Origin of the sequence: Streptomyces sp. NPDC005706, from assembly GCF_040631045.1 — a bacterium.
Classification (GTDB): domain Bacteria; phylum Actinomycetota; class Actinomycetes; order Streptomycetales; family Streptomycetaceae; genus Streptomyces.
The window spans coordinates 1-56991 of sequence record NZ_JBEXYS010000011.1 but is presented as its reverse complement, the minus strand read 5'-3'; the positions used below and the strand labels follow the sequence as shown (position 1 = coordinate 56991).

50 protein-coding genes, 1 tRNA gene and 8 pseudogenes (1 of these 59 only partly in view) are annotated in these 56991 nt (G+C 68.9%); 36 read left to right on the top strand and 23 right to left on the bottom strand.

All coding sequences use genetic code 11. The features are described 5' to 3' along the window. From ABZ478_RS19525 to ABZ478_RS19500, 6 genes are all read left to right on the top strand, one after another. Positions 1-98, top strand: the end of a protein-coding gene (locus tag ABZ478_RS19525; RefSeq protein ID WP_359550997.1) for an ABC transporter permease. The gene continues 829 nt to the left of window position 1, outside the view; the window shows 98 of its 927 coding nt (coding positions 830-927); the start codon falls outside the window, past its left edge; it ends in the stop codon at positions 96-98. Next, positions 98-1099 carry an ABC transporter ATP-binding protein gene (locus ABZ478_RS19520; RefSeq protein ID WP_359550994.1) on the top strand — a complete coding sequence of 334 codons (1002 nt, stop codon included), beginning with the start codon at positions 98-100 and terminating at the stop codon, positions 1097-1099. Before ABZ478_RS19525 ends, ABZ478_RS19520 begins: the two co-directional genes overlap by 1 nt. After that, on the top strand, positions 1074-2090 hold the full coding sequence (locus tag ABZ478_RS19515; protein ID WP_359550991.1) for an oligopeptide/dipeptide ABC transporter ATP-binding protein: 1017 nt from the start codon (positions 1074-1076) through the stop codon (positions 2088-2090). The genes ABZ478_RS19520 and ABZ478_RS19515 overlap by 26 nt, the downstream gene beginning before the upstream one ends. Positions 2091-2164: 74 nt before the next feature. Continuing rightward, positions 2165-3757: an ABC transporter substrate-binding protein gene (locus ABZ478_RS19510; protein ID WP_359550989.1), complete on the top strand. Its 1593-nt coding sequence runs from the start codon at positions 2165-2167 to the stop codon at positions 3755-3757. Between the two features lie 51 nt (positions 3758-3808). Next, complete coding sequence (locus ABZ478_RS19505) at positions 3809-4945, top strand: Gfo/Idh/MocA family oxidoreductase (protein ID WP_359551245.1); 1137 nt, start codon at positions 3809-3811, stop codon at positions 4943-4945. Between the two features lie 192 nt (positions 4946-5137). Then, positions 5138-7804, top strand: coding sequence for a hypothetical protein (locus ABZ478_RS19500; RefSeq protein WP_359550988.1), 2667 nt, complete (start codon positions 5138-5140; stop codon positions 7802-7804). A 7-nt stretch (positions 7805-7811) separates the two neighbouring features. On the opposite strand, the pseudogene ABZ478_RS19495 reads toward ABZ478_RS19500, so the two are convergent. From ABZ478_RS19495 to ABZ478_RS19480, 4 genes and pseudogenes are all read right to left on the bottom strand, one after another. Continuing rightward, positions 7812-8064 (bottom strand): annotated as a pseudogene (locus ABZ478_RS19495) (HD domain-containing protein); the annotation flags it as partial. Between the two features lie 214 nt (positions 8065-8278). Continuing rightward, positions 8279-8913 (bottom strand): annotated as a pseudogene (folE, locus tag ABZ478_RS19490) (GTP cyclohydrolase I). A gap of 1 nt (position 8914) precedes the next feature. Next, positions 8915-9346 (bottom strand): hypothetical protein, encoded by a 432-nt coding sequence (locus tag ABZ478_RS19485; protein ID WP_359550986.1) that lies wholly within the window; start codon positions 9344-9346, stop codon positions 8915-8917. A gap of 68 nt (positions 9347-9414) precedes the next feature. Next, positions 9415-9945: a DUF2231 domain-containing protein gene (locus ABZ478_RS19480; RefSeq protein ID WP_359550984.1), complete on the bottom strand. Its 531-nt coding sequence runs from the start codon at positions 9943-9945 to the stop codon at positions 9415-9417. A gap of 119 nt (positions 9946-10064) precedes the next feature. Between ABZ478_RS19480 and ABZ478_RS19475 the strand changes: the two genes are divergently transcribed. The 3 genes from ABZ478_RS19475 (at position 10065) to ABZ478_RS19465 (ending at position 11839) form a co-directional block, all read left to right on the top strand. Next, complete coding sequence (locus ABZ478_RS19475) at positions 10065-10811, top strand: helix-turn-helix domain-containing protein (RefSeq protein WP_359550981.1); 747 nt, start codon at positions 10065-10067, stop codon at positions 10809-10811. A 352-nt stretch (positions 10812-11163) separates the two neighbouring features. Continuing rightward, the gene (locus ABZ478_RS19470) at positions 11164-11349 is read left to right on the top strand and encodes a hypothetical protein (RefSeq protein WP_359550979.1); all 186 of its coding nucleotides are present in this window, start codon (positions 11164-11166) and stop codon (positions 11347-11349) included. 37 nt (positions 11350-11386) lie between these two features. Then, positions 11387-11839 carry a hypothetical protein gene (locus ABZ478_RS19465; protein WP_359550977.1) on the top strand — a complete coding sequence of 151 codons (453 nt, stop codon included), beginning with the start codon at positions 11387-11389 and terminating at the stop codon, positions 11837-11839. 133 nt (positions 11840-11972) lie between these two features. On the opposite strand, the gene ABZ478_RS19460 is transcribed toward ABZ478_RS19465, so the two are convergent. Beyond that, positions 11973-12419, bottom strand: coding sequence for a peptidase inhibitor family I36 protein (locus ABZ478_RS19460; RefSeq protein ID WP_359550974.1), 447 nt, complete (start codon positions 12417-12419; stop codon positions 11973-11975). A gap of 551 nt (positions 12420-12970) precedes the next feature. Here ABZ478_RS19460 and ABZ478_RS19455 point away from each other — a divergent pair. Further along, on the top strand, positions 12971-14149 hold the full coding sequence (locus tag ABZ478_RS19455; protein WP_359550972.1) for a Cmx/CmrA family chloramphenicol efflux MFS transporter: 1179 nt from the start codon (positions 12971-12973) through the stop codon (positions 14147-14149). After that, positions 14146-15152, top strand: a pseudogene (locus tag ABZ478_RS19450) (IS481 family transposase). Before ABZ478_RS19455 ends, ABZ478_RS19450 begins: the two are co-directional and overlap by 4 nt. On the opposite strand, the gene ABZ478_RS19445 reads toward ABZ478_RS19450, so the two are convergent. After that, positions 15149-15472 carry a hypothetical protein gene (locus ABZ478_RS19445; protein WP_359550969.1) on the bottom strand — a complete coding sequence of 108 codons (324 nt, stop codon included), beginning with the start codon at positions 15470-15472 and terminating at the stop codon, positions 15149-15151. The pseudogene ABZ478_RS19450 and the gene ABZ478_RS19445 sit on opposite strands and share 4 nt — an antisense overlap. Positions 15473-15901: 429 nt before the next feature. Here ABZ478_RS19445 and ABZ478_RS19440 point away from each other — a divergent pair, with 429 nt between their 5' ends. Next, positions 15902-16639 (top strand): ATP-binding protein, encoded by a 738-nt coding sequence (locus tag ABZ478_RS19440; protein ID WP_359550967.1) that lies wholly within the window; start codon positions 15902-15904, stop codon positions 16637-16639. Positions 16640-16824: 185 nt separating this feature from the next. On the opposite strand, the gene ABZ478_RS19435 is transcribed toward ABZ478_RS19440, so the two are convergent. Beyond that, on the bottom strand, positions 16825-17061 hold the full coding sequence (locus ABZ478_RS19435) for a hypothetical protein (protein WP_359550965.1): 237 nt from the start codon (positions 17059-17061) through the stop codon (positions 16825-16827). A gap of 517 nt (positions 17062-17578) precedes the next feature. After that, positions 17579-17875, bottom strand: coding sequence for a hypothetical protein (locus ABZ478_RS19430; protein WP_359550963.1), 297 nt, complete (start codon positions 17873-17875; stop codon positions 17579-17581). Between the two features lie 256 nt (positions 17876-18131). Here ABZ478_RS19430 and ABZ478_RS19425 point away from each other — a divergent pair. Further along, positions 18132-18229 (top strand): annotated as a pseudogene (locus ABZ478_RS19425). 426 nt (positions 18230-18655) lie between these two features. Further along, positions 18656-19111 carry a lamin tail domain-containing protein gene (locus ABZ478_RS19420; protein ID WP_359550960.1) on the top strand — a complete coding sequence of 152 codons (456 nt, stop codon included), beginning with the start codon at positions 18656-18658 and terminating at the stop codon, positions 19109-19111. A gap of 140 nt (positions 19112-19251) precedes the next feature. Here ABZ478_RS19420 and ABZ478_RS19415 read toward each other — a convergent pair whose 3' ends face one another. Together ABZ478_RS19415 and ABZ478_RS19410 are read right to left on the bottom strand one after the other, a co-directional pair. Next, on the bottom strand, positions 19252-19596 hold the full coding sequence (locus ABZ478_RS19415; protein ID WP_359550957.1) for a hypothetical protein: 345 nt from the start codon (positions 19594-19596) through the stop codon (positions 19252-19254). A 43-nt stretch (positions 19597-19639) separates the two neighbouring features. After that, positions 19640-20815, bottom strand: a complete 1176-nt coding sequence (locus ABZ478_RS19410) for a hypothetical protein (RefSeq protein WP_359550956.1) — start codon at positions 20813-20815, stop codon at positions 19640-19642. A gap of 382 nt (positions 20816-21197) precedes the next feature. Between ABZ478_RS19410 and ABZ478_RS19405 the strand changes: the two are divergent. Next, positions 21198-21751, top strand: a pseudogene (locus ABZ478_RS19405) (XRE family transcriptional regulator). A gap of 92 nt (positions 21752-21843) precedes the next feature. Here the strand turns inward: ABZ478_RS19405 and ABZ478_RS19400 are convergent. Then, positions 21844-21931: transfer RNA gene (locus tag ABZ478_RS19400), tRNA-Leu, on the bottom strand. A gap of 143 nt (positions 21932-22074) precedes the next feature. On the opposite strand from ABZ478_RS19400, the pseudogene ABZ478_RS19395 reads away from it, so the two are divergent. Continuing rightward, positions 22075-22380, top strand: a pseudogene (locus ABZ478_RS19395) (XRE family transcriptional regulator); the annotation flags it as partial. Between the two features lie 17 nt (positions 22381-22397). Beyond that, entirely contained in the window at positions 22398-22679 is a 282-nt protein-coding gene (locus ABZ478_RS19390) for a helix-turn-helix domain-containing protein (protein ID WP_359550953.1), read from the top strand. 158 nt (positions 22680-22837) lie between these two features. Here ABZ478_RS19390 and ABZ478_RS19385 read toward each other — a convergent pair whose 3' ends face one another. Then, positions 22838-23140, bottom strand: a complete 303-nt coding sequence (locus ABZ478_RS19385) for a DUF6300 family protein (RefSeq protein ID WP_359550951.1) — start codon at positions 23138-23140, stop codon at positions 22838-22840. A 705-nt stretch (positions 23141-23845) separates the two neighbouring features. On the opposite strand from ABZ478_RS19385, the gene ABZ478_RS19380 reads away from it, so the two are divergent. From ABZ478_RS19380 to ABZ478_RS19365, 4 genes are all read left to right on the top strand, one after another. Further along, a complete protein-coding gene (locus ABZ478_RS19380) occupies positions 23846-24196 on the top strand; it encodes a hypothetical protein (RefSeq protein WP_359550949.1) in 351 nt (116 codons plus the stop codon). 64 nt (positions 24197-24260) lie between these two features. Then, positions 24261-24470 (top strand): hypothetical protein, encoded by a 210-nt coding sequence (locus ABZ478_RS19375; RefSeq protein WP_359550947.1) that lies wholly within the window; start codon positions 24261-24263, stop codon positions 24468-24470. Between the two features lie 514 nt (positions 24471-24984). Continuing rightward, complete coding sequence (locus ABZ478_RS19370) at positions 24985-26313, top strand: ABC transporter substrate-binding protein (RefSeq protein ID WP_359550945.1); 1329 nt, start codon at positions 24985-24987, stop codon at positions 26311-26313. 164 nt (positions 26314-26477) lie between these two features. Next, positions 26478-26954 carry a hypothetical protein gene (locus ABZ478_RS19365; RefSeq protein ID WP_359550942.1) on the top strand — a complete coding sequence of 159 codons (477 nt, stop codon included), beginning with the start codon at positions 26478-26480 and terminating at the stop codon, positions 26952-26954. 634 nt (positions 26955-27588) lie between these two features. On the opposite strand, the gene ABZ478_RS19360 is transcribed toward ABZ478_RS19365, so the two are convergent. Continuing rightward, entirely contained in the window at positions 27589-28020 is a 432-nt protein-coding gene (locus ABZ478_RS19360) for a hypothetical protein (RefSeq protein WP_359550940.1), read from the bottom strand. Next, positions 28002-28274 carry a hypothetical protein gene (locus ABZ478_RS19355; RefSeq protein WP_359550937.1) on the bottom strand — a complete coding sequence of 91 codons (273 nt, stop codon included), beginning with the start codon at positions 28272-28274 and terminating at the stop codon, positions 28002-28004. Before ABZ478_RS19355 ends, ABZ478_RS19360 begins: the two co-directional genes overlap by 19 nt. A gap of 65 nt (positions 28275-28339) precedes the next feature. On the opposite strand from ABZ478_RS19355, the pseudogene ABZ478_RS19350 reads away from it, so the two are divergent. Next, positions 28340-28699, top strand: a pseudogene (locus ABZ478_RS19350) (XRE family transcriptional regulator); the annotation flags it as partial. Between the two features lie 89 nt (positions 28700-28788). Here the strand turns inward: ABZ478_RS19350 and ABZ478_RS19345 are convergent. From ABZ478_RS19345 to ABZ478_RS19325, 5 genes are all read right to left on the bottom strand, one after another. Continuing rightward, entirely contained in the window at positions 28789-29232 is a 444-nt protein-coding gene (locus tag ABZ478_RS19345; RefSeq protein WP_359550934.1) for a hypothetical protein, read from the bottom strand. Between the two features lie 51 nt (positions 29233-29283). Beyond that, on the bottom strand, positions 29284-30321 hold the full coding sequence (locus tag ABZ478_RS19340; protein ID WP_359550932.1) for a hypothetical protein: 1038 nt from the start codon (positions 30319-30321) through the stop codon (positions 29284-29286). Beyond that, complete coding sequence (locus ABZ478_RS19335) at positions 30318-32093, bottom strand: hypothetical protein (protein ID WP_359550929.1); 1776 nt, start codon at positions 32091-32093, stop codon at positions 30318-30320. Before ABZ478_RS19335 ends, ABZ478_RS19340 begins: the two co-directional genes overlap by 4 nt. A 218-nt stretch (positions 32094-32311) precedes the next feature. Continuing rightward, positions 32312-33067 carry a toll/interleukin-1 receptor domain-containing protein gene (locus ABZ478_RS19330; protein ID WP_359550927.1) on the bottom strand — a complete coding sequence of 252 codons (756 nt, stop codon included), beginning with the start codon at positions 33065-33067 and terminating at the stop codon, positions 32312-32314. A 12-nt stretch (positions 33068-33079) separates the two neighbouring features. Continuing rightward, the gene (locus ABZ478_RS19325) at positions 33080-34393 is read right to left on the bottom strand and encodes a helix-turn-helix transcriptional regulator (RefSeq protein ID WP_359550925.1); all 1314 of its coding nucleotides are present in this window, start codon (positions 34391-34393) and stop codon (positions 33080-33082) included. 59 nt (positions 34394-34452) lie between these two features. Here ABZ478_RS19325 and ABZ478_RS19320 point away from each other — a divergent pair, with 59 nt between their 5' ends. Next, positions 34453-34992, top strand: coding sequence for an XRE family transcriptional regulator (locus tag ABZ478_RS19320; protein WP_359550923.1), 540 nt, complete (start codon positions 34453-34455; stop codon positions 34990-34992). Between the two features lie 119 nt (positions 34993-35111). Here ABZ478_RS19320 and ABZ478_RS19315 read toward each other — a convergent pair whose 3' ends face one another. Beyond that, positions 35112-35585: a hypothetical protein gene (locus ABZ478_RS19315; protein WP_359550920.1), complete on the bottom strand. Its 474-nt coding sequence runs from the start codon at positions 35583-35585 to the stop codon at positions 35112-35114. A 337-nt stretch (positions 35586-35922) separates the two neighbouring features. Here ABZ478_RS19315 and ABZ478_RS19310 point away from each other — a divergent pair, with 337 nt between their 5' ends. The 4 genes from ABZ478_RS19310 (at position 35923) to ABZ478_RS19295 (ending at position 40284) form a co-directional block, all read left to right on the top strand. Continuing rightward, entirely contained in the window at positions 35923-36981 is a 1059-nt protein-coding gene (locus ABZ478_RS19310) for a hypothetical protein (protein ID WP_359550918.1), read from the top strand. Positions 36982-37656: 675 nt separating this feature from the next. Further along, positions 37657-37908 (top strand): hypothetical protein, encoded by a 252-nt coding sequence (locus ABZ478_RS19305; protein ID WP_359550916.1) that lies wholly within the window; start codon positions 37657-37659, stop codon positions 37906-37908. A 131-nt stretch (positions 37909-38039) separates the two neighbouring features. After that, the gene (locus ABZ478_RS19300; protein WP_359550913.1) at positions 38040-38579 is read left to right on the top strand and encodes a hypothetical protein; all 540 of its coding nucleotides are present in this window, start codon (positions 38040-38042) and stop codon (positions 38577-38579) included. Between the two features lie 397 nt (positions 38580-38976). Next, positions 38977-40284, top strand: coding sequence for an ATP-binding protein (locus ABZ478_RS19295; protein ID WP_359550910.1), 1308 nt, complete (start codon positions 38977-38979; stop codon positions 40282-40284). 138 nt (positions 40285-40422) lie between these two features. Here the strand turns inward: ABZ478_RS19295 and ABZ478_RS19290 are convergent. Then, positions 40423-40700: pseudogene (locus ABZ478_RS19290) on the bottom strand (helicase associated domain-containing protein); the annotation flags it as partial. A gap of 144 nt (positions 40701-40844) precedes the next feature. Between ABZ478_RS19290 and ABZ478_RS19285 the strand changes: the two are divergent. Further along, the gene (locus ABZ478_RS19285; RefSeq protein ID WP_359550908.1) at positions 40845-42311 is read left to right on the top strand and encodes an RNA-directed DNA polymerase; all 1467 of its coding nucleotides are present in this window, start codon (positions 40845-40847) and stop codon (positions 42309-42311) included. Continuing rightward, entirely contained in the window at positions 42308-42799 is a 492-nt protein-coding gene (locus ABZ478_RS19280; RefSeq protein WP_359550906.1) for a hypothetical protein, read from the top strand. Before ABZ478_RS19285 ends, ABZ478_RS19280 begins: the two co-directional genes overlap by 4 nt. Positions 42800-43231: 432 nt before the next feature. On the opposite strand, the gene ABZ478_RS19275 is transcribed toward ABZ478_RS19280, so the two are convergent. Then, positions 43232-45583 carry a preprotein translocase subunit SecA gene (locus tag ABZ478_RS19275; RefSeq protein ID WP_359550903.1) on the bottom strand — a complete coding sequence of 784 codons (2352 nt, stop codon included), beginning with the start codon at positions 45581-45583 and terminating at the stop codon, positions 43232-43234. Here ABZ478_RS19275 and ABZ478_RS19270 point away from each other — a divergent pair. The 6 genes from ABZ478_RS19270 (at position 45582) to ABZ478_RS19245 (ending at position 52788) form a co-directional block, all read left to right on the top strand. Further along, positions 45582-47366 (top strand): ATP-binding protein, encoded by a 1785-nt coding sequence (locus ABZ478_RS19270; protein WP_359550901.1) that lies wholly within the window; start codon positions 45582-45584, stop codon positions 47364-47366. The two genes, ABZ478_RS19275 and ABZ478_RS19270, sit on opposite strands and share 2 nt — an antisense overlap. 88 nt (positions 47367-47454) lie before the next feature. Next, positions 47455-49278 carry a transposase family protein gene (locus tag ABZ478_RS19265; protein ID WP_359550898.1) on the top strand — a complete coding sequence of 608 codons (1824 nt, stop codon included), beginning with the start codon at positions 47455-47457 and terminating at the stop codon, positions 49276-49278. Then, the gene (locus ABZ478_RS19260) at positions 49278-49688 is read left to right on the top strand and encodes an ATP-binding protein (protein ID WP_359550896.1); all 411 of its coding nucleotides are present in this window, start codon (positions 49278-49280) and stop codon (positions 49686-49688) included. The genes ABZ478_RS19265 and ABZ478_RS19260 overlap by 1 nt, the downstream gene beginning before the upstream one ends. A gap of 92 nt (positions 49689-49780) precedes the next feature. After that, positions 49781-50854, top strand: a complete 1074-nt coding sequence (locus ABZ478_RS19255; RefSeq protein WP_359550893.1) for a tyrosine-type recombinase/integrase — start codon at positions 49781-49783, stop codon at positions 50852-50854. Between the two features lie 15 nt (positions 50855-50869). Then, a complete protein-coding gene (locus ABZ478_RS19250) occupies positions 50870-51238 on the top strand; it encodes a helix-turn-helix transcriptional regulator (protein WP_359550890.1) in 369 nt (122 codons plus the stop codon). A gap of 428 nt (positions 51239-51666) precedes the next feature. Then, positions 51667-52788 (top strand): hypothetical protein, encoded by a 1122-nt coding sequence (locus ABZ478_RS19245; RefSeq protein ID WP_359550888.1) that lies wholly within the window; start codon positions 51667-51669, stop codon positions 52786-52788. A 342-nt stretch (positions 52789-53130) separates the two neighbouring features. Here ABZ478_RS19245 and ABZ478_RS19240 read toward each other — a convergent pair whose 3' ends face one another. Then, a complete protein-coding gene (locus ABZ478_RS19240) occupies positions 53131-55743 on the bottom strand; it encodes a Helicase associated domain protein (RefSeq protein ID WP_359550886.1) in 2613 nt (870 codons plus the stop codon). Between the two features lie 297 nt (positions 55744-56040). Here ABZ478_RS19240 and ABZ478_RS19235 point away from each other — a divergent pair, with 297 nt between their 5' ends. Next, entirely contained in the window at positions 56041-56235 is a 195-nt protein-coding gene (locus ABZ478_RS19235) for a hypothetical protein (protein ID WP_359550883.1), read from the top strand. Positions 56236-56991: the final 756 nt, after the last annotated feature.

Genomic DNA, 56991 nt, shown 5'->3' with positions numbered 1-56991 from the left:
TGATGTTCTTCCCGGCCGGGATGCTCGGACTGACCACCCTCGCCTTCGTCGTCCTGGGTGAGAACCTGCGTGACGTGCTCGACCCCAGGGGGCGTTGATGGACAACCCGCTGCTCGAGGTCAAGAACCTCGCGATCGAATTCCGCACCGGTCAGCGTCGGCTGCCGGCCGTCCAAGACCTCAGCTTCACCATCGGCCGCGGGTCCACCCTGGCCGTGCTGGGCGAGTCCGGATGCGGCAAGAGCATCACCGCCAAGGCAATCATGGGGATCCTGCCGACACCCCCGGCGCGGATCACTGAGGGCCAGATCCTGCTCGAGGGCACCGACCTGTTGGCCCTGTCGCCCAAGGCGTTCCGCAAAGTGCAGGGGGCCGAGATCGCCATGGTCTTCCAGGATGCGCTGTCGGCACTGAACCCAGTGGTGCCCGTGGTTCGGCAGATCGCCGAGTTGTATCGGATCCATCGGGGAGCTGGCCGCAAGGATGCCGAGGCCGCAGCCATCGACATGATGAGGGCGGTCAAGATTCCGGACGCTGCAAACCGGGCCGGGGACTATCCGTTCCAGTTCTCTGGTGGCATGCGGCAACGGATCATGATCGCTATGGCGTTGGCCCTGGAGCCGAAGCTCCTCATCGCTGACGAGCCGACCACCGCGCTCGATGTCACCGTCCAGGCACAGATCCTCGACCTGCTCGCCGAGCTGCAACAGGAACGCAACATGAGCCTCATGCTGATCACGCACGACCTCGGTGTCGCTGCCCAGATCGCTGAAGAGGCGCTGGTGATGTACAGCGGCGGCCTGGTCGAGCGGGCGCCGATCGCACAGCTCCTAGACCGACCGGCCCATCCGTACACGATCGGCCTGCTCGGTTCGATCCCCGGACCGCAGCACAAGGGTGGGGACCTGCCCACCATCTCGGGTTTGCCGCCGCAGCTGGCAAACCGGCCGAGCGGCTGCAGCTTCCATCCCCGCTGCCGATTCGCCACCGAACTGTGCAGGAGTGAGGCGCCGCCCCTCCACCGCATGTCCGCCGATCGCACGACGGCCTGTCACCACTGGAAGGAGGTAAAGGATGAATACCCCGTTGCTCAGGCTTGAGGATGTCAAGCAGACGTACAAGCCGAAAAGTGCGAAGTTCGGTGTCCGGCGGACGGGCATGATCCGGGCTGTCGACGGCGTGACACTGGACGTGGCAACCGGTGAGACCGTCGGCTTGGTGGGCGAATCGGGCTGCGGAAAATCATCGCTTGCCAGGCTGATCGTCGGGCTGGAGCGGCCGGCCACAGGTCGCGTGCTCTGGCAGGGACGCGACCTTGCCGCGATGAGCCGGGGGGAGACAAGCGCCTTCCGCCGAGGCATCCAGCTGGTCTTCCAGGACCCGTTCGCCTCTCTCAACCCCCGCCGGACGATAGGAGACTCGATCGCCGAGGGGATCCACACCCACGGACTGATGCCACGGCAGCAGGTGCCCTACCGGGTTGACGAGCTCCTGGCCGATGTGGGTCTCGACCCGACGCATGCCGACAAATATCCCCACGAATGCTCCGGTGGCCAGCTGCAGCGGGTTGGCATCGCTCGGGCACTGGCACTGAGTCCCAAACTGCTGGTCTGCGACGAGCCCGTCTCCGCCTTGGACATCTCCGTGCGAGCTCAGGTGCTGAACCTGTTGAACGGACTCAAGCAGAAGCACGGACTGACGATCATCTTCATCGCCCACGACCTCGACGTGGTGCAGCACATGTCCGACCGGATCGTCACGATGTATCTCGGCAAGATCGTCGAGGAAGGTCCGTGCGACGCGGTCTACAACACGTCAGCTCACCCGTACACCCGCGCGCTGCTCTCGGCCATCCCGAAAAGACTGCCGCCCGGACACCGGATCGACCGGGTCGTGCTCGAGGGAGACCCGCCGTCGCCGATCGACCCGCCACCGGGCTGCCCGTTTCACACCCGCTGCTATACCGCGATCGCCGACTGCGCCCACACCCTGCCTGCGTTGACCGATCTCGGGGACGGACACCAGGCGGCCTGCCTCCGCGCTCACGAGGTGCGTGCCTCCCATGTCGGGTTGCCCTACCGGGCACCTTGACGATCTGGCCTGTCCGGTCCGACCCATGTGGAGTCTTCACCCCTGAGAGGAAAATAGTGAGAGTCGTCAACAACGTGATTGCGGTACTCGCAGCTACCACCGCCTGTGCAATCCTGGCCGGCTGTAGCGGGAGCCTGGACGGCAGCACTGACAGCACGAACAGCGGCAAGACCCGGTCCAGCACCATCACTGCCGTGCAGATGCAAGCGATCACCCGGATCACCGGCCCGCAGAACCCTGGAAGCCAGATCGGCATGGCCCTGTGCGAGGGGCTGACCAGGATCGACGAGGCCGGCAAGGTCCTCATGGCTGGTGCCCAGAGCGTCAGCAGCGACGACCAGGTCACCTGGACGATCAAGGTCGCACCCGGCCGTACCTTCTCCGACGGCACGCCGATCACCGCAAAGACGTGGGTCGACTCGTTCAACTTCAGCGCACTTGGCTCCAACGGGATGGCAGGCAACTACGCCTTCATCCACCTGTCGGGATACCCGGAGCTGAACCCGGCCAAGGGCAAGGCTACGAAGACCGAGCTTTCGGGCCTGAAGCTGGTCGACGACAGCACCTTTACCTTGACGATGGACAGCCCGAACAACGACGTACCGTACATGCTGGCAACTCTGCCGTTCTGCCCGATGCCGGAGTCGGCGTTCAAGGACCCGGTGAAGTATGACAAGCACCCGATCGGCAACGGCCCCTACGTCCTGACCAAGCTGGATCCGCAGGTGGAGGCGGTCCTGCAGCGGGACAAGAACTATAAGGGTTGGGTGCCCGACAGCGCGGCATCCAAGATCGTTTTCCGGGTCTACACCGACGACAACACCGCCTATCAGGACGTGGTCGCCGGTAACGCCGACATCCTGCGCAGCCTGCCACCGGGTCTCGTCGCCCAAGGCAAGAACGCACTCGGCGGGAAACGCCTGACTGCCATCACAAAGAACACTCTGGAGACCTACGTCACCTGGCCGACCTACCTGGACAGCAAGTATCCGAAGGAGGTCCGGGAGGCCTTCTCGATGATCACCGACCGGGACGCCATCTCCAAGCACCTGTTCCTCGGTTCCAGCCAAGCCGCCCGATCACTCGTGCCGGATTCGGTGTCTGCGTACCGCAAGGATGCGTGCGGCCCGACGTGCACCTTCAACCCTGCAGGCGCCAAAAAGCTGCTGGACCAGTCAGGCTTCAAGGGCACCATCCCGATGTTCTACGACTCGGCGAACACCACCGACGCCGCAACGGCATTGGCCATCTCCAACGAGGCGAAGAAGATCGGGCTGAAGGTCGAGCCGAAGCCCATGCCAGCAGCCGCACTCGGTGACGACATCAACAACTACACCTTGGACGGTCCGACCATCGCCCTGTGGGGATCATCCTTCCCGAGCGCCTCGGAATGGGTGGCCTCCATCATGGTGGACTCCAACTACCGCCTGAAGTACACCAACGCGACCGCGACAGCGGAGATTGCCAAGGCCTGGGCCTCGAAGAACCAGACCGAGGCGGACAAGCACTGGCAGGCGGCCGAGGACGCCATTTTCGCCGACCAGGTCATACAGCCGCTGTACTACCAGGTGATGTACATCGCGCACGACGAGTGCCTGAAGCCGCATGCCGCCGGTGGCGACATGCAGATCTACCGCACAGAAATCACCTGCAAGACCAGCAACTGACGCGCCGCCCCGGGTGCGGCGACCGTCCGGTCGCCGCACCCCCCGGTTCCCCTGCGCCGCAGCATCGCCGCCGCAGCCCACCGCCCGGGCCGCGGCTGGGTGATTGTCGCAATCGCCGACCTCGACTCGGACGTGCGCAAGCGCGAGGCCGAGCGCTTCAACACCGACATCGCCGTCGAGAACCACAGGCAGCTCCTGGAGCGCGGCGACCTCGACGCCGTCATCGTGGCGACCCCGGACGACTCCCATGGGGCCATCGCCTGCGACATGCTCCGCGCAGGAGTGCCCGCCTTCGTGGAGAAGCCGCTCGGCATCACCGTGGAGCAGTGCGACACCATCCTGAGCACCGCGTACGAGACCGGCACCCGGCTGTACGTCGGCCACAACATGCGCCAGACAGGCGTGGTGCGCTTGATGCGCGACATCATCGCGCGCGGCGACACCGGCGAACCCAAGGCGGTGTGGGTGCGTCACTTCGTCGGGTATGGCGGTGACTACTACTTCAAGGACTGGCACGCGGACCGTAGCCGCACCAACGGTCTGCTGCTGCAGAAGGCCCCGCAGGACATCAACGTGCAGCACTGGCTGGCCGGCGGCTATACCAGCCGCGTCAACGCCCTCGGCGACCTGCTGGTCTACGGGGATCTGCCACGCCGGGAGCCCGACACCCCTCGCCCGGAGGGCTGGCTGCGCGACTTCGACTGGCCGCCCACCGCCCAACGCGACCTGCATCACGTCGTCGATGTCGAGGACGTGTCGGTGATGAACATGCAGTTGGACAACGGCGTCACCGCCGCCTACCAGCAGTGCCACTTCACCCCGGACTACTGGCGCAACTACACCGTCATCGGCACCGAGGGCCGCCTGGAGAACTTCGGTGACGACCCCGGCGACACCGTGAAGGTCTGGAACTCCGGTCCCAGCGGCTACCGCGCCGATGCCGACATCAGCTACCGGGTACCTAACGCCGACGGATCCCATGGCGGCGGCGACTCCCGGATCACGGCAGAGTTCTGCCGCTTCATCCGGCAGGGAGGAGCCACCGACACCTCCCCAGTCGCCGCCCGGATGAGCGTCGCCGCCGGGGCCCTGGCCACCCGCTCGCTGCGCGAAGGCGGCAGGCCCTACGACGTACCGGCCCTGGACCCCGAACTGGTCGCCTACTTCGAGCGCGGCCAGGTGCCGTGAACGCTGCCTGTAGGCCGCGGTCGGCCCAGCCGGCGAGTGGATGCAGAGAAGTGGCCGGACGGCTTGTGTTTCTTCCGCGCATGACTGCCGGAAGGCCGCCACGCTCGGGTCACGTCCCGTGGAGTGGTGTAAACGGCATCGGGCGCAGTTACGCGAGCAAGGACGGGCGGACCGGATGGCACGTCCCGTCGCGTGAGCGACGACCACCGGGCCGCGTTCTCCTGGTACCGGGACAAGGGCCGGATCGTCGCTGGAAACCACGACGCGAGGTCCGATGCCGTCTTCACCGCCTGGGCCAGCGACCTCGAGGAAGGACTGTCCTCGCTGATGACGGCCGCCGACACGGCGACCGTGACCGCCCTCAACGCCCGCGCCCAGGCCTGGCACATCCAGGCCGGCACCGTCGACACCAGCCAGGCCGCCCGGCTGCGCGCCGGACAGCATGCGCACGTAGGGGACGTGATCGTCACCCGTCTCAACCGGCGCCGCATGCTCGTGCGCGGCGGACGGGACTTCGTAAAGAACGGCGACACCTGGACTGTCACCAAGATCCTGCCCGACGGCGACGCGATAGTCCGCCACACCCGCCACCGCGGCCGGATCCGGCTGCCCGCCGACTACCTCGCGAGCCAGTGCGAGCTCGGCTACGCCTCGACCATTCACCGCGCCCAGGGCATGACGGTCGACACCACCCACGCGCTGGCCTCCGCCCGCTCCACTCGCGAAGGCGTCTACGTGCAGCTGACCCGCGGGACGCGCACGAACCGGCTCTACGTGACCCTCGATGACGGCGACCGCCTCGACGATGTCCTCGCGTCGATTGCCGCCCGGCGCCGTGTGCAGCTGTCGGCGACCGAGTCGATCGCCGCGCTGCAGCGCGAGATCAGCGCGCCCGGGCAGCTGTCGGCGGAGTTCGCCGACGTCGCCGAGCGCGCGACCACCGCCCGGCTGACTGGGCTGCTCGAGGACGCCCTCGGCCCGGACCGGGCCGCGACGTTCCTGGCCGCCGACGCCTACCCCGCCCTCATCCGCGCCCTGAACACCGCCGAACGGGCCGGGTTCGACCTGCCCCGCCTGCTGGCCCGCACGGTGCCCGCGCGCGGGTTCACCGACGCCGACGATCCGGCCGCGGTGCTGACCTGGCGGCTGCGCCAGCACCTCAAGGACGCCGCCGAAGCCCAACGCGACGACCGGCCGCGCCCGCTCGCCGCGCTCACGCTGACCCAGCTGCACACCCTGACCCGGCTCTCCGCCTCCCACCGCGCCGTAGCCCGGGAAGCGCTCACAGCGGCCGACGCCGCCCTCACCCACCTGCCCGCCCCCGTCACCACCCGCACCGGCCACACCCAACCCGCCTGGGACCAGCGACGCCTGGGCGGCCTCTCCCGCCGCGAACTCGCCGCCCAACTCGCCACCGTCCGCACCCAACTCCGCCACGCCCAAGCCGACGGAACGCCAGTGTCGGCGACCGCTCGGCACCACATCACCGACCTCACCCGCGAGTCCCAACTACGCCGCGCCCTGACCTGGCGCGACCTGGCCCGCGAGGACTTCCAGCGCGAGATGGCCGCCTCCACCGCAGCCCCCGGCGCCACCTCGCTGGCCCAAGTCCGCCGCGCCCTCAAGACGCGGCAGGCCGCCGTCCACCAGCGTCGGCAGTGGGCGCGTGCCGCGCTGGCCCGCGCCGACGCTGTCTCCGACAAGATCCACGCCGAACTCCGCTTCCGCGAGCGCCTGCCCGACCACGCCCCCCACCGCCCCCACCACCGCGGCGAGATACCGGACTGGGCCGCCGACTCCCACGCCCTGACCCACCCCGACACCCCCGCCCACTGGCGCACGCACCTCGCCGAACGCCACCGCATCCTGGCCCGCTCGCTCGCCGACCGTGGCCACACCCTGGCCGCCGCCCCGCCCGCCTGGGCCCGCCCCCTCGGCCCGCCCCTCGGCCCGCCACCACCCACTAGCACGCCTCAGCGCCGCCACGTCTGGTCCACAACGGCCGCGCTGGTGGAGCTGTGGCGCACCCGCCACGCCATCATCGGTGTGCCGGGACTGGGCCCGCGCCCCGACGACCCGGACGACGCCGCCGCGTGGGACGACCTCGATGCCCGGGTCCGCGCCCTGACCGGACGCCGCCGCCCGCTGCACCTGCCGCCGCCCCCATGCCCCCGCCTCCGTCGTGATTGCCGCCGCCCTCGACCACCTCAACGCGCCCCCGCCCGGCGGACCCCTGCCCGACCACCCGGCGCTGCGCGACCCCCTCGGCATCGCCCCCGCTTCCTACGCAGCACTGGACGCGCGCCTCGCGCGGCGCGCCCTGGCCGCCGCCTTCGCCGGCGAGCCCCTGCCAGAGGCGTGGATGGAGGAGATCACCGCCCCCGGCGAGGACGACGAAGACGAGCAGCGCACCTACACCCGGCTGCTGACCGCCATCAGCGACTACCGGCGCCGCCACCACCGCGCCGGCCCCGACGTCCTCGGCCCGCGCCCGGCAGGCCTCGACGGCGAGGAGTGGGACCACCTCACCGACGCGATCGACCTGTACACCCACGCCCGCGTCCAGCACCGCCTGGAAAAGATCCGGGCCCGCACCACCGCCGAACGCGCCGCCCTCCTGCCGCCGACCTCACCGCTGCGCCTACAGCCCCCGGCCGACACGAACCGACCCGGCCACCGGCCACCGACCCGCTGAGCAAGGTGAGCGTGCACCCCACATCCGGACCCGGCCGCATCCAACTGGCGGGCCGCACCGTGCGACTTGCGCGTCCGGCGTCAGCGGGGACGTACGCGCCCCCGACCGTCCGGCAAAAACGGATGGTCTGGGGCGAGCGTGACCGCGGCAGGACGCCCGCATGACCTTGTTCTTGCCCAGGTGGTTCGCGTCGCCGGTGCGGGCTTCCTGGGAGTCGTGCGACACGGCGAGAAACGCGGCGCGGGCCGGGTCGGCGCCCTCCAGCTGGGCGATGATCGACGCGATGAGGGCGGTGCGCCAGGAGTGATCCGCGACCGATTCGGGATCCTTGACGCCGGCCATCCACCAGCCGCTGCGCTTGGTGTGTTTGAGCGTCCCCGCCTCGAACACGGGAACGCGCCACCGCGGTCATGCCGTCGGTCACCGTCAGGCTTCTCTCACGCTTCGGCGAGGCGGATCGCGTACCTGGTGCTTTCCGACTTCCGCCGCGCGCACGGCGACAGCCGTGAACGAGGTGGGTGAGGCGTCTGTCTTCGTGCCAGTGGCCGGGAAAGCCGTCGGCGAGGAAAGCGTCGGACGCCTGAAGGCAGGGCGACTTCGGGTTCTCAGCTTTCGATGAGTGGTGGGGGCTGCCGGCCTCAGCGGGGCAGACCGGTCAGGGTGAGGAACTCGCTGCGGGAACGTGCGTCGGTGCGCAGGAGGCCGCGGAGGGTCGAGGTCATGGTCGTGGTGCCCGTGGCCTGGACGCCGCGCAGGGTCATACAGGTGTGCTCCGCCTGGATGACGACACCGACGCCTTTGGGTTGCAGGTGGTTCTGCAGCCAGTCCGCGACCTGCTTCGTGAGGCGTTCTTGGACCTGGGGACGGCAGGCGAAGTGTTCCAGGATGCGGGCGAGTTTGGACAGTCCCAGGATGCGCTCACCGGGCAGGTATCCGATGTGGGCGGTGCCGACGAAGGGCAGCAGGTGCACATCGATCGCAGGGGGATGCTGCGGGCCAGGACCAGTTCGTCGTACCCCTCGTCGTTGGGGAAGGTCGTGAGGTCGAACGGGCGGGGACTGAACAGCTCGGCGTAGGCGCGGGCCATCCGGCCGGGAGTGCCGCGCAGGCTCTCGGAGTCGGTGCTGACACCGAGGGCGTTGAGGAACTGGGCGGCGGCCTGTTCGGCAGCCGTCAGGTCGATTTCTTGCCCGGCAGGGGGGATGACGCGCAAGGCGGCGGCCTGGGGTATCGGCTCGAACGGCTGCGGCAGAGCGGTGGTGGACTGGGTCATGTCAGCTGCCGCCCATACCCAGAGCGGTCAGCAGGACCAGGACCACCGTGATGACGGCGAACAGGCCGTGGGTGCCGACCACGGCCACGGGGAAGTGCCGCTCGGCGGGAGCGGCCTCGTCGCCTGCGCCCACTGCCGGCGTGGTGGCGCGTGAGCGGTAGACGGGAATCCAGCGGGTCAGCATCACGAAGCCGAGCAGGGCGACGGGCACCAGCAGGATGAAGGCGGTCCAGGCCAGTGCGTCCTTGCCGGTGACCACGTAGATGATCCAGATGACCAGGCCGATTGCGGCGAGCGCGAAGTGGCCGAAGATCACGGGGACCGGCAAGTGGCTGTTGCCGCCGCGGGCACCGCCGCGCGAAAGCCAGGTGGCCAGCATGTAGAAGCCGCCGAGAGCGGTGATCACCCAGGTGACCAGTGCGGCGATGTCCATGAGAACTCCAGGTGGGTGGGGGGGGAGACAGTGACAGAAAAGGATGGGGAGCGGCCGAAGGAACAGGGTCAGCCGGTAGGGCCGGGGCGGCCGGAGGTGAAGCCCTCGGCCTGGGTCGCCTCGTCCGCGACCCGGACGCCGTAGCGGTAGGAGAGTTTGCCGCCTAGCCATCCCGAGGCTCCGAGCACCGCGAAGGCGCAGGCGCTGAGCGTCAGCGGCCCGGCATCGACGCTGCCGGAGGGGCCGGCGCCGGCGTGGCGCCACAGGAAATTGCCGATGTAGGAGGCCGTCACCAGCAGGTTCAGCGTCATGTGGATCAAACCAACCCGGAACGCACGGGTGCCGGCCGGGATGGCGAACAAATCCAGGAAGCCCACCATCGCTGCGGCCAGAGCGCCGATCACCCCAAGGGCGATCAGCCACATCGCCCCGCGGGACAGGAATTGCGGGTCTGCCACCCCGTGGGAGGCGATGTCGAAGACCAGGCTGCCCGCCCAAGCCCCGATCGGCACGGTCACCATCATCGGGTGGAACGGGTGCCCGTACGGGCCGGCAAGCACGGCACTGACCGGCTGCTTGGCCTGGTGTGGCTGGGCCATCGTGACCACCTCCTCATTTCACCAACGAATCTTGGTCTTATTCGTGATGGCCGTCAAGTGCGCTGGACTACGGCGTACGGGGAACTTTCGGCGATGTCCGCTGGCGTTACCGTGAAGGAGTGACCTCAGACGTGACGCCGCCGGCGTCTTCCGCAGATGCAGCGATCGACTCCGTCAGCGCGCTCGGCGAGAGCACCAGGCGACAGATGTTCGCCTTCATCCGCCGGGCCCGCCGTCCCGTCACACGCGACGAGGCGGCCGCCAGCGCCGGAACATCGCGGAAACTCGCCGCCTTCCACCTCGACAAGCTCGTCGAGGCCGGCCTGCTACGCGCCCACTACGCGTCCCCCACCGGCATCCGCAAGGTCGGCCGGCAACCCAAGGTGTACGAGCCCACTGACACACCCATCCACGTCAGCATCCCCGACCGCCGCCATCAACTCCTGGCCGACCTGCTCGTTCAAGCCGTCATCAGCGAAGGCGAGGACGAGACCGCCGTCCAAGCGGCCATTCGCACCGCCAGACAGCGAGGCCAAGAGCTCGGAGAGGAGGAACGCGCACAACTGCGCCCCGGTCGGCTCGGCGCCGAACGCGGCCTCACCCTGTGCGAGCGCACACTCGAACGGCACGGCTTCGAACCCGCCCGCGAGGCCCCCGACCGGCTACGACTGCGCAACTGCCCCTTCCACCCCCTCTCCGCCCAAGCCCCCGACCTGGTATGCGGCATGAACCACGGCTTCCTCACCGGATACCTCGAAGGCATGAGAGCCCCCACCGTTCAAGCCGTCCTCGCGCCCCGCCCAGGCGAATGCTGCGTCGAACTGCAGCACGCGACGGCACACGACACGGACGACGACGCCGGCTGACCCCGCTCTCCACACGTAACCCCAGCGCGTGCCCGTCCAGTTCGCGACCACCACGGCAACGGGCGTGATCAGTTCCCGGCAGGTCAGGGCGAGGGATGCGGGCTCGGTGGGGATATGAGGGTTGGCGGCGGCGACACCGTCAAGATCGGCGCCTGGCTCGACAAAGCCCGACTAAACACCGCACCGGTCGGCTCCCCGACGACCATACTCGCCTGATTGCCGCGCTCTTCGACGGCGACTGGACGACCGAGGTCGCCGTCCTGGCCTGCACGCCCGCCCACGGCGGAGCGTGACCTGGGCCCGTATGCTGCGCCAGTCCGCGAACCGCCCGCTGAAGGGAAACCGTTCCGCCGTGTTCCAGCAGACCCCAGTCTATGACCGCCTCGTGGCCGAACGCGGCGACGTCCCCGTCCAGGTCCGCGGGGAAGCCGACCGGATACACCGCGACCTGGCCCAGGTACTGAGCCGAGCGTCCTCCTCCCAGCCGAGCGCGCGGCAGAACGTCGTCGACTCGAAAGTCCCTCCTGCCGCCCTGTAAGGGCTCGGGCCCAGGGAATCGGAAGAACGGCACCGTCATGACCTCACCCCCACCCGCGCAAACACCCCCAACGGCGGAGCGAGACCCCCGCGGTCCGCAGCAGACCCGGGACGTCCTGCCGCCCCGCACCTTCTCCGGCGAACCGCTTCCCGAGGCGTGGATGGAGGAGATCACCGCCCCCGGCGAGGACGACGAAGACGAGCAGCATGCCTACACCAGGCTCCTGACCGCCATCGGCGACTACCGGCGCCGTCACCACCGGGCGGGCCCCGACGTCCTGGGGCCGCGCCCGCGAGGACTCGACGGCGACGACTTCGACCACCTCACCGACGCCATCGACTTCTACACCCACGCCCGTGTCCGACGCTGCCTGGAGCAGATGCGCCGGCGCACCACCGCCGACCGCGCCTTGCTCCTGCCGCCCACCTCGCCGCTGAGCCGGCCGCTGCCGCAGGAGCACCGGCCCGGCCAGCTCCCTCCCACCCGCTGACACCCCTGGGATGACGGTCAAGGCGTGCGGTGGTGTGACGTACCGTTCGCGCCGGTGACAACCCTTCAGGTTTCCGGGCGCGTTGTGGTGGCGGGGTTGTTACGAAGACCGCCCGGCCCTTTCGGGTGGCCGATCAGGCGCCGCAGGGAGTGTCGTTGTTGCGCAGGCTGTGAGTGGTGTCGTTGAGCTGATAGGAGCGCAGGTCGCTGATGGAGCCGCCCTCGCGGCCGACGCAGACGTGCCGGCCGAAGTAGTTGTCCTTCTGGTAGACGCGCGCGGTCCGGCTGCTGTTGTTGATGACGGAGCTGCCCTTGCCGCGGATGTAATCCGGCAGGTGCCGCACGGACCCGTCGACGGCGCGTTTGACGTAGGGCTGTCCGTTGAAGTTGATGTCGGGGTAGATGCATACGAACCCGCGCGGGCACGCGATCTGGTCCCGGGATGCGGCGGGCGCGGCCGCGGGGGGCGTGGCGTGAGCTGGTGCGAGGCCGATCAGTGAGGCGGCCAGGGCGGTCGTGACGGCGGCGGCGATCGGCGCGGTCACTCCTGTTCGGGGCAGTCGTAGACGCGAGAGTCTCATGACATCCCCCTGTCCTGGTGGAACGGTTCACCATTCCGGTTCCTGCCGGCGTTCATTCGGATGAGCGAGTGGGCGGCAGGATGTGCTGAGTAGGCGCTGCCCGCCAGCCGGACATCCGCCGACGCCGACCGGCTCCTCGTCGTCCTCGAGCCCGGCGATACCGGTGAACGTGGCATGCCCTTGATGCTCCGCGACGACATGAGAAGGCGAGTATCGGTCCACCATGGCATCGGCCGTGGGCCGAACCTCGAGCCCAGCCGCCCGCGCCCGCTCAAGACGCTCTAGATGTTGTGGGACATGACGTCGGTGACACAGGCCGATGTCAATGAAACCAAGATGCTGCGACGGGCATCGGCCGGGTACCGTGCGGGCCATGTCGAGTCCTGAGTCAGACAAGGTGGGGGCTTTCGGTCACGCCGTCAGCCCCCTGAACCACTGAGCTCGTAGCCCTGTCGTCCCGCCGCATTCTGCGGCCGGGCGAGGGTGCATTCGGGGCTGGCCGCGGTGACGAGAAGACCTACTCGTGCCTCTCCTCACCTCGGAGCCACTTGATGCCTCTCCCGCTGTACCTGTTTGCCATGGCGGTTTTCGCCATGGGCACCTCGGAATTCATGCTTGCCGGCCTCCTGCCGGACATCGCCTCAGACCTCGATGTCACAGTCGGGACAGCCGGAACGCTCACTTCGGCCTTCGCGGTCGGCATGATCGTCGGTGCCCCACTTGTGGCCGCGCTTGCCCGTAACTGGTCCAGCCGCTCCAGCCTTCTCGGGTTCATCCTCATTTTCGCGGCAGCTCATGCCGTGAGCGCCATGACCACCAGCTTCCCGGTCCTGTTCGCCACCCGGGTCGTCGCCGCGCTCGCGAACGCAGGGTTCCTTGCCGTCGCTCTGACGGCTGCCGCCACACGGGTCTCACCCGACAAGAAGGGGCGTGCGCTGGCTGTGTTGCTGTCAGGCACGACGGTGGCCACGATCGCCGGTGTCCCTGGCGGCTCCGTGCTCGGCACGTTGCTCGGCTGGCGGGCCACATTCTGGGCTGTCGCCGCTCTCTGCCTGCCGGCAGCTCTCGGCATCCTTAAGGGAATCCCAGCAGGACGTGATGAAGATGAGACAACTGGCAGGCCAGCGTTGCAAGCGGAGCTCGCCCAGCTCACACGACCGCGGTTGATTCTGGTGATGCTGCTCGGCGCGCTGGTGAACGCGGCAACCTTCGGAAGCCTCACCTTCCTCGCCCCCGTGGTGACCGACAGCGCCGGGCTGGGCGAGTTGTGGATCTCTGTCGCCCTGGTGCTCTTCGGCGCCGGTTCCTTCGTGGGCGTCACCATCGCCGGCCGGCTGTCCGACCGGCGTCCCGGTCCAGTCATCGCAGTCGGCGGCCCGCTGCTGCTCATCGGCTGGCTGGCCCTCGCGATGCTGGCCAACGAGCCGGTCGCCCTGTTCATCCTCGTGTTCGTGCAGGGCGCATTGTCGTTCGCGCTGGGCAGCACGCTGATCACGCGGGTCCTCTACGAGGCCGCTGGAGCCCCCACCATGGCCGGCTCGTATGCGACCGCGGCGCTCAACGTGGGCGCCGCCGCTGGCCCCGTCATCGCTGCGGCCACCCTCAGCACCGAAGCCGGGGACCTCGGGCCGCTCTGGGCAAGCGGACTCCTCGTCGCGGTCACGCTGCTCATCGCGTTCCCCCTCCTCGCCACCATCACGGCCGGCCGGAGCACCGAGGTGCTCCAGTGACACACGCGAACGCCCCTTTGAACAGCGAAGGACGCCGAAGGTTCGTGGAGCGCTGCCGCACCCGTCCGATCGCGCACGTCGCCGCCGAGGCCGGTGTCTCTCGCGCCTGCCTGTCCAAGTGGACGAACCGGTACGACACGCACGGCGAACTCGGGCTGCAGGACCGCCCAAGCGTCCCGCGATCCTCACCGACCCAGACCCCACCCGATGTCGTCGAACGGATCGAGCAGTTGCGGCGGGACAACAAGTGGTACGCCCGCCGGATCACCCTCGAACTCGCAAGTCAAGGAGTGCAGATCAGCGAGCGCACCGTAAGCCGGTGGCTGGCCTGGGCATCAACCACCGCCGATTCCTCGACCCCGACGGCTCGGCCAACAGGCGCCCGTCGAAACGGATCGTGGCCCGCTACCCGGGCCACATGGTCCACCTGGACGTCAAGAAGGTCGGGCAGATCCCCGACGGCGGCGGGTGGCGGGCCCACGGACGCGGCTCCGAGCAGGCCAGGGCCGCACAGCGTGCGAAGACCGGTGGCGCCAAGAGCGGGTACGTCTACCTGCACTCTGCCGTCGACGGATTCTCCCGCTTGGCCTACACCGAGCCACTTCCCGACGAGAAGGCCGCCACCACCGTGGCGTTCCTCAGCCGCGCCCGCGCGTTCTTCGCTGCCCACGGCATTCACCGGGTCGTGCGCGTGGTCACCGACAACGGCGCAAACTACCGCGCCGCAGTCTTCGAGCGCTCCCTGATCTGGTGGGCCTCCCGCCACCAGCGGACCAAGCCCTACACGCCCCGGCACAACGGCAAGGTCGAGCGCTACCAGCGCATCCTCGCCGAAGAACTCCTCTATGCCAGGCAGTGGACCTCTGAAGCAGAACGAGCTCGGGCGATCGCGGTCTGGAACGTCCACTACAACTGCCACCGGCCTCACACCGCCGCCGGGAACCGTCCTCCAGCCTCACGCCTCCACGCGAGCGTCACCAACGTCATGGCCAGCAACATCTAGAAGCCGGGCCCCGGATCGCCGCCGCGCTTGAGGCATTCGTTCGCGGCGTCGAGCCAGTCACCTGCCGGGTCGACGGCTCGCTCGCGCTCAATGCCGGAGTCCACCTTTCCGTCAGCGGGGCGGGCGTCGTCGGCGATGTCGCGCGCCTGCTGGCACGGGTCAGATGAGGGGCCGGACAGCTCAGCGACACCGCCGAGAACACCGAACGAGAGGGCGAAGGCTGCCGCCCCGGCCATCATCAGGCCCGCGCTCCGGTCCTGTAAGAGACGCGGCAAGTGGCGCTGCCAGCGGAAGTACGGGATGCGGTTGCGGTTGTTCACGGTGCTCCCTCGCGGGTGGCAGCTGAATGGACGCATGGGCACGGCCGGAACTACCTGCCGTACCCACACACCCAGCCTGGCACGGACATTGATGACCTTTCATCTGCCGATCGGGGCTGGGGCCCAGGGCCACTCGGCGACGTGGAACAGGTGCGCCAAGTCCTGCGGGCGTACCGCCCCGACGTTGGAGCCGCGGCGGAGGACGGCGATCACCGGCACAACTGCGACAGGGCGGGCGCTGGCACCGACCAAGCTCACCCGTCACGGGTGCGCCCCGACCGGTCGGCAGCAAAATGGCTACCCCGCGCGCGGCCGGTGCCTTCTACTGTTGCCGGGCATGAGCACGCAGGCCTTCGAGGGCGCTCATCCTTCTGCCTCTTCCATGCGATCGAGCAGGCGCGCGGTGAGGACGCCTACCGGCAGCTGCCCGTGCCCGCCCCGGCCAGCAGCCTGGCCGCCGACGACGCCCCGCTGGGCCCGTGCTGCGCCGCGCACCTGATCCGCAGCTCGGCCCTAGCCCGCGCCGACGCGCTGCGCCGCCTGACGGCGGCAGGCGAGGTCGATCCGACCAGCCCCTGGACGCTGCTGTACGGCGCGCTGGAGAACTTCGCCACCGGACTGCGGCTCCTCGACGGCGCCGGACGCAGCGCCTGGTGCCTGTGCCGCATGCCAGTGGCGACGACCGTGTTGCCTCGCGAGCCGCAATCGGCCTTCGCCACCCGCTGGTTCGTGACGCACACCCTGGCCCACTGGCAGCTTCAACACCTCACCAACAGGGCCGAACTCGTCGTCGCCGAACTGAGCGCCAACGCCATCCAACACGCCCGGCATGCGATGTTCCGGGTGACACTGCGCCGCTCCCCCCAAGACCGCGTACGGGTGGCCGTCATCGACAAGAGCACCACCGAGCCGGTGCTGTGCCACGTGGACGACGATGCCGAGACCGGCCGTGGCCTGGCCCTGGTCGACAGGATCGCCCTGCGCTGGGGAACCGACCCCGCTCGGGTGGGGAAAACGCGTCTGGGCCGACGTAGAAGCCCAGCGACCGCAGCAGACGCGCCCCGACGGCCAGGCTCGGCTCCTGGACGAACACAGGCTCGCGCTGGGCGGGTGAGCGTCCCAACGCGCCATGCTGGGCGGCTGAGCGGCGGCAGACCAGTCGCCTAGCTGGCGGGTGATCCGGGAAGCACCCGAAGCAACCGGCCACAGGACGCACGACGCACGCCGCGGTTCGGCCCCTGCCGAGGTCTGTGCGGGGACGTCGTGCAGCCGCGCTGCCGGTTGCGCCTGCCGCCTGCCGTTCGCGCAAGGTGCCAGCCCGCGGAATCTCAGGCCTGTACTCGAGGACCGGCTCAGAACAAGGTGTCAGTGTTCTCGGAGTTCTCGGTGGGTGCCGGGGCCGGCGTGCGAGGACGGCGGGGACGCGGCGACTCCGGGTCCTTCCCGAACAGTGCCTGGGTGCCGCACTCGTCGGGCACGGCGGGCACCGGCCGGCACACGCCCGCCTCGACCAGGTTGAGCGGGGCGCAGTCGTCGAAGTCGGCGCGCTTCATACGGGTCCAGTCGCGGCCCTGGGGCATGGCGGTCACGTGCGGTCTCCTGTCTGCGCTCGGGGCCAGGGCACGGGCGGCGCGCCCGGCGGCACGCGGGTGTCCGGGGGCAGTGCCGTGCGGTGCTTGCGCCGCACGGCGAGCCGCCTCGCCCCGGCGGCCGTACTGCGGACACGGACCATTGTCTTCTCCCACCGCCAGATCGAGACAGGCTGAGAGCGCCCACAGCCTGTCGCACCTGGTTGGTGATCGCTTTCCCTCTCCGGGGACATCTCACCACCCCGGGCGGTCGCGTGCGTTCGGGGAATGTCGCTGGCGAAGAGCCCGCCGTCCCGTGGGAGGGCCTCCTGGCACGGGGCGTTTCCCGTGCAGCGCGACCCAGTGCGCTGTTGGAGGTTCGCCCCGCCTGGCCGTTTACGTAACGCTCGCATAGGGGAGTCTGCTGGCCGGCCGGCTTCAGATCATGCGGTGCGGTCGGGGGCTGGCAGGAGGCGCTGGTGCGGCTGGTCGGCGGTGTGCTGGGGCGAGACGTTGTCGGCGGGTGACTTCGCTGGGGTCAGGCGAGGGCGTTGCGCAGGTAGGCGGGCAGGGCTTGGCGGATGGCAGGATCCGCTTTCCAGCCGGGGTCGGTGAGATGGCCGGCGGTGATGACGGTCTGGCAGCCGTTGGGGGTGCGGACGACGACGCGGAACGTTTCACCGCGGCTGTCGCGGCCGGCGAGGTATGCGCCGAGGACGGCCCGGCCCAGCTCGGCGGGATCCGCGCTGGTGGTCGCGCGGCCGAAGTCTTTGCAGATCCACACGTCGCTGAACCGTTCGTGCATCAGGATTTCCCACCGCACGCAGCTGGTCATGTCTTCGCGGTACACGACCGCGATCTTCCCTCCACGCAGCCGCCTCACGCACCGCTACCTGCGAGTACTGGCCGGAAAGCGCGCTTCTTCCGCCCGGTGACTCTGTCGGCCCGATCGCTCATGCCGTGTGCTCCCCGGGGGGCGACGGGTGATGCGCTGTGAAGGATCGGGTGAGCGTGTCAGGGCGCGGTCAGCGGCTCCTGCCACAGTCGGTCCTGTGAACGGCAGCCGGGCAGTAACGGCAGCCGGGAGCAAGGGAGAGGTGCCCGGAGTGGTTGATCGGGGACCAGCGAGCTCGCCTCACGGTCGGACCCCTCTTCGGGGTCCACGCAGGTTCGAATCCTGCCCTCTCCGCCGGAACCCCTCCCGGGGCCCGTGCGGGCGGCCAGGGCGATGCACCAGCTCTGAGCCCGCGGCCCCTCATCGTGTCTGTTACTCACTTTCGGGTGAACGCGATCCCGGCGGCGGGGCTGCGGGCCTCGACCGATAGTTGCCTCAGGCCCGTAATGTCGCGGCTGCTGCGCCTGAGCACCTGTCAAGGTGGTGCGTTCTATGCATAGATGGCCGTTACATGCGAGTGTCACAGAGATTCGGCGGATTCGTCTCCTCATGCGCATTTCCCCCATATTGCGAAGATCGCGGGTGCAGGGTGTGGGTGTGCGGCCGACCGGCCGCGCACCCACACCATCGCCCCGTGGGCCTGCGGTGTCGTCATGCCGTGGCCGGGATCGGGGTGTGCGCACGAAGGGGAACCCTGTGTCCGTTTCTTCCTCTGTCCGTATGACCGCTATCGCCGCCGTCGCGGCCGCTGCCGTGGGCGCGGTGGCACTGCCGGCCGCGGCCGCCGATCACCACTACCCGGGCCGCGCTCGCGCCGCGGTGTACATCTCGGGTGTGCAGTACGACTCCCCGCGCCGCGATGACCGCTCCAACCGCTCGCTGAACCAGGAGTGGGTGGACATCACCAACTCCACCCGCCGCGCGGTGAACCTGAACGGCTGGACCCTCAGGGACGAGGACGGCCACACCTACACCTTCCGCCACGTCCGCCTGGACGGCCGCTCCACGGTCCGCGTCCACACCGGCGTCGGCCGCGACAGCCGCAGGGACCTGTTCCAGGACCGGAGGGCGTACGTGTGGAACAACGACTCCGACACCGCGACCCTGCGCAACGACCGCGGCCGGTTCGTCGACGACGCCTCCTGGGGCCGCCACCACCGCGGACACCGCCGCTGACCCCCTACCGGCGGCGGTAGCCGGCACCGGTCCCTCAGGCCGGCGTCCGACCCGTGGGCCTTCCCTCATGGGGAGGCCCACCCGCTGTCAGGACGTGACCGAAGGGTGGACCAGCCCGGCACAGGACTGATCCTGCAAGGTCACCGGCGCCGCCCGGCCACGAGCGCATGCCCACGCACCGGGACCGTGGCCTCGACGGTCGCCTCCCGGCCGGCCGTGCCACCCCCAGCGGTGCCCGGCAGCGTCCAGGCGCCGGCCGCACCGCCGTGGTGTATTTGCATTTCACGGCCTCCCTCGGTGATCCCGCTCACCAGCTCGGCCAGCAGTTCCTGCTCACGCTCCCGGGCCAGCTGCACTCGCCGCCGCTCACGCGGCCCGATCGCGACCACCGCGATCAGAGCGGCTCCCACCCCCTCAGGCCCCCACATCCCGTGCACCTTCCCACCGCCCCGTTCCTCGTCGAACTCGCCTGTCGCCCGATACATCGCGCGAGCGCGCCGAGACGGGTACCGACTCTCTCAAGATCTTTTAACCGGGTCGTTCACCGGGGCCGCTGTCTGCGCCGCCGCCGTCCTGCGGTGCGGCGTTCGCCGGTTCGCGCAGGGTGCGGATCCACGCCTCGCTGAAGCCGGCGGGCCCGGTCTCGTCGCTGGGGATGCTGAAGATGTCCGTGTTTACAGTGAGTTGTTGTGTGAGCGTCTCGTAGAGGTTGTCGTAGAACGGCTGGAGGCAGACGGTCAGGCCCAGGGCGAACTGGCCGGGGGAGGGGTCCGCGACGATGACAAGGTCCAGGAGCGGGAAGACGCCGAGGTCGTCGATCCGCTGCCGTAGCGCAGCCTGTGCCGGGGTTTCCGGCAGGCACAGTCCGTGCAGCAGGTACATGCAGGAGAAGCCGCGCAGGCCGACCAGTACCGTCCGGGCCCGCACCAGTTCTTCGTCACTGGCCCGCTTGATCGGGCCCACCGCGTCCGCGTACCGCTCGAACAGCGCCCAGTTCACGGGCGGCCCCTTGCCACGCTCGGCCGCACTCAGCCTCTGCTGCCAGTCCTCGACCGTCAGGCCGTGCAGGTTGAACCCGGTGAACGCCTCGGCCAGTGCATCCGCCCCGACTTCCTGCCCGCCCAAGCCGATCGCGGCAACCAGGTGCACCACGCTTCTGAGGTCCGGCCCCTCCGCTTCCGCCGGCAGGTCCTTGCCGGTTTCGAGCGCCGCACGCACCAGGGCGGGATGTGCCACCGGGCGGTACGGTCCCGGTATTCGGCCGGCGGCCGCATACAGCGCGTCCCGTCCTTCCTCTCCCGTCCCGGCGGCGCTGCGAGCGAGCTCCGTCAGCCGCTGCGCCACCGAGCGCTCCAGCACCCACACCAGGGCCTGACGCACAGTGCCGATCGGGGGCTCCGGTACCCGAACCGCTTCCGGCTCCACGGGCAGAGTGCCAGCCTCGGCGAACCACTCCAGCACGGCCAGCCGCCGATCACGCCCCTGCCGAAGATGCCGCGCCAGCGCGGCCGCGCTCTCCACCACCAGCGGATCGACCGCGTCCACCACCGACCCCCGGCCACGCCCGAGCCCCCGCCGCCGATGCCGCGGCAACAACCCCGCCCGCCGCCAACTCTCCAACTGGCGTGCCGTCACCACTACTCCACGCGCCGCGAGTTCACGTACCACCTGCAGATCAGCCGAACTCGGCGCTCCTCGTGCCATGCCCACCATTACAACCCCGAGGAGTGCCAGCTTTCGCGTACCCACGGCTCTGGCTCACTGGTCTCAGCACCGCCCAGACAACCGCCAACTCCAAGAAGACAGAGGCCCGCCCATGACCTCAGACCACCAAAACCGCACCCGAACAAGGACCGCTGCCGGCCTCACCACCGCGCTCCTCACCCTCCTCATCGCAGGCGTCCTCCACCACCCCGGCCACCTGATAAGCACCCCTGGGGTGACCACAGCCGCCTCGCCCGCCACGCAGGCGCCCTGAGCGTCTCTCTCGCGGCCGATCACCCCTCCAAGTGTCAATTCCCCCCGCCGGACTGTGCGATCGGCCACCACAGCCCGGTACAGCGATCTTGAAAGAAGGTGCCCGTTCATGGGTCTGGTCTCCGACAGCCTGGACCGCGCCACCCAGAAGGCGTTCACCCGCCCGATCCCGAAGTCCGCAGGCGCGCAGATGCGTTACCTGGTCCGCCAGCTCAAGGGCACCCGCCCGGTCGCGGAGCTGCTCGGCGTCTCCCAGCGGACCGTGGAGCGCTACGTGAAGGACCAGATCCGCCGGCCCCGCGCCGACCTCGCGCAGCGCCTGGGCGACGCGGTGCGCGCCCGCTGGCAGCCCCGCGTCCGCGAGCAGGCCCGCCGGCAGGCCGCGACCAGCACCGGCATCGTCATCGACACCCGCGCCCGGTTCGGGTTCACCGCCGCCCCCGGCACCACCGACGACGCCCGGATCCGCCATCTCACCCTCGCCCTGCCCCCGCCTACGCCGCCCGCCTCTTCGACGCGGCGCACGCCGGCGCCACCGAGCAGCAGCTGCGCGCCATCACCGCGAAAGGACTCGGCGAGGCCTACTTCCGCGACGGCGGCCGCCGCGCCCACGCGTTGCTGGTGGAGTTCACCGACGTCGAACAGCTCGACTTCGACCTGTAGCCAGCCCTCCAGCAGCCGGAATGCACCCGGCGCATGCCTGATCGGAGTGGCCCATATGACCAGTACGGCCCCCGCTGCTGCGCAGCAGTGGATGGTAGGAGTGGAGGGAGTCGAACCCTCACGCCCGCGAAGGGCACCGGGACTTGAATCCGGCGCGTCTGCCCGTTCCGCCACACTCCCTGATACTTCACGCCGGATCTCAGCCTGACGGGCCCAGGGCCCAGATCGGTGGGGCTGGGAACTGCCGTCACGCAGCTCCCAGCCCCACCGCGCTGTGAAGCGAATCCTCAGTTTATCCCTCTGTCCGGGCCTGAGAACCGGCCAGTACCGGCATCGTCATCGACACCCGCGCCCGGTTCGGGTTCACCGCCGCACCCGGCACCACCGACGACGCCCGGATCCGCCATCTCACCCTCGCCCTGCCCCCCGCCTACGCCGCCCGCCTCTTCGACGCCCAGGCCACCGGCGCCACCGAGCAGCAGCTGTGCGCCATCACCGCGAAAGGACTCGGCGAGGCCTGCTTCCGCGACGGCGGCCGCCGCGCCCACGGCCTGGAGGTGGAGTTCACCGACGTTGAACAGCTCGACTTCAACCTGCGACCAGCGGAAATTCAGCTACCGCATATCTGATGGGGGAGGATGCCCATATGACCAGCACAGAGCGGCATTTGCGGCTCACTGTGGCCGCGCTGATGTTCGCGACGGGGGAGACGCAGACCGACCTCGGGCGCGGTCTGGGACTCAGCCAGGGACAGATCAGCCGCAAGCAGAACGGCGTCAACGTCTGGTCCCTCGCCGACCTGGACCGGCTCGCCGCCCACTACAACATCCCCGCCGCTGAGCTGCTGCGCGGCGCCGACCACGCCGTCAGTCTGCTCCCCGCCGCCCGCCGGGCTGTGTGCATCGGCGGTACGCAGACCGTGCTGTAAACGGCGGTCCGGGCCGCACTCGAGCGATTCCCACACGTGGCCCGTGCGTCCAGCCCGCGGCCGCGCGCCCCCCGCCACTCGACGCCGCCATCCCCCAAAGAAGCCCGTGCGTCCCTGCCTCGCGGGAGGCGGGGACAATCAGGTCGATTCCCCCGGGTTCAGGGCCGGTCGGGTGGTTTCGGCCGCAGGTACCAGCCGTGGGCGGCCATGCACTCCTGGGTCCATTCCTTGAGCAGGCGGGCGGCTTCCGTGTTGCGGGTTGTGTCCTTGAGGTGGCCGTCAGTGTAGAAGCGTGCCAGGCGGTCGGCCGCGGGCCGGCCGGTGTCGCCGGTGTCGCAGGAGGCGCACAGCTCCAGGTGGATGGGGCGGCCGTACGCGTCGTCCACCGGCGCGATCGCGCTCATGAGGAGATCACCGCGGCAGCGTGAGCATTTCGGCAGCCCGGCGAGTTGAATCCGCATAACGGTCTCCTTGCATGGTGCGGTGCCCACTGCGGCCACTGTCGCCCAGAAGTCCGCCTGGTAGCAGGCCACCAGACCCCGCCCGGTTCGCCTTGTAAGCCGGGGCGCGGTGTTCACCGCCGCCTGGGCGCGGTCGTGAGGAGCCTGCCTCCCGTTTTCTGTCACGGGCAGGCGTCACGGCGTAACGCCTGCTGAACGGGACCGGCGGCGCCAGGCCCGGGCACGGCACCGGGCGGAGCAGTACACACTGTCCGACCGTTTCCTCGTCCCGAACGGCGTGTGACTGGAGTACCAGGTGCCTGCGCATTCAGGGCAGTGGAACTGGGGCCAGGGGTGAGGGCGGCCCTCGAGGAGAGCCTTCCATGCTTCCCCGCCGGCCTCGATCGCCGCCCGCCGGGCACGCTCGGTCCGCCACGCCCTGGTCCTGCACGCCGCCGAGCAGTAACGGCGGCCCCTGCGGGAACCATCCGGCAGCGGCGTCCCGCACTGTCCGCACCGGGGCGTCTTTCTGGCGGCCACGTCTCCAGGTTGCCCTCTCAACGGCGGCCTTGTCCGTCAGGGTCGAGGATCCGACCGGCCCCCGGCAGCAGACGCAACCGATCCCGGCCCTCGTCCCCGGCTGACCTGCAGCGGCGCGGCCGCCTCACGCGGGTGATCTCCGCCCGCTGTCCGCGACCCGCAGCCCGGCCCGCACGTTGGCCGGGCATGATCCAACGACTGATCCGCGCGGCGGCCGCCACAGGCGCCGTACTCACCACCCTCGCGAGCGCGCCGGCCCCGGCCGCCGCGCCGCACACCACGCCCCGCCCCCGGGCCTGCAACACCCAGGCCGCACCCGCGCAGCCCCACACCACCGACGCCGTACACCTGCGCGCGGGCCGTTCCAGGCATTCCCGCTCGGTCATGGTGTTGCCGAAGAACACGGACTTCTACGCCGAGTGCTGGGGCATCTCCGGCGATGACTGGTGGGCGTACGGAAAGGTCGTATCCGGCTCTGCGACCGGCCGCCGAGGCTGGGGCAGCATTGACTATGTGGCGACCGGATACCGCCATTGAGTGATGGTGCCGCCGGACCGTGACGCAAAGGTTGGGGGGTCATGGGGAGGTCACGGGGAGGCATATGCGGGACGGTGACCAGCGTCTGGCGGTCGCGGTGGCGCTGTTGTTGGTGGGCGGAGTGCTCATCGGGCAGGGCCTGATCGGCACCTGGGGCACCTTCGCGGCCGCTGTCGTGCTGATACTCGGCGGCTACCTCGCCCCGGCCATCATCCGCTGGCTGGCAGTCCGCCGCTTCCGCCAACAACTGGCCCAGTGGGAGCGGTCGGCCTGACCTGCGAAAACCCGGGAGGCTCACCGGCGCTCAGGCGGCCGTGCAGAAGCCCCCTGCCTGGCTGTCCTCGGGGCCGGGCTGGGCACGCCCGGCCCCGACATGAAGCCCAGCCGCCGCTCCACCAGCTGCGGGCAGACAGGTACCCGCTCGCCACGGCACAGGTGGCCGGCCTCAGGAGGGACAGGTGAGCGTTTCAGCCGAAGGACATGTCGGGCCGTGGACCGTTAGCGAGGTCCTGGCCCTGCCTGAAGACGCCGGGAACCGGACCGAGCTGGTGGGGGGCTCGCTGGTGATGAGTTGAGACCTCGAACACGGTCTGGCCGTCTGCCGCTTGCGTCAGTCCAGTGCATGCCGATGTCGGACGAGCTGCTTCCCCGTTCCGGTGACCGTGCTGTGGCCCTGTTCCGCTGGTTCCCGGTCGGCCCCACAGGCCCCCGGCAATTCACCTCTATGTAACCTTTCGTTTACTCAAAGGTACTTGCCGGTTAGTTGCGTGAGGGAATCGTGCGTTCACATGATCGGCAAGCGACGCTTTTTTAGTACTTTCCTCCATTCGTCGTTCCGTCCCCGCAGGGCCGGCGCTCTGAGCGCGGGGGTCGTGGCCTTGTGTGTGTCGCTCACCGCCGGTTGCGGGGTTCTTCCCGGTGTCATGGGGGGCTCTGGGGATGGGGACCCGGTCAAGGTGATGACGTGGGCGCCGCAGGGCACCGATGCCACGAACAAGCCGGGCATGCCGGCGATGGCTCTGGCCTACGCCAGGTGGGTCAACGCGCTTGGCGGCGTGGGCGGCCGCAAGTTGCAGGTGCTGACCTGCAACGACCACAACGACAGCGTGGGTGCCGCCAAGTGCGCCCGGTACGCGGCCCGCGAGAACGTGGTCGCGGTCGTCGGCTCCTACAGCCAGTTCACCGACTCCTACTCCGCCGCACTGGAGAGCGCGGGCATCGCCTACATCGGCGGCTACGGCGTCACCAACGACGAGTTCACCGGCCAGATGTCGTATCCGGTCAACGGCGGTCAGCCGGCCCTGCTCGCCGGACTCGGCAAGGCCCTCGCGGCGTCCTGCGGCAACATCTCCCTGGTCCGCCCGGACAGCGCCGCCGGCGATCAGCTGCATGTGCTGCTGGACTCCGGGCTGAAGGCGGGCGGGCACGCGCGGGCGGGTGACCAGCTCGCCGAGGAGGATGCCACCGAGTACGACGGTCAGGCCGACCGGGCGCTGCGCTACGCCAGTAAGGGCCTCGCGAAGAAGGGTTGTGTGGTCCCCTTGCTCGGGGACCGCACCGACACCTTCGTGGACTCCTTCCGGCGGGCCCGCCCGTACTTCCCCTCGGTGCGGCTCGCCACCGTGCTGGGCAGCGTCGACCAGAGCGTGATCAACGCGACGGGCGGGGCGGCGGGGCCGTACGAGGGGGCGTACATCACCGGCTGGTATCCGCCGGCGTCGGACGCGCGGTGGGATGCGTTGAAGAAGGTGATCGACGAGGAGGCTTTCGGCGACAATCGCATCGACCCCGCGGATGCCGGAGTGCAGACCACCTGGATCGCCTACACCGTACTGAAGGCCGTCCTGGACAGGATTGGCACCGGTGAGATGACCGCCGACTCCGTGCAGCGCACCCTCGATGACGGCCTGCGGGTCTCCACCGGCGGTCTCACTCCGGCCCTGCACTGGAGCTACTCCAGTCGGCTGGCTGCGGCCGGCTTTCCGCGCATGGTCAACGCCGACGTCACCCTGCAGGTCGTCCAGAACGGCCGGCTCGTCGCGGCCCGCAAGGGGGTCGGCGGCCTCGACGGCACCACCGACATGACACAGACGCTGGAGAACGCCGACGTGCAGTAGCCACACACCCTGCACACAGCGCTGTCGGCACGGAAAGTCACCATCTGCGCATGCCTCATATACATATACCTGGTCGTCTTTGGGTCGCTGGGATCACCGCGCTCTGGGGCGCCGGCGTCGGTTCCGCTGCCGTCCTAATGCTGGAGAGCCTCAGTTACGGTCCCATGAGCGTGTGGCGGTGGCTGGTGACGGTCACCGTCACCGCCGGTGTCTTCTTCGCGGCGGGGGAAATGCTGTATCGCAAGCGGCTGGACGTCGAGCACTACTTGGACGCCACCGCCTCCGCGAGCGCCCTTGTGATCCGTGGGAGCCTGGAGGTCGACGCCTACGCCACCAGCGTCTGGCCGTGTGTTCCGGGCAGCATCATGGAAGAAGAACGCGCGGCCCGCAGAGAGGTGACGCTCACCTGCTTGACGACCTCACGGATGCCCGAAGACGTTCGCCGCTGGGGAAAGGCGGCGGTGGCCGCCATCGACGCGGCCGACCTGAAGGCATACGCCGATGCCATGGGCCACTACCAATTTGCGATGATCAGCCACCTGCAGCGCCCCGGCGTGTTCCGTGTCCTGCGGGCCGTAATGCGGCCTGTCCGCCGCCCACGCCGCCGTTCCACACGCCTGCGCAGCAGTCACGCCGGGTAGAGCGTGAATGCTTCCCCGCGCGCTGTCCGCACCGCGATGAAGTGGCGCCCGCCCGGCACCCGCCGGGGCGGCCTGGCAACGCAGCCGTGACGGCAGGGGACGGGGCTGGACCTATGAGGCAGTGAGATGCCCCGGCCACGGGGGGGATGGTGGCCGGGGCATCTCACTGCCGTCCGGGTCCCGCCGTCGGACGGCCGCAGGGGGTGGGTGTCAGTACAACTCTGATCGTTCAAGCCCGGCCGCTGCCGTGGCCCCAGCACCCCTGCTCTTGAGGGCGCGTGCTGCGCAGTCACGCGCGGGACGCCCTCCCAGGCTCGATCGGCCTGGCCTTTGGCCCCCGCGGGGCCCGCCGCCTAGCTAAGACCGGCGGGCCCGGCACCTCGGAGGCGCCGACGCGGAGTAAACGGAACATACGCCTCCGCCTTCTCTGATCGGTAGCCTCAAGGCCGTGTGTCGTGGCTCACACCGTCATTGCGTCGTCGACCACACGTCCGGGCCGCCACAGAGGTTCACCGGCCCAGCCGGGTGCGCGGTCCCCAGACGAACTCGAGGTCGTCCAGAAGGGTGTCCTCCAGCTCCTTCTCCCACCGGCCGTGCAGGAGGAACGGGACGGTCTCCATCCGTTCACAGATGATCAGGCTCTCGGGCTGACCGGCCAATGCGCAACGGTCGTGACTCGCGGCGTACTGGCCGGCCCCCACCCGCGCAGCATCTCCTGAAGGCGCTCGCGGTGCTGTGCGGTGAAGGCTTCCAGGCGCTGCGCGTACCCGGCCCGCTCGTCCTCGCGTACAGCGCTGAGGGCCACGGCCAGGACCTCGTCCGACGCCTCAGGTGGGAACCAGGTGCCTGGGTCGCTCAGGGCCCACGTACACCGCAGCGCCGCCGCCCGGACCCCCGCCGCATCGAACGCAGCGGCCGGGTCCGGGACGGGGGGCGGGGCCGGCGCCTGGACGTCGGGTGCCGGGGACACCCGCTGCTGGAGGGGGGCGCACAGCTGGGCGTGGGAGGCGGCGCGCCCCCGCTGAGCGGCGGTGGTGTCGGCGATGCTCAGCAGCAGACTCGACACCGCCCGCACGCCCACCACCCGTCCTCAAAGCGCTGCTCGGATCCGTGTGGGGCGCTGCTCTCGGACACCCAGGTGTGCGCCCCGGCCACCGCCCCGGCCTCCAGCTGCGACACGATCTCATCGGCCTGCTCGGGCGCGATCCCGACGGCGGCCAGGGCCTGGAAGACCGTGAACCTCGCCGTCGTGGCCTCGCTCTGGTGCTGGCTGATCCGGGCCAGCTCTTCCCCATACGCGTCATGCTGCTCGGTGGTCACGCCGCTTCCTCCCCCGCAGCCCAGTTGACGCCTGAAGGGGGGCTTGTTGGTGTACGGGGTGGCGGTTGGCTGCACGTCTAGAACGCGAGGTGAAAGCCCGCTGGCAGCCGCAGGTGCGGGCCAAGGCCCGCAAGAAGGCGGCGACGACAGGCGGCATCGTCATCGACACCCGAGCCCGCCTCGGCTACACCGCCCCGATCGGCTCCACCGATCAGGACCGCATCCGGCACCTGACCGTCGCCCTCCCACCCCTCCACGCCGCCCGCCTCTTCGACGCCCAGGAAGCCGGCGCCAGCGACCAAGAGCTCAAGGAAATCGCGGCCGAAGCGCTCAAGGAGGTCTACTTCCAGGACGGCGGCCGCCGCGCCGGCAGCCTTGAAGAAGTCCGGTACACGGACGTCGAGCGCCTCGAGTTCGAGCTGTAGCAGCTATGTCTGGAATAGCCCGCGCCCCTGGACGGTTAGCCGGAGTTCGTGCCTGCGTTACATCGCCGGCTCGGGGAGCGGATGACGTCTCAGCCCTGTGGCGGATCGGGTTGGTGGGCGTGGATGGTGAGTCCGGTGATCCGGCCTGATTGGATGACTGGGCCGTGCTGTACGCCGCCGTTGATGGTGTTGTGTACGGTGCCCGGCCGCTCTGCTTCGCTCTGGAGGTGCTGCAACCCTGTAATGAGGGTGCGTAGTTCGGTGCCGGAGATGGTTCGGACTTCCAGTAGATGCCGTAGGTAGGCGTCCCACTGTTCGGCGGTGTCGCGGACCAGGTGTGGATGGTCTGCGGAGGGGGCGGTGAGTAGCCGGGCCCGCGCGGCGTCTAGGCCGGTGATCGTGGAGTTGCCTGGATCGCTGCGTGAGAGGAACCGCCGTAGGAGCTCGCGGGCGTGCGTCCAGGAATCGGTGATCATGAGCGAGACCAGGGTGGTCGCTCCCGACGCGGTCAATGCGGCCAACTCGCTATCCATGGTTCTCCTTCAAGTAGAGCTCGGACTCCAGGTGCTTGGCCGGCATCTGCGTCATCTGGGGTGTTCAGGCTCTTCCGGCTGGCCGTCCGCTCCGGAGGTGAAGGAAACTGGCGGGTCGTAACGGCGCAGGAGTTCATCGGCGGTCTCGTGTCTGTCCTGGGTCCTGATGATGTCGGCGATCTGCTTGGTGAGCATTCCCCGTCGTACATCCCCGTCGGTGAAGCCCATGCCGGTAAGGAAGGCTTCGAAATGGTCGGCGGTGGTCGGCTCCCGTTCGACGACGGGGGTCGAAGGCCCAGTGGGTGTGGAGATGAGGTCCTGAAGTCGTTCGGGTATGTCGGTGTCGTTGGCGGCCGATGTGAGCTGGGCAAGGAGACCGAGGTCTGACACGGTCTTCTCTATCTGGTTGTCGTTCTTGGCCAGCCACCAGACCACCGCGCTGCCCGTGTCCTTGAGCACGTCGTCGCCCAGGTATTCGCGCTTGCTCTGTTCGTACTTGCGCTGGTGTTCCCACACCGCCTTGTCCTTGCGGACTTCAGCGAGTTTGTCCAGACGTTCCTGGTCTGATTCCTGCAAGGTGAGCGTGATGTTCTCCGCCATGACCTGAAGGTGTCCAGTGGGGTCGGGACGAAGTGTGCTGAGGACACCGCTGAGTTCGTGTTGGACGAATGAGGGCCGCCCGGGGTCGCGTTGCTCGGTGAGGGCGCGGGCACGGTCCAGCACCGCCTCGACAGCGAGCCCCGCGGGATTGAGAACGCAGTGGTCGCCGCGGGCCTCCAGAGGATGCCAGCGAACGGTCGCGGAGAAGATGAAGTCGTAGTCGGGCCAATGGCTCGGCAGTGCGACGCCGCTGACTTGGTGTTCCCTTCGCTCGATCGGAGCCGCAGGCACGAAGTTTGCGAAGTCGGCGGGAAGGGAGCCGCGACGCATTGCAGCGATCTTGAAGGCTGCCATTGGTACACCGACGACGACAACGGCCACAGCAGCCCATGCCCATGAAGGCCACTCCTGCATCAGGCCGAGGATCGTCGATAGCAAGGCACACAGGACGGCGAGAAATATCGTCGTCGTTTTCCAGCCGGCGGTCATCGTGTAGTCCCCCTGGGCGGTGCCGATGGAGTTGATGCGGCCGACGGGTACAAGCCCTGGGCCGTGGAGATCGTCTGCAGCAGCCGTTCGGTAATCGCGGTTCCGCGTGCTCGCCCACCGGGCGCGGCAGGCTCTGCGGCGCGGGCTGTGGAGTACAGCGCGGCGAGAATGCTGCCGTCTCGGCCCGCGGCATCGACCAGCAGAGCGAGCAGGCGGTCGCGGTGGTTGTCGGCTGCACAGGCCGTGTGCAGCCATCGTTCTGCGTATGGCTGCCAGTGGGACTGCTGCATCTTCGTGAGTACCTCTGCCCAGCCCGCTACCACTGAGGCTTGGACGGCCTTCTCGTCGATGAGTGGTCTCGGTGTACTTCCCGGGTCGGTCAGGGCCGCCGGGTCGCAGATCCGCAGAAAGATGCGAGTGTCGTCAGCGTTCGGTGCGGACGGATAGCGGGTGAGGCGGTCCAGCAGGCGCCGTCGCAGGCGGGCACTGGTCGCTGCAAGGTCGCACAGAGCATCGAGAGCAGGGGTCGCGCCGCGCTCCCGGCGGGCCAGGTGATGCAGTCGGGTCAGGGCCTGATCGGGATGGGTGGGTGCGATCACGTCGGTGCACACGCGAAGAAGAACATGCGCGAGAGTGCCCGTCAGCTGCTTCCCGGCACACCAATCGCGGACGAGCGTGCGCAGGCTTTGGCCGTAACGCAGATCGTGGAGACCGCAAGCCAGTGCGCCTATGGCAGCCTCCCGGCGGGCACGGGTTGCGGGTGCGGCGCTCCACTCCTCTGCAAGGAAGGCCAGGTCGATTCCCCGCCCAGTGCGCAGATACTGCTTGGCGAGCCGGCTCACCAGCCTGGTGCGAAGGCCGAGGGTGACGTGCGGATCGTCCAGCTCCGTGCTGTGGAGGGTCCAGGTACTGAAGTGATGCCGAAGGTCGGGCATGTGGTCCCAGAAGTGGGCCCGGACCGCGGCGTCAAAGTCCATCCTGTCGAACCGCACATGGCCGTCCGGCCCGGCTGCCGCACCGATCTCGGCCAGACGCTCGAACAGGTCCTTGCCCTCGAGCAGGGGCGCCTCATCCTTCGGCGTCTCGAGGATGCGCAGCAGGAGGGCTGCACCGTGGTGGATGACGTCAGCGTGGGCGCCATGCAGCATGGCGGTCGCCAACAGCAGCGCCCGCTGCGATGCCGCCTTCTGCTTCGCGACGAGCTCGGCGACTTCCCTGCGCCACTGCTTGCGTGCGTCACGGGAGCGTTCGCACCAGGTGGGGAACCCGTCGTGAACCGGATGCGCCGCACGGGCTCTGCGCACTCGGTCGGCGAAGAGTGCGATCTCTTCCACCGGCGGCTGTTCCGCCAGGAACGCATCCAACGCTGGTGCGTCGCGCAGGTACTCCTCGGGCGGTATCCGGTGAAGCCGCAGATGGCGTCGGAAGACCTCGATGTCTGGTGGGCGAGCGATGTCGGCCCGGTAGGGCTGGAGATGGGACTCCAGCATGCCGTCATACGGCATGACGACCACCAAGTGCGCTTGCTGCTCCTGCACGGCTGTCCGCAGCGCTGACAGGTCCGTACGCATCTGAGCCCATTGGGAGACGTCCGCCTCGGCAAGGTTCAACAGCAGCCGGTCGCCGGCGCCGACCAGTTCGGGATCGGTGAGGGCACCCTCCTCCTCGCCGGGAAGCAGCTCGCGGAAGATACCGGTGTCCTGGTGAACCTCGTACAGCAGGACGCGTGCCGCAGCGGTCCTGCCGCTGCCGGGAGCGCCGTGCAGGATCACCGTCCTGCTGTCGTCTCGCAGACGGCGTGCGACTCCCATTCCGCATGGATCGACGAACTGCCGCCTTATCAAGCGGAGCTGGTCATCGGCGATGCGACGTGGACTTCGGCCGGGCCTGTCCTGGTCGCCCAGGCCTATGTTGACGGTGTAGTTGAGGGTGCCCGGGCCGGCGTGTACGGGGCCGGAGGGCTGCTCGACGTGCGTGGTGGACCCATTGCTCACCGTTCGTCGCCCTCGGGCCGACTCGAGTCCTCGAACCGGTGGCGGATGTCACCGCGCTGATTCCCCTCGATGTTCGTCATGCCGTTACCCGAGTAGTGCCGGTCACCCGAAAGGTGGCGCGAGTTCTGATAGATGTTCCCCTGCCCGGCATGCACGGGACCGGTCGCCCCTTTGATCACCGTGTTGCCGACATCCCCGGTGAAGTCCCGGCTCTGCACCGCCGTTCCACTGACGTCACCGGCCGAGTTGGACACGGAACCGGGACCGGGGGGCGGTGCTTCGCCGTGTTCGAGGTCGTACAGCTCGGGAACCATCTCGGCTACCAGGTCGCCCAGGCGCTTCAAGTCCGCTTCGGCGTTCTGTGTGTCCAACCGCACGGACTGCAGTTCGGCCAGCCTCGCCAGCTCGTCCGGCAGTTCTGCCTTGCGCAGGCGTTCCGTCCCTCTGCCTGCTAGGACGGGCACCACCGGCACTCCGCAGCTGAACGCCTCCTCAATTTCCTTGCGGACCCAGTCCTCCGGGTCGCGCAGCCTGGACTGGAAGTTGATCCAGTCGGCCCCGATGACCGCCAGCAGCAGTGCGCTGCGGCGCACGCTCATGAGGAGGGCGTCTGGATAGAGGGCGCCCGGAGCAATGGACCTCGAAGCGCGAAACGCCCGGTCCTTGCCGAAACGGTTGGCAAGCTCGGTGTCGATCAGGGCGGCGATGTCATTGCCGTCCCCTGTGCGGTAGTTGATGAACACGTCGGGCATGCCAGGTTCCTCTCAGGAGACCGGGAGTCGGGATAGCACTGCCAGGCGTGGCTCCAGCTGGCGTACGAGGGCGTGGCCGGAGTGGCGGGCCAGGACGCGGGCGAGGCGACGGAGGTCGATCGTCACGGTCGCGGATCGGACGGCCGTCACCCCGTCGAGCAGCGGCGCCGCCAATGTGCAGGCCTGGTCGATCTCGCCGTGCGACGCGTACGCCAGCGCCCGGCGGACGCCGTAGCGCACCTGCGTGCGCACCGCATCAGGCGATACCAGTGCGAGTTGGCGGTTCAGTTCCTCGGCTGCCTGCCGCGGCTGGCCGAGGTCGAACAGACACCAGCCGGTGATCATGCCGACCGAGTCAGGCAGATGCATGCTGCCGATCACCGGAGCGTCGCCTTCGCTTTCCTGGCGGGCGAGCAGTGTCCGGGCCTGGTCCAGAGCACGCAGACACGCGTCGAAATCGCCGGCGAGAGCGTGTCCCTGCGCCTCACGCTGCGCGGCAAGCCCCCGTATTCGCGGCGGGAGCGTGCCGCTCTGCGCCTGACGTGCCAGAGCAACGGTCTGCTCGGCATCGTCCTGGTACAGCGTGACCAGGGCCCGCCGGACGAGCGCGTACCCGGCCAGTGCCCGGTCGCCACCGGCCGCGGCGAGGTCCACTGCACGCTGCGTCCACCACAGCGCCGCCTGCTCGTCGCCCGTTTCCTGCACCAGCCAGCCGACATATTCGGCATACCGGGACCCCAGCGCCAGCAACTCCTGGCGGGTGCGGGAATCCACGTGCGCGGACAGCTCCCGCAGGGTATGGGTCTGCGCTATCAGTCCCGGCAGCAGAAAACCGGGCTCAACGCTCTGGCCGAGTCGCCTGTAGTGCGTGAACAGTGACCGGGAAGCATCCAACATTCCGGCACCCCCAGTCGCCGATACCCGGCCCCGGCTGCCCGCACCCCAGCTCACCAACGAGGCTGCCCCGGCACTCACGACCTCCCGCCGACCCACGGGCTGAAACCAGCTCGAACCACCCGGCGGCAGCCGCATCACCCACTCCTCCTCATCGATTCCGTAGCGAGCCGGTTCCTTCGACGTACCAGTTGCGGGCGGGGCGACCAAGCCGATCAGCGCACCGCCGGCGTGCAGGGCGGCGTCGCACAACCGGGCCAGATCACGGCTGGGCGCCTTAATACCTCGTTCGACCTTGCTCAACTGCGCCTTGCTGTAGTGCACGACGGCGGACAACGCTGTGAGACTCAAGCCGGCGCCCAAGCGCCGCTTCCTCAGCTCTTCGCCGAACTCGCCGGACGGCTGCGGCACGGAAACCTCCAGACCGTCCATCCCGTGCAAGAGGTTGCTGCACGAAAGAATGCGGCCCCCTGACTGGACGGACAAGGCAGATGGCACTGTTTCCCGTTTCCTCTCCGAACGCCGGACGTGCTACTCCCGAAGGGCCAGGTGCGTTCGCGGGGAAGGTCCAGCAGCTCAAGAGCACCAGGGCGGTCGCCCAGATGCTGCGGATCTCCCAGCGCGCCGTCGATCGGTATGTGAAAGACCAGATCAAGAAGCCCCGCCCGGATCTCGCAGCCCGCCTGGAACGCGAGGTGAAGGCCCGCTGGCAGCCGCAGGTCCGGGCCAAGGTCCGCAAGAAGGCGGCGACCACCGGCGGCATCGTCATCGACACCCGCGCCCGCCTTGGCTACACCGCCCCAATCGGCTCGACAGACCACGACCGCATCCGCCACCTGACCGTCGCCCTCCCGCCCCGCTACGCCGCCCGCCTCTTCGACGCCCAGGAGGCCGGCGCCGGCGACCGCGAGCTCAAGGGGATCGCGGCCGAAGCGCTCAAGGAGGTGTACTTCCAGGATGGCAGCCGCCGCGCCGGAAGCCTGGAAGAGGTCCGCTTCACGGACATCGAGCACCTCGAGTTCGACCTGTAGCCGAGTCCCGAACAGTCTGCGAGCCCGGACCGGTGCGACTGAGCACGCCAATTGGCACTTCGACACTCGGAGTCGGCCTGTTGCTCCGGGAGTTGTACGAACCCGCCGCACGGGACTCTTTACTCGCTGACTGCTGCGTCGGCAGGCCCTTCCCCCACAGCAATCCGTTGAACAAGTTCATCGAGCTGACCGGCGATGATCATCCTGCGGCGCTCCAGTAGATTCCTGTAGACGGTCAGAGGTACGGGCTCCCCACTGGATGCCGCCCGTGTCAGCGCGAAGCGGGCCTCCACTTCCAATGCCAGGTAGGCCCTGCGGCGTGCGTGAGCCGCGCGCTGATGCACCTCCGGCTTCAGGAAGGCGATAGCAGCGCTGAGTCCCGCGCTGACGAGCGCCAGCACGGCCGCCGGGATACGGGCATCTGCTGAGGAGAGCCCCGTTGCGCCCGAGATCCCGGCCAGTACGGCAGCGGGCAGTCCAAGCGCGGCATGGGTGAACCGCCAGAACTGCCGACGGAAGCGGTTTTTCCGGGCTTGTTCTTCGCACTCGGTCCGAAGGTCGGCGACCTGACCCCCCACGACGCCATCTGCCATGGAGCGAGCCTGCCAGCCGGGACTCTTATCTGGACGGTGTATCCCCGTTCTGATCGCCACTCCGGCCAACCGTGTGCTCAGAGTGGCCAACTGGCGTGCTTAGTCACAACGGTTGGGGCAGGCCTGTTGTCGCCAGAATCGCAGCGCGGGCGTGGTACAGCGCTCTTTCGTCGGCCCGCTCCGAATCCGTACCATGAGCACGCGGCCGGCACAGTTGTGCACCCTCGCCAGCGAGGGTCATACGCTGTGCTCCAGCCGACGACCGAGGGGCATCACCCAGGCGGTCCGGGCTCGAAAATCGCGCACGGATGTCAGTGGCGTTGGCGACACTTGATCCATGACGCTCGACCGTGCCGGTGCGGCACCGCCACTGCTGATCCCCTCCGGATCGGCGTTCAACCCGATGGTGCTGGACCGGCGGATGCTGCTGCCCATTCTCGACACCAACGCGCTGCTGGTCGAAGCCTGCGCCCTGGCCAAGCACGGCGGTCGGCAGGACCGGGTCACCGCGCTGGCCGTCACCGGCCGTGCCACCCCGTACATCGCCGCGCACGTCCCTGGCGAAGCCGACGAACACCTGGCCAAAGTGGCCGCCGACCTCGACGCATCGGAAGGTCAGGCGCGCCGCGTACTCAATGAGCAGATCCTGCCCGCCCTTCGAGTGGTCGACCTCGAGATCCGCGACCACCTGGCCCCGCAGACCCGGCACATTCTTCGGGTCGATCCCAAGATGCCGCGGAAGTACCAGGGCGACCCGGACGACGCGCCCACCATGGCGCTCGCGGAGTTTCTGGGGCCGTGCGTCATCGTCTCCAAGGACAGCGTCTTCTCCCGCTTCGGGTACGCCGTCATCGACTGGATCCCTGTCGCAGAGAGCGTGCTGCGCATGGCCGGCCTGGAAGCGACCGCCGCGAACGCGCTGGTACTCATCGACATCGCGTTCCAGCTGTTCGGCGCAGGCGTTCACCGCCTGGCGGTCGTCGCCGCGAACAACCCGCTGGCCGCGACGGCCGCCGTGAGCGGGCTGCTGTGGTGGTGCCACCGCCACGGTTACCTGACCCGCGACAACTGGAGACGCCGCCTGTCGCAGGCGGGGGGTGCGGCAAAGCCGCTGCTGGAGCTGGCGCAAGCCGGGATGACCGAGTACCGGGCGCTCAGCAACTCGCTCCTGGTGGTGAAACCCCCGGCTTACCCCACCAGCGAGCAGCGCGCGGCCCGGTACCTCGCGCGCTGCGGCCAGCCCCTGACGCCCGGCGAGCTGCGCGACGCGCTCGCTCGGCGCGGCCACATCATCTCCGCCGCGCAGCTGAAGCGGGATATGCAGACCCACGGCGCGTTCGTCCGCGCCCCCGGTGACCTGTGGACCGTCGGACGCCCGGTGCAGCAGCAGACCTGACCTGATCTGGGAAACGTCCGATACGCAGCCTCACTCGTGGGACCGCCCGGCGGGACGTCTCGGGCGACCAAGAGCACGGGGTTGCGGTAAGGGTTGCGGCCTGACTGTTGCGACATGAGTTGCGCCTACTGTTGCGCGGCCCAAGGGACTGTCTTCGCGTTCGCGCAGGTCACCACGCGGTTTCGCCGTGGTCGGGGTGCTGACATCCCCGTTGCGGCCGCTCTACCCATGTCCCCTGGCTGGAGTGAAGGAGTAAGGGACGGGCGGGATGGGCGGTACGGCCGCGGCCGGGGATCGGGGCGCGTCGGCCGGCCCGCCGCGTCGCCCCCGCCGTCGGCCCGTCGGCTGGACCGGAACGGAGGTCGCCGGCACCAGGGTGCTGTCCTTGGGGCGCTGAGCCCCACCAAGGGGTGAGTGGGAAGCTCCCGCCGGAGGAGAAAATCATGAACATCCGACTCGTGGGTGGTCCGCTCGCAGGGCTGGAGCCGATGACCACCGACGTCCCATGGTCTGGTGACTGGCCTACGGCCGGTGACGCCGACTGGGGCCTGTACGTCCCGGTGGCGCGACCCGGCGACCGGCATCGTCCTGGCGGAGATCCGAGCTACCGCCCCGCGTCACACCACCGGCAGCCGGTCTGAACCGTCGGCCGGAGCACCGACTAGTGTCCACGGTATGGCACACACCAGATGGTCGGTTGAGTACCCGGTCGACCCGTCCGCGAGCCCAACTCCCCTCGGAGCGAAGCTGCTCACGAACCTCCAGGCCGCTCTCATCGACGCCCCTGTCGAAGAGTGGGCGTACGAGGCCGACGGCGAACCGGTTGAGGACTTCCAGGAGTTTCAGAAGCGCCTGGACGCGGCGGCCAATGTCCGCGCGGGGGAGTTCGTCGCGCGCGTCAACGGCATCGTCGTGAGCTCTGCCTGACCCAGACGCTCTGCCCCGTTCGACAGCGGCCCCGGCTTCTTCGCCCGGAGCCGCTGCTGTTTGATCCCGGGCCGCCGTCTGCTTCGCGCACCGCGACCACACCGCTGGACCGTGCCTCATACGCTCAGGACATGACGATGACGCCGCAGGAGCTCAAGGACCAGAAAGAGACCCTGGAGCTGATCAACAGCGAACTCGCGGCGCGTCTGGCACGACAGTCGGAGTCGGGCGCGAAGGTGGACACGAAGGCGGTCTTTCTGGTGGGCTTCGCGGCCACAGGCGCCCAGTTCCTTGCCTCCCGGAGCTTCGAGCCGTTCACCGGCGTCGCGGCCTTCGTGGCATACGCGGTGGCTGTCGGCTTCGGTATCTCGATCTTCAACCTTGCTGAGTACGAGGACATCAAGCCGAGGGATGTCCTGGACACCTACGCACGCTCGGAGAAGGGCGCGACGCTGGGGGCTCTTGCTGGGACGCGGGTGGGGATGTTCGAGAAGAACGCCCGCCTGCATCAGCGGAAGACGAAGCGATGGACGGTCGCCTTGGCCGCTGTCGCCGCCGGGATCCTCCTCTCCACTGTCAGTCTCGTGCTGCACACTGGCGGCCATGACAGACACACAGAACCAGGGGAACCCGCCCCCGCCCCCGCCTCCCCCACCGCCCAGCCTCACTGACTCCCTCGCCAACCCGGCTCTTGTAGGCACGGAGAAGAGGAACGAAGGCAAGCCCCCGCGCAACAGGGCGGCCACCTCGGGACAGGCCGCCGAACGGCGCTGACCCGTGCCCCGAGAGCGGCTCTCGCCGTCGCGGCGAGACAGTACGAGACCCCGGGCATCTGCGGCCCGGGGTCTCTCTGCGCTCTGGGGTGTCAGACCGGTTCAACGACCAGTCGGCGGGAGCGTCACGCTCACTCCGTGCTCAGCCCCGCAGCGCGTCCAACTGGTCCTGGGCAAGTCCGACGACGAGCAGCGGGCTCGGTACCGGAAATGCGTGGTGACGGCCCGGTGACCCCGTTTAGCGTGGTCTGGCTGGCGATCGTCAGCAGCACGTGGTGAACACACTGGAGTTCCGATGGCCCTGCCCGCACGGCTTACTGCCGCCCTGGGACGACACCCCGACGACCTCACCGAGGACGATCTGCAGCGTGCGGTCGAGAACCACATCCCCGAGAGCGTCGACCTCGACTGGAAGAAGGACTTCTACAAGGGCACTGACGCGGGCAAGAAGGAACTTGCTAAGGACGTGTCCGCCATGGCCAACACCGCCGGCGGCATGGTCGTCATCGGTGTTCACGATGGCGATCAGGACCATGCGCACGCCCTGGCCCCCTTCGAGCCGGAACAAGGCCGAGGCGAGGAATGGATCCGCTCGGTGCTCGCGAACTGGATCCAGCCCGTCGTTCCCAATGTGGGCGTGCGACCGGTGAAGTCCGCGAGCGAGGTGGGCAAGATCTACTGGGTGCTTACCGTACCCCCGAGTGCCCAGGCCCCGCACGCGGTCGCGGCCCCCGGCAATGACTACAACTTCCGCGTCCACGTCCGGCACGGCACCACGACCCGCACCCTCGCCGAATCCGAGATCGCCCAGCGCTACCGTGACCGTTTCCAGGCCGCCTCTGACGATGTCGACCGCCTGCACCAGGTCGCTGACGCGGGCTTGGACTACCTGTCGGGCTATCTGACCAGCACGGCACACGGCGGCAGTCCCAAGGTGACCTATTACCCGGGCTGGGTCTCCCTGGCCGCAGTTCCGGCCGTCCGCGGCACCTATCCCGTGACCACGAGGGTGGATCGGGACGCGGCGTTCGACCGCTTCGTCAAGCTCGCCGGCGACGGCGTGACCACCAACGTGCAGCCGTCCCGCCCCGTGCTCGTCGGCCGCCGCCAGGTCCGCTTCGAGGGCGTACCGACCGGCCAGCTCCACCAGGACGGCAGCTTCTACGCGACGCTGCCCATCAACCTCCAGAGCGACCACACCAACGACGACGGCCCCAAGCGGCTGTTCCAGCGCGGACTCGAACTCGACCTCGTGGCGCTGGTACAGGCTGCCGCGGCCTGGGCGACGGAAACCGGATCGGCCGGCGACCTGGCGCTGTCCGCCGCGCTCCACCGCTTCGACGGCAGCGACAAGCCCGTGCACTTGATCGCGTCGGAGCACGCCTTCACCCATGGCCCCGCGATGCAGCTCCCAGCGGTCCCTGCGCAGACCACCGGCGATCTCGCCGCCATCGTCACCGACCAGCGAGAGGCCGTCGTCGTGGCCTGCGCACTCGTCTCCGACCTCCTAGCTGACATGGGAGCGCACGAGCCTTACGTCCTGACCCCCGAGGGAGAGATCCTGATCGACCGACTCGAGGGCTTCCGGCACACGCTGCGGTAACCACCTGCCCACCAACAGCACGGGACCCCAGGCCTTTACGGGCCCGGGGTCCGGTGGGGGAGCGTCCAACGCGCCGACTCAGTAGGAGACCTCCCGTTCGGAGGGCGGCAGCGCCCTCCGTCCCCTCGCTATGCGTTTCTACGCCCACTCCACGCCCAGCTCCCGTAGTGCGGCCAGCTGGTCTTGGGCGAGCTTGTCTCGCCGTGCCTTGGTGTTGGAAACCCATGCGCCCAGCTTCACGGTTACCAGTCCCATCTCGCTGGACTGTGATCGGTTCACTATGGCCGCGCGGTACCGGCCGGCCTCCGCTTCTCCGCTCGACCCACTCTGTGAGTGCCGTCAGGCCGCCGCTGGAACGCCTGCCGCGCCTTGCTCGGTCCCTTCGCACGGGTGGCCGTCGGGGCAGGGGAGGACGCCAGAGTCACCCCACGCTGACCGGTTCAGCCTCGTCGGCTAACTCGGCCATGATGTCGTTGACGCCCCGGCTTCCCCAACTAATCCGGTCGCAGGACCCGCACGGATACTCTCCTGCGGGGCGTTTCATGTGCGGAGGGGGCCGTGTGAATCTGACAGACCGGCTGAGCAAGGCCAAAGACCTGCTTATCGGTGACGAGCCTTTCGCGGAACTTCCCGACGTCATCGGCTACCAGGACATCGTCCATCAGTGGGACCGCGGATACCGTGCGAGGCTGGAAGCCCTGATCCGCTCCGGCGACACCGGCCCCGTAGGGGCTCAGATCCACGATTTCCCCAAGAACGAGACCGCGGTTAGGCCGCTCGCTCACTTCGACCCGCGTGACCGGATCATCTATGAGGCCATGGTCTACCGCCTCGCTCCCCGGATCGACCGGCATCTTCACCCCTATGTCTACGGCTACAAGTGGTGGCACCGCTTGGCCCGGCCCGTACCGTGGTCGGCCTGCTGGAGACGGATGAAGGAGAGCACCCGCAGCACCCTGCGCCGCAATCCCGCGCTGCGCATCGCGCACACTGACGTCTCCGCCTTCTACGAGCACATCGACATCGGATCCCTCGTTGAGAGCCTGTACGACCTGGACGGCGACGAGAGCCCGGGCGAGGATCTGGCAGCCGTCACCGACGCCCGCGGACTGCCTCAGGGCCCAGACGCCTCTGGCATCCTTGCGAACCTAGTCCTGATGCCGATCGACGCGTTTCTGGCGCGCGAGAAGTTCCCGTTCGCACGCTACTCGGATGACATCCGCATCTTCCACCGGGATCGAACGGCCTTACGTGATGTGCTCATAGAGATCACCCGGCTTCTGCGCGGGATGGGTCTGACCATTGCCGGGGCCAAGACCCGGATCCTGGATCCGGAAGAAGGCCTGGCTGAAGAACTCGACACCCGTTACAGCTCCCTGAAACACGCCGTTAAGAACGGAGTCCCCGGATCACGGGACAAAGTCAGGGAAGAGTTCGAGTCCCTGGACAAGGAAGGCACGTTCAGCGGAACGAAGACCCGATTCGTCCTGAACCGCATGAGCGAGCTCGGTGATGACTACGCAGTCAGTTGGTGTCTGGAAAGCCTGGAGCGTACCCCCCACGCCGTCACCGAGGTCTTCCGCTATCTCGCCATCACCGGTCGTTCGCGGGAGCGCGAGATCACCAGCCATCTGGCACGGTTCATCGATCAGGGGGTGAGTGCGTCATTCCCTTTCACCGAACAGCGCATCCTGCGCTACTTCCTGAGCACCCAGGACAGCCCTGCGAAGACGAAAGAGGCCGCGTGGATGGTCCTGGAAGACCGCAACCGCCAGGACCACTCCCGTGAGGTCGCCGCCCGCTACGCCGGGAAGCATGCCTCCCTCGCCGAGTCCCGTATCCTTCGCAACCGCTTCGAGCGCGAGCAGATACCTGCTGTGCGGAGAGCGCTGCTTGTAGGTCTGTACGAGTCCGGACATCTGACGAGCGACTACCTCAGCAAGGTCAAGGACGCCTACGCGCACCTTCGATGGACCTGCACATTCCTGGCCACCGAACCCGACATAGCCCTTCCGAAGATCGGATGATCATGACCCAGCCGTTCCGCCAGATCGACACCGTGCGCGCCGAACTGGAGCGCATCAAGGGCAACTGCCTCTACACCGCGCAGGGCTACTTCGAGGCCGCGAAGAACGCCGAACTGTGGGGGCGGCTGATGGTCTTCGTTCCGGCCTGCATCACCGCCATAGCCGGGCTGCTCGACGCCATCGGCATCAAGGGACCATTCAGCGCGGTTGCAGCCGTTGCTGGCTCTGTTGCCGCCACCGCCTCCTTCCTCGGCTCCCAGAAGAACGCCGCGGATTACCTGGCCTCCGCGCGGGCCTACACCGCGCTCAAGCACCGAGTCGAATCCGAACTCAGCCTTTTGGCGCCCGACGCCGATCCTGCGGACTTGTCTGCCAGGGCGCGGGAGCTGAATGCCGACTACATCAGGATCACCGCCAACGACATTCCGTTGCCGAACCGGTTCTTCGACCAGGCCAGCAAGCGGATAGAGCAGGGCGCCGCTGAGTAACTCCAACGTCACCGCCCCAGGCCTGCACAGGCCATCCGGTGCAGGCTGTGAGTGGGCGTGTTGGTGGCAGCGGTTGTGCGTCAGCCGTGTTCAGTTGTTGATTGCCTGGTCATGCACTGGGGGCGCGGGTTGATCTGCTGTCATGAGGTGACCAAGTGGCTGCCATCTAGCGGCTGGGGTTGGGCGGGTTGGCTGTTGTTGGGGTGGCTGTTCCTACCGGGGTTCGTCGGAGGCCAGTGCTGTCGGCATACCGCGACGGAGATCTGTCCAGACGCTTCGGGACGAAGCCGAGGGCCGCAGGAAGGCGCACAAGCCTGGCCCGCGTATCTGCTGCTCACCGACGGGTGCGGCTCCCTGTAGTGCGTCCAGATGTGACGTCGGCCTGATCGTCGGTGCTGGTGCCGTTGGAGGAGTTCCCGGCGAGGATTTTCCCTACCGCTTCCGCTTGTGCTGTGCTGCGTTCCTCGTACCGCTCTGCGGCCGCTTGGCGTTTGGGTGGATCGAGCGATGAAGCTCTGAGGGTGGCCGCAAGGACGACAAGCTGGCCGTCAGCGCAGCATCAAGCGGCCCGGTGTGCCCGTCGTAACAAATGTCGAGGAGCTCGCGGGTTGTTTGGTCGTAGAGAAAGACGACGCCTCTGGGCAGACCGAGCTGGTGCTTCTTGGCTCGGAGGTAGTCGCGGAGCCTCCTGTCGGTCTCGACGGGGTCGGCTCCAGCCGGGCGGGTGGCCCACACGAACAGCCAGCCCTCTGCCGGGTCGATGCTGGCCGTGAGCGGCACGGCCAGGCTACGGCCCTTGGGGCTCGGGTTGTCGAGGAGCTCATCGCCGTGGCGGGCGAACTTGTGCTGCACGTCGGTTGCTCCAGACAGCAGTGTCGCGCCGATGCTCAGCCATCCGGTGACATTGCGGGACTGCAGCTCGTCGACCAACGGCGCGAGCGGCGATGGCACCATTGCCGGCTTGGGCGCCTGTATTGAACGCGCGCCGCCGCGCCCTCGGGTGTGGAACCACTGGTCCAGCGCATCGGTTCGGCTGGTCAGGAACGCTGGCTTTCGTGCTCGGTAACGGCGCAGTTCGGCCGTAGCCGGCTCGGGCAGGAAGGGGAACGCCGCACGCACCTGCACCGGGTCGGGTTCTACCCAAAGGCCTGCCTCGAAGAAGTACAGGAACAGATCCATTTCGTCGGGCGCACGGAACATCACCGTGACATCGGGGTTGCGGCGCCGACGCAGGTACAGCAGGAACTCGGCTGGACGCGCCACCAGTTCGGTGATCAGCTCAAGATCGTGCAGGGACACCGTCCATGGAACGTTGTCCGCGGCCAGCAGGCCGGCCTGCACCAGCTCGGCGGTGGCAGTCAGGACCGTCGATATGTCATCGAGGCTGACAGCGATGGTGTGGATCTCACGGATTTGGCTGAGGTCGATCCACCCCTCGCTTTTGCTGCGGAGGCCGCCGTCTCGCTCGATGGCGTCGCGCATGCGCCCGGCCTGTTCGGCTGCTTTGGTGATGATGCCGGTCAGGTCGGTACGGATCCGTGCCGTCTTGCCCCCGCGGGATAGCGCGCTCAAGGCGACGGCCTTGTCTTCCACGATGATGGCGACATCGTCGAGGACGATGAGGTGGTCGCCCTCGGCGCGCTTGGTGTACTTCGACGGGTCGGCGGCCTCGGCTTCATCATCGCTCGCGGGTAGGTAGTACTCCAACCCGTCCCGGAATCGGGCGCCGGGAAGGACACGCTCCAGCGCGGCGTGTGTGCGGGATTCGAGAAGGTCTCCGCGGTGCTTGGCGTACTGGCTCCACACCGGGGCCGTTTTTTTCAGGTGTTCCTCGAGGTTCTCCCGCACAGCGAACACGTTCAACGCCGGATGTGGCAGCATCAGACGCCCGTCCGCGCCAACGATAAGCGGCCGCGTTCGCAGCGGGTTCCGTCCGCTGGTGAACGCCTCGATGACATCCATCGGACTGTCCGTCCCGAGGTCCAAGCGGAACCGCTCGACAACGGCCCGGACACACTCCTCGGCCAGGCCCGTATGCGCAACGATGTCGTCGATCGTGACCGTGGCCTGCTCGGCAGGTGGCTCGAACATCGACGTGACGCTGAGCATGGCCTGTTCCGTCAGTTGTCTGTCCGCCCGGCCTTCCTCCTCCGCGGCCATCGCGTCCAAGACTGCATTGCCCATCGCCTCGATGCGGTCGTTCAGCCTGTCCTGCTGCAGGTCGTGGCAGGCGTCGAGGACGGCTACTGCATCCGTGGCGTTGAAGCCCAGTTGCGCCTCCAGCGCTGCGCGGACGCTCTCAACGCCGTCAAGGAGTGCCAGATTGGTTTCCTCTACCATTTCCGGATATGACGGATTGCGCATCCACACCTCGGCGCCCCGAATGAACAAGGACACCATGGCGAGTTTGTCGGTCGGGTCAGCACGTGCGAATGAACGCAGCTGCGCAAGGTAGAGGATCTTGCTCAGTCCCTCCTTCGCGCTGGAGACGAAGTGGCTCATCTCCTGAAATCCGGCTTCGGACGCGGTCGCCGTTCCTGTCTCCTGCCGGGCAGTCAGAGCAATCAGCGCCAGCAGTTCGACATAGACCGCGCCCGCTTCCGCGGTGACAGGTATTTCGCCCTCGCGGGCCATCGGCAGGAATTGCTGACGAGCCACCTCGATAAGCCGGATCGCGTCGAACCGCGGCACCTCCACGACGAACTCCTCGATCGCCGCGGCGAAGGCCGCGTCAGCCTCAGATGCAGGGTCGTCGCCAGTAAGGGAGGCCATGAGAGTGGTCATGGTGATCAAGGAATCCGCTACGACCTGCGCGTGCGGATCGAGCACCAGCGTCCCCGACACGGAACGGCGATGTCTCTTGTTGCGCGATTCGCGTCGCTTCGTGCGGGAGCCCATGGGGCACTTCACCACACAATACGGGCGGCCAGCAAAGGGTTTGGCGTGCACAGCCTTCACTGGCAACAGCTGCCTGCGCGAGGTCACGGGCGCCGGCGTTCCCGTCGATGGGGTCATCGTTGAAGAAGCGCTCACCGGGCATCGGCCCATCCTGCCCGACAGCGCAGCTGCTCCGGTCTGGGATCGGCAACGACGTGCAGACCGGCTGCTGTCATGGGGTGACCAGGTGGCTGTCACGGTGCGGCTAGCAGATCGCGGTCCGGCTGTGTTGGGTTTGCCAGTCTTCCTGTGGAGGGGCGGCCGGGGCGGTGGGGTTGTCCGTGTGACGGGTTCGGGAACCCCAGTGGGGAAGACGGCGCCGGGTCCGGCTGTTCTGGCGGTGGCCGGGCGGGTGGAGCGGGCCGTGGTGGTACGGCGGCTGCTGGCAGTGGACCGGGGTGAGGGCGGTCTGTCGTCGTTGCACGTGCGGATCGCGGCCGGTTTGGCGGGGGTGACGGAGCGGACGGTATGGCGGTGGCTGGCCGAGGGACGCGAGGGGCGGGTGGAGGCCCGGCCGCGGCAGGGCGGGTTCATGGTGGGCGACGCCTTGTGGGAGGTACTCACCCAGGTGGGCGGGAACGTTGCCGAGCTGCGCCGCAGGATGCTCCGGGCGCAGGACGAGGGAGTGCTGGAACACTGGGGAGCGGAGTTTGTGCCGTCCTTGGCGACGCTGCACCGCGCGATCAAGGACGAACTGAGGGCGGGCCGTGTGCTTCACGTCGCCCGCGCGGCGTCGGGCCGGGCGGAGCCGAGCCGGTACGACCGGGCACTGGCCGAACTCGGCTTCGTAGAGGGCGCGAACGGCCCGCCGGTGGTGGACGGCCCGGATGCCGAGACGTCCGGTACGGGCGGTGAACAGTGGCCCGGCGCGGTGACGCGTCCCCGGGTGTCCGGTGGGGTGCGCCTGTACGCGCCGGGGGCACGGTTGGTGTCCACGCGGCAGGTGGCCGCCGTGGTGGAGGTGGTGGGGCACACGGTCGCCGCGCGGGGGATCGGCTGCGTGTACGGGGACACGGGGCTGGGGAAGACGGTCGCGGTCGAGCAGGCTCTGCATCTGCTGCCCGGCCGGGTGCCGGTGTGGCGGGCGGTGGTGGGGGTCAGACCCGGGCTGCCGCAGATGCGGGCCGCGTTGTGCGAGGCACTGGGGCTGCCCTCGGGGTCCCTGACCCACCGTGCCGGACCGGCTGACCAGGCGCTGGCGGAGGCGCTGGCCGAGCCGGGTGTGCTGTTCCTCGACGACGCGCAGCGCTTGTCGCCGCCGGTGCTGGACTATCTGCGGCAGCTGTGGGACTCGCCGGGTTGCATGGCTGCCCTGGTGCTGTGCGGGGCGGGCAGCGAACGGGCACTGGCCCGGGCAGCGGCGATGCGTTCCCGCGTCCTGACCTGGCACCAGGTCAGCCGCCTCGACACGGAGGATGTGCCGCGGACGTTGGGTCTGTTCCACCCGGTATGGGAGGACGCTGATCCGGCCGACCTTGGGCGGGCGGATGAGCAGACCGCCCGCGGCAACTTCCGTACATGGGCGAAGATCACCTCGCATGTCTGCGCAGCCCGGGGCCGCGACCCCGGTGCGGGAGTGGAGCGGGACGCGATCGACCGGGCATGCGCCCGGCTTGGCCCGTACTCATGACGGCCCCGGCCCCTCTCACGTGCCCGGCGCACACCGGTTCCGACGGCAGAGAACCTCACCCCGTTCGGCGAGGAGAAGAAACGGCGCGATGACGGACAGCAGAGCGCAGGACATCAACGACGGCCGTGGCCTTGACGGGGGAGGGCAGCGGCTGCCACCGCCGGGGGATCCGGCCGGTGTGCTCGAAAAGCAGTCGCTGGTTGCGCTGCGGGCGCCTGCGGTGCGTCGTCTGCTGGCGCTGCGGGCCCGGGGCGGTCTTTCGCGGCAGCACGTGGGGCTGGCGGGGGAGTGTCTGGGGGTATCGGAGCGCACGGTGTGGCGGTGGCTGGCCGAGGCATCCCAGAGCCCGGCGGCCGCTGCGCACCCCGGAGCCCGCCACACCGGCAGATTTGAGATCACCGCGGAGATCCGGGTGCTGCTGGCGTACTGGCACGGCAACGCCTCCGCAGTGCACCGCCAGCTCATGGAGCGCGCCGCAGCCGAGGCCGGGGGCTCACGAGCGCAAACGTCCGGCGCTACCGTGCCCCTCCCGCCGGACCTGGCGGCTGTTCCGGGCGGGGCAGCCCTGTCGCAGGTGCCGCTGCTGGATCCGGTCCCGTCCCTGTCGACGTTCCTGCGCGCGCTGCGCCGCGACCTGACGGCGGGGGAGCGCGCCGGTCTCGCCATCGGACCGGAGGCAGCACGCGCCCATGACGTGTTCGGCAAGCGGCCACCGTCATGGCGCAACTACGCCTGGGAGACCGACCACGTCCAGGCCCCGCTGCTGGTCGACGCCGACGGCGACCTGGTGCGCCCGTGGATCACCTGGTTCATCGACACTGCCACCAAGGTCATCACCGGTACCGCTGTCACCCCGGGCCATCCCTCCCGCGCGTCGGTACTGGCCGCCTTGCGCGCCGCAGTGGTGCGGGACGATCCCTACGGCCCGGCCGGGGGAGTGCCGGAACTGGTGAGGATGGACCGGGGCAAGGACTTCCTGTCGGCCACCGTCACCACCGCACTCGGCGCGATGGGCGTGACGGTCAAAGACCTGCCCGCCTACAGCCCGCATCTGAAAGGCACGGTGGAAAGCCTCAACCGGGCCGCGGACCGGATGCTGTTCGCCGCCCTGCCCGGCTACACCGCCGGGCCCACTGGGCCTCGCTCGGAACGGCGCGGACGTACCGCAGGGGCAGTGTCCGCCCTGTCGTTCAAGGACTTCACCGCGGAGGTCCTGGCGTGGACGAACTGGTGGAACACCGCGCACCGCCCGAAATCTCTGTCAGGCCGTACACCGCTTCAGGCGTGGCAGGCCGATCCGACGCCTGTCACCGACATCCCCGCCGCCGATCTGTGGGCCTTCACCCTCGAGGACGACGGCCGGCCCCGAAAACTGACCAGCCACGGCGTGAGCTGGCGCGGCCGCACCTACGTCGCCGCGTGGATGACCGGTCAGGCCGGCCGCGAAGTCCGCGTGCGCTACATGCCGCACCACGACCACGAGATCGAAGTCTGCGACGCCCGCGGCCGCCACCTCGGCCCGGCGCACCTCGCGGACGCGGCCACCCCCAAGCAACTGCAGGCCCTGCGCGAGGCACGCTCGGAACGCGCCCGGCGCCTGCGCTCCGACGCGAAGGCCGCCGAACGCCTGCGCCGCCAGCGATTCGCCCCCACCACCAGCGCGGAGCCCGCCCAGCGGCTGGGAGCCGTCACGGCCGCCCAGGCCGAGCGTGAACTCGCCGCCGCCGACTACACCGACGTCGCACGGCTGGCACTGCCCGACCTGATCCCGCCCGCCCCGCCTCCGGCGCACTGGCGCACCCCACCCGCCCTCGCTGCTGGCACAGCGCCGCCCCCGCCCGCCCCCACTTCAGCCGACCCGTCGGCGGACGTTGTGCCGGAGCCCGGCTCCCGACCCGCAGGAGACGCCTGATGACCGCGGCCACCTACCAGTACGTCGACCTGCCCGACGCCTCCGTGGTCACCACCCGCGCCCTGCTCACCGCCCGGGAGAACATCACCGACACCGTCGCTGCTCGCGCGATGATGTGCATCCATGGCGGCGCCGGCTTCGGCAAGACCCTCGCGGTCAATACCTGCCTGCGCGAACTCGAACCCGCCGGCGAGGACGTCCGCAAGATCACTTTCCGGGCTAGGCCCACCGCCCGCGCGGTGCGCTACGAACTGTTCACCGCCCTCGACCTGGCCGGTGAACCACCGCGCCACCCGAGCGAGTTCGACCGTCTGCTGAAGACGGCCCTGGCCGAACGCCCCCGCACCTTCCTCGTCGACGAGGCCCAGTGGCTCAACGGTGAGGCGTGTGGGTCGCGGGGTTCGTGGTGAGGCGGGAGTTGCCTTCCTTCAGCTGTCTCGTTGATTCCTGCGGTGGCACGTGCATGGTTCAGGTGCTGCCTTAACCGGGGACTGTCGATGTGATGGCGGTGAAGAAAGTGGGGGAGAAGCCTCTTCTTCGGCTGGTGGAGGGCGGCCTCACTGACCTCACCCCTGACACCAAACGGGCACCGGATGTGTGGGCTTTCCAAGCCGACTGCGCCCAGGCGTTCGCCGCTACCTGGGTGGTGCGGGGCTTCGCTGTGTCGACGATCGACACCTACTCTTCTCTGCTTCCACGGGTGCTGGCCCACTTCGCGACGCCGGTGTGGCAGATCGAGCCCGCCCACGTGGACGCGATGCTGCACAGTCTGCTGCTCGCAGGCCGGACCGCGGGAACCAGACGTCGCTATCTGGACATGCTGCGCGCGTTCCACACGTTCGTACGCCTGCGCTACGCGACCGAGATCCGCGTCCTGTACGGCACGACAGTGGGTGATCCGCTGGACCGGTTCAACCGGCTGCGCCACGTCTGGGACAACACCCCTCGTCGGCTGCCGCCTACGGCCGGGCGCCTCACCGCCTTCTTCACGTTCGCCCGCGCCCGGCTGGCCGTCACCTCCGACTTTCCAACCGCGGCACGGGATTACGCGCTGCTGCGCACGCTGTACCACTGCGCGCCGCGGCTTAGTGAAGCGCTCCGCCTCGATCTGTGCGATGTCCATCCCGAGCTCGGCCCGTGCGGCAAGCTCCACGTGCGGTTCGGCAAAGCGGCCAACGCCTCGGGACCACGCCCGAGATGGGCTCCCATGCTTGACGGACTGGATCAGATCCTTGCCTGGTACCAGAGCGACATCCGTCCCTTGTTCCCCGACACGGCGGCGCTGTTCTGCGACGCCGACGGCCAGCCACTGAAGCCGGAGACCGTACGCGACCGCCTTTCGCGCCTGCTGGACGCCGAAGGCCTCATCGAGGAAGACCGGTTCACCCCGCATGACCTGCGCCGTGCCTGCGCCACGCACCACTACGAGCAGGGCATGGACCTGCTCACCGTCCAGCAGCTCCTCGGCCACCAACACATCGCCTCCACCATGGCCTACGTCCGGCCCAGCCTCACCTTCGTCGAGGACGCCTGGCGCCGCGCCACCCTCACCGCCGTGACCGGCCTGGCCGGCTGATCCACCGGAGCCTTGATGACCACGCGCCCTCTCCAGGCCGTCGAACCCACCGCCCTTGTGCCCGAGGTGGAATGGAAGCTGCGCATCGCCGCGGCACAACGCGGCATCTGGACGGGCACTGAGCTGCGCCGTCTCCTGGCCGAGCGAGCCGGTCGCGAGCTGTCCGCCGCCTCGGTCTCCGCGCTGTTCACCAAGCAGCCTTCCCAGGTGAAGCTGTCCACCCTGGCCGCCCTGTGCGCAGCGCTCGACTGCACCCCGGGCGACCTGTTGACCTTGCGCGAACCGGCCGCGTCCCCAACTCCCACGCCGCGCACCCCCGCCCCGGCCACGCCACCCTCGCAGCAACAGCCCGAACCCCGCCACCGATCCCTGCCACCGCTATGACCGCAACCAACCCCGTCACGCGCCCGCCCGCCACCGTCGCCAGGGCCTCCCGGACCGTCAAGGACAACTGCTCGGCCTGCCACCGCCTGCGCTGGCTGCACCCGGACACGGGCCGCTGCGCCTGGTGCTCACGTACCTGCATTCTCTGCGGCGCCCCACGACGCTCCACCCAGGATCTGTGCGCGGCATGCCGACGCCGCTCAGCCGGGCGACCGGGCCGGGGCCCCTGCCAGCACTGCGGGCGCCGACGCACCCTTGACGGGGCGACTCAGCGCTGCCGAGCCTGCACAGATCCCGCCACCGCACCGCTCCCCGAACTCTGTGAGCGCTGCGGCACCAGCGGCCAGTGGGCCAAGGGCCTGTGCAAACGCTGCTATGAGCACTCACCACACACCGTCATCACCCGCGCGATCGGCTGGGCCGAGCGCATGCCCGCCCCACCTCCTTGGTGGAGTGACTTCGCCGCACATCTCGCCGATCACCGCCACCCCATCTACGCGTCTGACGTCGTCGCCACCACCGCACGCCTCATCCTTGCGACCACGACCGGTGACCCTCACACGCTGCTCGCGCAGGCCCGCACCAACGCCCCCGAGCTCGTCGGAGCACTCACCGACTTTTTCCATACCCACCGCTGTCTCGACCCGCCACCGGACCTCGCCGACCGGCGAGCAGCAGCCCGCCGCGCCCACCGCATTGAGGCCACTCCCGCCCCGCTACGCCCTCAGGTCGAAGGATTCGCCGACTTCCTGCTGCTCCAGCACGAGCAAGCCCAGCAGCTCGGGCTACACCCCAACCAACTGAAGACCATCGAGATCCGCCTGGACACCATCCGTGACCTGGCCCTCCACCTCCACACCGAGGGACATACGAGCTGGGCGAGCGTCACCACCGCCGACCTCGAGTCCTTCCTTGCTCTCGCCCCGGCCCGCCGAGCCTCCCGCTTGGCGGGCATGCGTCAGTTCTTTGCCTACGCCCACCGCTCCAAGGCCATCCTCCACAACCCCACCGAACCGATAACCGCTGTGCAGCAGAGGGGTTTTCACGGACCCACCCTCACCCCCGCCCGGCAGCGCACCCTATACAGGCGGTGGGCCACCAACCAGAACATCCACCCACATGAGGCTTTCATCGGCCTCGCCGCCCTCCTGCACGCAGCAACCACCACCGAGCTACGCCGGCTCACCGACGTCGACATCGACCCGCACCGCCGGAGCGTCCGGTTTCCCGGCAGGTCGGTGCATCTCCTCCTGGACGGTGCGACCTGGATGGCGCTGCAACGTTGCCAGGAGCACCGGCATCGACTCGGCTCAGACAATTCCCACGTGCTTGTCACTCGGCTCACCCGAACACACCACGGACCCGCTGGCGCCGCCCACATCCGCGATAGCCTCGCTCCCGTCGGCCTCCTACCGAGCATCCTGCGCTCCACTCGCCTGCTCGCTCTCACAGACGAACTCGATGCCAAGATCCTCACCATCTCATTGGGGATGTCCTACGCAGGGGTCGCCCACTACCGCCCCGACCCGACCCTCACCACACCTATGTGATCAGATCCGGCATGGTGGTCCACCGCTGTACCGTGCGGCGCTGGGAGACCCCCAGACGGGCCTCAGTGCTTGAGGGGAATGAGCCGGGTGCGCAACGCGCGCTCCACTCCCTGCTCGATCTGTCCCACTCCACCTCCCATAGCGACCAGCCGGCAGGGCCGCCATCCGTAGCGTCAGTTCTCCCGTATCGCTCGCTCCTGCCTGCCAGTCTCTGCATTCTCGGGACAGCACCGGATGACGCCATGAGTTTCGTGCCCCGCTTGGTGCGCGTACGCCATATGTACGCTTCACGTCGGCTCGGCGGCGCAGCCGCTGTGCCCGGGCGGCCAAGTTTGTTCGCCGTCAGGTCCAGCGCATGCCGATCTTCGATAGCTGCTCGACGCGCTCCGGGGTCAGGGTTGCGGCTCTGGAGCGCTGGTTGTTGATCCATGCCCCGAGCCGCAGGTGATGCTCCTCCGCCTCGTCACTGCCGTGGCCGTTCTCGCGGTCGCCGTCCTGGTCCTTGCCGTCGCTGCCAATCAGGATCGTCTCCACGTGCTTGCGGGGTACGCGCAGGTGGCCTTCGCGTTGGTAGTACTGCCGGGCGGCGGTGAGGTTGAGGGCCCATTTGTCGGCCTGGCTGCGCCGCGGCCTGGGCTTCTCGTCGTCGCCGGCGGGCTGGATGCCAAGGACGTGCTCGCACATCCACTGCTGCGCGGTCGTAAGCCGTTCCCAGCTGAGCCGGACTGAGCGTACCCATCGGCCGAGGTCCTCGCCCTGGTGCACGACGGCGCCCGGCTCGGTCGGCAGCGGGCGGCCGGCCTCCAGGTGGAGCCGGACGAGGTGGAAGGCACGCTGCCAGTCGACGGGCCATGCCGGGCACCAGGAAGGGTCGATGTCCTCGAGCTGCTCGCGCCGCATCTCCGGCAGCGCCCAAGCCGACGACGGAACCGGCAGCCCCTCGGCACGCCGCTGCTCGATCTCGGCCGCCTTGCGGGCGGCGGCCCGCGCGTTCTTCAGCCAGATCCCCACGCGGTAGCCCTGGAAGGTGGCGTCCAGTGGGGCCAGGAGGTGGCCCACCTCGGCCGCCCACCCGCGCGCCGCCGCGAGACCTTCCTCCCAGGCGATGTCGTAGTGGGACCAGACCATGCCGAGCGCGTCGAGCTGTGCCACACGGTCGGTGTCCATGTCCCCGCGGGCGTGGAAGCGGCGGGCGTCGGCGATCCACTGTCCGAGTGGGAAGCGGGCGAGGGAGGCCGGCCACCCCTCGCCGCCCCCGACCTCCACCTCCCCCTCCGGCTCCTGTTCCTGGTCGTCGTCGCCCGCGGTGGGGACACGGTAGGTGAACGCCACCCGCAGATCGCCGTGGTACCGGTGGTAGTGGGTGGCGGCTTCGATGCCGCGGCGCCAGTGGGTGTGTTCGGGGTTGAGGACGCGGAGGTTGATGAACGCGGCGAGCTGGGCGGGGTCGCGCGGTGTGCTGAACTTCAGCAGTTCCCGGGCCGGTACCGACAGCCGAGCCTGCCCGCCGGTGTCCGGGCCTTCCCGGTCCTCGTCGGTCTCGTCTGCGGAGCGGGTTTGTACGCCTCTCACCTGACTTCGTGCTTGTGGTTCGGCGAGGTGCTCGACGATGCGGGCGTCGTGGGCGCGGAGGGCTTCCAGCAGCTTGGCGAGTCCGCCGTAGGCGCGGCTGGTGAGCATGTTGCCGGGTGTCTCTCCGGGGCCGAGGAGGACGGGTACGACGAGGGATGCGGTCTTGCCGTCGCCGGGGTGTAGGCGGAGTGCGCGGCCGACGGCTTGGACGAGGTCGGGCATGGAGCCGCGTACGTCGGCGAAGTACACGGAGTCGCAGTGGGAGGTATCGATGCCTTCGCCGAGCACGCGGACGGAGCCGAGGAACGTCTTCTCCACGACCGTGCCGTCAGCAGCGATCCCTCGGGAGAATGCGTCCAGGACGCGGCGCCGGTGGAGCGGCTTGTGCTCGCCGCACAGCCAGTCCGCCCACACCGCGCGCGGGTACAGCCCCGGCTCGGCCGCATGCAGCCGTCCCGCGACGTCCGTGAGGCCGGCCGCGAACGCTTCGGCCTCCTTCACCTGGTGGTGGAATACCAGCGTCCGCTGGAAGCCCTCCTCGGCCGAGGCCTTCACCAGCGCCGTCTGCAAGGCGGCGAGCCGCGCCCCCCGCACCTCGTCCGAGCGGCCCTCCACACCCAGCAGCTGCGCCGCCTGGAGGTGGGTGTCGGTGATGTCCAGGCACACGACCTGGTAGGGGGCGCAGATTCCCCGGTTGATGGCCTCGGACAGGGTGAGGGTGTAGCAGCGGGCCCCGAACGGCCCCGCGGGATCGTCGTCCATGGACGCCACCAGCTCGCCCGGCACCCCCGGCGTGCCTTCGGAGTCGTCGTCGAGTTGCCACAGCCGTGGGGTGGCGGTCATGTACAGCCGGCGCAGGGCGGGGATGCGGGTGTTGTCGTGGACGACTGCCCACGGCTTTCCGATCCGCCCGGAGGTCCGGTGCGCCTCGTCCACGACGATCAGGTCCCAGGCGGGAAGGCCCGCGGCGTGCGCGCGCTCGAGCGTGCCGAGCCCGAGGGAGGCGTAGGTGGCGAACACGGTGACCCTGTCGAACGGGCGCACCCAGGCGACCAGCTCGTCCACGTCCGTGGTGTTCGCGAAGCCCGCCTCACCCGCACGCAGGGACGAGACCCCGATCATCGGCCCCGTACGCCCGCCCTCACGCCAGCCGGCCTCGGTCTGCGCCAGCAGATCCAGCGACGGCACGAGCACCAGCACCCGACCCGCCTGCATCTCCTCCGCGCTGCGCACGGCGACGAGGGTCTTGCCCGATCCGGTCGCCATGACTACCTGCGTCCGCAGACCTCGCTCGGGCACAGTAGATCTTGCAGGCAATTCGAGTGCCCGGAGTACCGCGTCCACGGCTTCCCGCTGATGAGGACGGACTTCCTTCACAGCCACTTCAATGCCCCTCTCTCAGCAATCCGGACGACAACTCCCACAACCGAACCGTCACCAACTGAATAACCTCACAGGGCCGTTGGACAGCAGACACGGCACCCGCACCGAGACAACGGCTCGACACCTCCGGATACAGACCCGCAGACGGCCACCCTCGACCGGACCACAGAACCCACAGAACGGAAGCAACCCAATTCCAGAGTCTATCGCAAACACAAAATGAAGCACCGGCAGAGAATCACCCCGGCAACCTCGGGTACTCCGCATGCATCACTGCCCACCCGACAGGAGAGAGCCATGACAGACAAGCCCGCAATCGACGAAGGCAACCGGTTCTGCAACGCCTGCGGCACGCCCGCCGAGAACGGGAAACTGTGCCGCCACTGCGGTGCCGCGCTCGACCTCCCGGACGGTGCAGGCCTGATCGAGGATCAGGGTGCCGCGGTACGCCGTGACTTCGAGGGCCGTACCCAACAGCAACAACGAGGGTGAACAAATCAGCAGCGAACCCAGCCCGCAAGAACAGCACAGCCGCCACCCCTGCCTGCTGAACAGCGGACACCGGGGTACACGGGCCGGCATGGCATCCACGGCTGAACGCATCAAGTCCGTGCGGGCCGTGCGGCAGCTGCGCCGGGTTCGTACCTTCTGATGTGGGCGGCATCGACCGCCTGGACCGGCTGGCAGAGCCCCGGGGGCCGGCCGATGTGGGTATCCGCTCTCCTCCTGACCGTCTTCACCGGTCTGCTCCTCACAGCCTCCCTCTGGCTCCAGCGTCTTCGCACCGCGGGCCCGGCCGAGCCGGCGCATCACGCTGCATCACGGCGGGAGGCCCGGCCGCGGCACGCGCATGCCTGACCCATACCGAGCCCACCCTCTCCTGTAGCCGCTCGGGCCGAAGGCCCGTTGGCCGACCCCCGCAGCGGGGCCGGCCTACGTGGCGCGGAGCTCCACCAGATGGCTGGAGCGCAGCGGAAGCCATCCCACGGGTCCGTAGGACCCGCAGCTCCGGAAGCGCAGCGAACGGAGCATCAACCAGCCTGCGCAGCAGGCTGGTTGAGCGGGGAGCGCAGCGAGCCGCCAGCGCTCACGCGGAGCGTGAGCGCAACCCCCGTGCGAAGCACGGGGGTTCGCTTGCTCCGGGCGCAGCCCGGCGCCGGACAGCCCGACCGTGGCCGCGCGGCAGCGGACCGGGCGGAGCGGTTCGGTGCTGTGCGGCGGGTGGGGAGGATCGGGGTGAAGTGTTCC

Bases quoted from the DNA above. Each gene is read 5' to 3' on its own strand.
- ABZ478_RS19520 (WP_359550994.1), top strand. From the start codon at position 98: ATGGACAACCCGCTGCTCGAGGTCAAGAACCTCGCGATCGAATTCCGC.
- ABZ478_RS19515 (WP_359550991.1), top strand. From the start codon at position 1,074: ATGAATACCCCGTTGCTCAGGCTTGAGGATGTCAAGCAGACGTACAAG.
- ABZ478_RS19485 (WP_359550986.1), bottom strand. From the start codon at position 9,346: ATGGACATCGCCGCACTGGTCACCTGGGTGATCACCGCTCTCGGCGGC.
- ABZ478_RS19480 (WP_359550984.1), bottom strand. From the start codon at position 9,945: ATGGCCCAGCCACACCAGGCCAAGCAGCCGGTCAGTGCCGTGCTTGCC.
- ABZ478_RS19465 (WP_359550977.1), top strand. From the start codon at position 11,387: ATGACCTCACCCCCACCCGCGCAAACACCCCCAACGGCGGAGCGAGAC.
- ABZ478_RS19460 (WP_359550974.1), bottom strand. From the start codon at position 12,419: ATGAGACTCTCGCGTCTACGACTGCCCCGAACAGGAGTGACCGCGCCG.
- ABZ478_RS19455 (WP_359550972.1), top strand. From the start codon at position 12,971: ATGCCTCTCCCGCTGTACCTGTTTGCCATGGCGGTTTTCGCCATGGGC.
- ABZ478_RS19430 (WP_359550963.1), bottom strand. From the start codon at position 17,875: ATGACCAGCTGCGTGCGGTGGGAAATCCTGATGCACGAACGGTTCAGC.
- ABZ478_RS19420 (WP_359550960.1), top strand. From the start codon at position 18,656: ATGACCGCTATCGCCGCCGTCGCGGCCGCTGCCGTGGGCGCGGTGGCA.
- ABZ478_RS19415 (WP_359550957.1), bottom strand. From the start codon at position 19,596: ATGTATCGGGCGACAGGCGAGTTCGACGAGGAACGGGGCGGTGGGAAG.
- ABZ478_RS19410 (WP_359550956.1), bottom strand. From the start codon at position 20,815: ATGGCACGAGGAGCGCCGAGTTCGGCTGATCTGCAGGTGGTACGTGAA.
- ABZ478_RS19390 (WP_359550953.1), top strand. From the start codon at position 22,398: ATGACCAGCACAGAGCGGCATTTGCGGCTCACTGTGGCCGCGCTGATG.
- ABZ478_RS19385 (WP_359550951.1), bottom strand. From the start codon at position 23,140: ATGCGGATTCAACTCGCCGGGCTGCCGAAATGCTCACGCTGCCGCGGT.
- ABZ478_RS19380 (WP_359550949.1), top strand. From the start codon at position 23,846: ATGATCCAACGACTGATCCGCGCGGCGGCCGCCACAGGCGCCGTACTC.
- ABZ478_RS19375 (WP_359550947.1), top strand. From the start codon at position 24,261: ATGCGGGACGGTGACCAGCGTCTGGCGGTCGCGGTGGCGCTGTTGTTG.
- ABZ478_RS19370 (WP_359550945.1), top strand. From the start codon at position 24,985: ATGATCGGCAAGCGACGCTTTTTTAGTACTTTCCTCCATTCGTCGTTC.
- ABZ478_RS19365 (WP_359550942.1), top strand. From the start codon at position 26,478: ATGAGCGTGTGGCGGTGGCTGGTGACGGTCACCGTCACCGCCGGTGTC.
- ABZ478_RS19345 (WP_359550934.1), bottom strand. From the start codon at position 29,232: ATGGATAGCGAGTTGGCCGCATTGACCGCGTCGGGAGCGACCACCCTG.
- ABZ478_RS19340 (WP_359550932.1), bottom strand. From the start codon at position 30,321: ATGACCGCCGGCTGGAAAACGACGACGATATTTCTCGCCGTCCTGTGT.
- ABZ478_RS19330 (WP_359550927.1), bottom strand. From the start codon at position 33,067: ATGCCCGACGTGTTCATCAACTACCGCACAGGGGACGGCAATGACATC.
- ABZ478_RS19325 (WP_359550925.1), bottom strand. From the start codon at position 34,393: ATGGACGGTCTGGAGGTTTCCGTGCCGCAGCCGTCCGGCGAGTTCGGC.
- ABZ478_RS19320 (WP_359550923.1), top strand. From the start codon at position 34,453: ATGGCACTGTTTCCCGTTTCCTCTCCGAACGCCGGACGTGCTACTCCC.
- ABZ478_RS19315 (WP_359550920.1), bottom strand. From the start codon at position 35,585: ATGGCAGATGGCGTCGTGGGGGGTCAGGTCGCCGACCTTCGGACCGAG.
- ABZ478_RS19310 (WP_359550918.1), top strand. From the start codon at position 35,923: ATGACGCTCGACCGTGCCGGTGCGGCACCGCCACTGCTGATCCCCTCC.
- ABZ478_RS19305 (WP_359550916.1), top strand. From the start codon at position 37,657: ATGGCACACACCAGATGGTCGGTTGAGTACCCGGTCGACCCGTCCGCG.
- ABZ478_RS19300 (WP_359550913.1), top strand. From the start codon at position 38,040: ATGACGATGACGCCGCAGGAGCTCAAGGACCAGAAAGAGACCCTGGAG.
- ABZ478_RS19295 (WP_359550910.1), top strand. From the start codon at position 38,977: ATGGCCCTGCCCGCACGGCTTACTGCCGCCCTGGGACGACACCCCGAC.
- ABZ478_RS19280 (WP_359550906.1), top strand. From the start codon at position 42,308: ATGATCATGACCCAGCCGTTCCGCCAGATCGACACCGTGCGCGCCGAA.
- ABZ478_RS19270 (WP_359550901.1), top strand. From the start codon at position 45,582: ATGGTGATCAAGGAATCCGCTACGACCTGCGCGTGCGGATCGAGCACC.
- ABZ478_RS19275 (WP_359550903.1), bottom strand. From the start codon at position 45,583: ATGACCACTCTCATGGCCTCCCTTACTGGCGACGACCCTGCATCTGAG.
- ABZ478_RS19265 (WP_359550898.1), top strand. From the start codon at position 47,455: ATGACGGACAGCAGAGCGCAGGACATCAACGACGGCCGTGGCCTTGAC.
- ABZ478_RS19260 (WP_359550896.1), top strand. From the start codon at position 49,278: ATGACCGCGGCCACCTACCAGTACGTCGACCTGCCCGACGCCTCCGTG.
- ABZ478_RS19255 (WP_359550893.1), top strand. From the start codon at position 49,781: ATGGCGGTGAAGAAAGTGGGGGAGAAGCCTCTTCTTCGGCTGGTGGAG.
- ABZ478_RS19250 (WP_359550890.1), top strand. From the start codon at position 50,870: ATGACCACGCGCCCTCTCCAGGCCGTCGAACCCACCGCCCTTGTGCCC.
- ABZ478_RS19245 (WP_359550888.1), top strand. From the start codon at position 51,667: ATGCCCGCCCCACCTCCTTGGTGGAGTGACTTCGCCGCACATCTCGCC.
- ABZ478_RS19235 (WP_359550883.1), top strand. From the start codon at position 56,041: ATGACAGACAAGCCCGCAATCGACGAAGGCAACCGGTTCTGCAACGCC.